At 46.3% G+C, this 55,734-nt stretch carries 62 protein-coding genes, 1 other RNA gene and 1 pseudogene (2 of these 64 running past the window's edge); 41 read left to right on the forward strand and 23 right to left on the reverse strand.

Going from position 1 to position 55,734, the window contains the following annotated elements; all coding sequences use genetic code 11:
- Window positions 1-274: the beginning of an MFS transporter gene (locus ICN42_RS08155; protein ID WP_216253261.1), read on the reverse strand. Its footprint begins 932 nt before the window's first position; 274 of the gene's 1,206 nt are visible here — the first part of the coding sequence; its start codon is at window positions 272-274; the stop codon falls past the left edge of the window.
- A gap of 44 nt (window positions 275-318) precedes the next feature.
- On the opposite strand from ICN42_RS08155, the gene ICN42_RS08160 reads away from it, so the two are divergent.
- A complete protein-coding gene (locus tag ICN42_RS08160) occupies window positions 319-999 on the forward strand; it encodes a cytochrome b/b6 domain-containing protein (RefSeq protein WP_216253263.1) in 681 nt (226 codons plus the stop codon).
- Here ICN42_RS08160 and ICN42_RS08165 read toward each other — a convergent pair whose 3' ends face one another.
- Both ICN42_RS08165 and ICN42_RS08170 read right to left on the reverse strand, forming a co-directional pair.
- The gene (locus ICN42_RS08165; RefSeq protein ID WP_216253265.1) at window positions 1,000-1,452 is read right to left on the reverse strand and encodes a cytochrome c; all 453 of its coding nucleotides are present in this window, start codon (window positions 1,450-1,452) and stop codon (window positions 1,000-1,002) included. It abuts the gene before it with no gap.
- Window positions 1,453-1,544: 92 nt separating this feature from the next.
- A complete protein-coding gene (locus ICN42_RS08170) occupies window positions 1,545-2,207 on the reverse strand; it encodes a site-2 protease family protein (protein WP_216253266.1) in 663 nt (220 codons plus the stop codon).
- 28 nt (window positions 2,208-2,235) lie between these two features.
- Here ICN42_RS08170 and ICN42_RS08175 point away from each other — a divergent pair, with 28 nt between their 5' ends.
- Genes ICN42_RS08175 through crcB form a run of 4 tightly spaced genes read left to right on the forward strand, consistent with a single transcriptional unit; the run spans window position 2,236 to window position 3,762 of the window.
- Entirely contained in the window at window positions 2,236-2,403 is a 168-nt protein-coding gene (locus ICN42_RS08175) for a hypothetical protein (RefSeq protein ID WP_216253268.1), read from the forward strand.
- A 44-nt stretch (window positions 2,404-2,447) separates the two neighbouring features.
- Complete coding sequence (locus ICN42_RS08180; RefSeq protein ID WP_169711246.1) at window positions 2,448-2,585, forward strand: hypothetical protein; 138 nt, start codon at window positions 2,448-2,450, stop codon at window positions 2,583-2,585.
- Window positions 2,586-2,594: 9 nt separating this feature from the next.
- Window positions 2,595-3,374, forward strand: a complete 780-nt coding sequence (gene ygiD / locus ICN42_RS08185) for a 4,5-DOPA dioxygenase extradiol (protein WP_216253270.1) — start codon at window positions 2,595-2,597, stop codon at window positions 3,372-3,374.
- Window positions 3,375-3,384: 10 nt separating this feature from the next.
- On the forward strand, window positions 3,385-3,762 hold the full coding sequence (crcB, locus tag ICN42_RS08190) for a fluoride efflux transporter CrcB (RefSeq protein WP_216253272.1): 378 nt from the start codon (window positions 3,385-3,387) through the stop codon (window positions 3,760-3,762).
- 13 nt (window positions 3,763-3,775) lie between these two features.
- Here the strand turns inward: crcB and ICN42_RS08195 are convergent, their stop codons facing one another.
- From ICN42_RS08195 to ICN42_RS08220, 6 genes are read right to left on the reverse strand one after another with little or no spacing between them, the layout of a single operon-like run.
- Window positions 3,776-4,753, reverse strand: coding sequence for a tripartite tricarboxylate transporter substrate binding protein (locus ICN42_RS08195; RefSeq protein WP_216253274.1), 978 nt, complete (start codon window positions 4,751-4,753; stop codon window positions 3,776-3,778).
- Window positions 4,750-5,271: a chromate transporter gene (locus tag ICN42_RS08200; RefSeq protein ID WP_255539325.1), complete on the reverse strand. Its 522-nt coding sequence runs from the start codon at window positions 5,269-5,271 to the stop codon at window positions 4,750-4,752. Before ICN42_RS08200 ends, ICN42_RS08195 begins: the two co-directional genes overlap by 4 nt.
- On the reverse strand, window positions 5,268-5,807 hold the full coding sequence (locus ICN42_RS08205; RefSeq protein WP_216253278.1) for a chromate transporter: 540 nt from the start codon (window positions 5,805-5,807) through the stop codon (window positions 5,268-5,270). The genes ICN42_RS08200 and ICN42_RS08205 overlap by 4 nt, the downstream gene beginning before the upstream one ends.
- Before the next feature lie 5 nt (window positions 5,808-5,812).
- Window positions 5,813-6,787 carry a D-2-hydroxyacid dehydrogenase family protein gene (locus ICN42_RS08210; RefSeq protein WP_216253280.1) on the reverse strand — a complete coding sequence of 325 codons (975 nt, stop codon included), beginning with the start codon at window positions 6,785-6,787 and terminating at the stop codon, window positions 5,813-5,815.
- A gap of 27 nt (window positions 6,788-6,814) precedes the next feature.
- Window positions 6,815-8,188: an MmgE/PrpD family protein gene (locus ICN42_RS08215; RefSeq protein ID WP_216253282.1), complete on the reverse strand. Its 1,374-nt coding sequence runs from the start codon at window positions 8,186-8,188 to the stop codon at window positions 6,815-6,817.
- A 52-nt stretch (window positions 8,189-8,240) separates the two neighbouring features.
- A complete protein-coding gene (locus tag ICN42_RS08220) occupies window positions 8,241-9,242 on the reverse strand; it encodes a tripartite tricarboxylate transporter substrate binding protein (protein WP_216253285.1) in 1,002 nt (333 codons plus the stop codon).
- Window positions 9,243-9,328: 86 nt separating this feature from the next.
- On the opposite strand from ICN42_RS08220, the gene ICN42_RS08225 reads away from it, so the two are divergent.
- Window positions 9,329-9,631 carry an antibiotic biosynthesis monooxygenase gene (locus tag ICN42_RS08225; protein WP_216253287.1) on the forward strand — a complete coding sequence of 101 codons (303 nt, stop codon included), beginning with the start codon at window positions 9,329-9,331 and terminating at the stop codon, window positions 9,629-9,631.
- A gap of 12 nt (window positions 9,632-9,643) precedes the next feature.
- On the opposite strand, the gene ICN42_RS08230 is transcribed toward ICN42_RS08225, so the two are convergent.
- Complete coding sequence (locus ICN42_RS08230; RefSeq protein ID WP_216253288.1) at window positions 9,644-10,411, reverse strand: sulfurtransferase; 768 nt, start codon at window positions 10,409-10,411, stop codon at window positions 9,644-9,646.
- Window positions 10,412-10,501: 90 nt separating this feature from the next.
- Between ICN42_RS08230 and ICN42_RS08235 the strand changes: the two genes are divergently transcribed.
- From ICN42_RS08235 to ICN42_RS08260, 6 genes are all read left to right on the forward strand, one after another.
- On the forward strand, window positions 10,502-11,500 hold the full coding sequence (locus tag ICN42_RS08235) for a tripartite tricarboxylate transporter substrate binding protein (protein WP_216253706.1): 999 nt from the start codon (window positions 10,502-10,504) through the stop codon (window positions 11,498-11,500).
- Between the two features lie 9 nt (window positions 11,501-11,509).
- Entirely contained in the window at window positions 11,510-12,061 is a 552-nt protein-coding gene (locus tag ICN42_RS08240) for a carboxymuconolactone decarboxylase family protein (protein WP_216253290.1), read from the forward strand.
- 3 nt (window positions 12,062-12,064) lie between these two features.
- Window positions 12,065-13,258 (forward strand): class I SAM-dependent methyltransferase, encoded by a 1,194-nt coding sequence (locus ICN42_RS08245; RefSeq protein WP_216253293.1) that lies wholly within the window; start codon window positions 12,065-12,067, stop codon window positions 13,256-13,258.
- 150 nt (window positions 13,259-13,408) lie between these two features.
- Entirely contained in the window at window positions 13,409-13,972 is a 564-nt protein-coding gene (locus ICN42_RS08250) for an energy transducer TonB (RefSeq protein ID WP_216253295.1), read from the forward strand.
- A gap of 1 nt (window position 13,973) precedes the next feature.
- On the forward strand, window positions 13,974-14,150 hold the full coding sequence (hemP, locus tag ICN42_RS08255) for a hemin uptake protein HemP (protein WP_255539326.1): 177 nt from the start codon (window positions 13,974-13,976) through the stop codon (window positions 14,148-14,150).
- Window positions 14,151-14,231: 81 nt separating this feature from the next.
- On the forward strand, window positions 14,232-16,289 hold the full coding sequence (locus ICN42_RS08260) for a TonB-dependent receptor domain-containing protein (RefSeq protein WP_216253305.1): 2,058 nt from the start codon (window positions 14,232-14,234) through the stop codon (window positions 16,287-16,289).
- 29 nt (window positions 16,290-16,318) lie between these two features.
- On the opposite strand, the gene ICN42_RS08265 is transcribed toward ICN42_RS08260, so the two are convergent.
- Complete coding sequence (locus ICN42_RS08265; protein ID WP_216253308.1) at window positions 16,319-16,741, reverse strand: VOC family protein; 423 nt, start codon at window positions 16,739-16,741, stop codon at window positions 16,319-16,321.
- A gap of 110 nt (window positions 16,742-16,851) precedes the next feature.
- Between ICN42_RS08265 and ICN42_RS08270 the strand changes: the two genes are divergently transcribed.
- The 8 genes from ICN42_RS08270 to ICN42_RS08305 all read left to right on the forward strand — a co-directional run bounded on the left by ICN42_RS08270 (window position 16,852) and on the right by ICN42_RS08305 (window position 22,980).
- Complete coding sequence (locus tag ICN42_RS08270) at window positions 16,852-17,841, forward strand: tripartite tricarboxylate transporter substrate binding protein (RefSeq protein WP_216253311.1); 990 nt, start codon at window positions 16,852-16,854, stop codon at window positions 17,839-17,841.
- Window positions 17,842-17,874: 33 nt separating this feature from the next.
- Window positions 17,875-19,626 (forward strand): IlvD/Edd family dehydratase, encoded by a 1,752-nt coding sequence (locus ICN42_RS08275; RefSeq protein ID WP_216253313.1) that lies wholly within the window; start codon window positions 17,875-17,877, stop codon window positions 19,624-19,626.
- Between the two features lie 121 nt (window positions 19,627-19,747).
- A complete protein-coding gene (locus ICN42_RS08280; protein WP_216253315.1) occupies window positions 19,748-20,101 on the forward strand; it encodes a hypothetical protein in 354 nt (117 codons plus the stop codon).
- 86 nt (window positions 20,102-20,187) lie between these two features.
- Complete coding sequence (gene pal / locus ICN42_RS08285) at window positions 20,188-20,682, forward strand: peptidoglycan-associated lipoprotein Pal (RefSeq protein ID WP_216253317.1); 495 nt, start codon at window positions 20,188-20,190, stop codon at window positions 20,680-20,682.
- A 77-nt stretch (window positions 20,683-20,759) separates the two neighbouring features.
- On the forward strand, window positions 20,760-21,266 hold the full coding sequence (locus ICN42_RS08290; protein WP_216253319.1) for a hypothetical protein: 507 nt from the start codon (window positions 20,760-20,762) through the stop codon (window positions 21,264-21,266).
- Window positions 21,267-21,270: 4 nt separating this feature from the next.
- On the forward strand, window positions 21,271-21,579 hold the full coding sequence (locus ICN42_RS08295; RefSeq protein ID WP_216253321.1) for a hypothetical protein: 309 nt from the start codon (window positions 21,271-21,273) through the stop codon (window positions 21,577-21,579).
- Window positions 21,580-21,635: 56 nt separating this feature from the next.
- Window positions 21,636-22,451 (forward strand): serine hydrolase, encoded by an 816-nt coding sequence (locus tag ICN42_RS08300; RefSeq protein ID WP_216253323.1) that lies wholly within the window; start codon window positions 21,636-21,638, stop codon window positions 22,449-22,451.
- Window positions 22,452-22,548: 97 nt separating this feature from the next.
- Entirely contained in the window at window positions 22,549-22,980 is a 432-nt protein-coding gene (locus tag ICN42_RS08305; RefSeq protein WP_216253325.1) for a hypothetical protein, read from the forward strand.
- Window positions 22,981-23,098: 118 nt separating this feature from the next.
- Here the strand turns inward: ICN42_RS08305 and ICN42_RS08310 are convergent, their stop codons facing one another.
- The 8 genes from ICN42_RS08310 to ompA all read right to left on the reverse strand — a co-directional run bounded on the left by ICN42_RS08310 (window position 23,099) and on the right by ompA (window position 29,019).
- Window positions 23,099-24,598 (reverse strand): Fic family protein, encoded by a 1,500-nt coding sequence (locus ICN42_RS08310; RefSeq protein ID WP_216253327.1) that lies wholly within the window; start codon window positions 24,596-24,598, stop codon window positions 23,099-23,101.
- Between the two features lie 111 nt (window positions 24,599-24,709).
- Entirely contained in the window at window positions 24,710-25,315 is a 606-nt protein-coding gene (locus ICN42_RS08315; protein WP_216253329.1) for a 3'-5' exonuclease, read from the reverse strand.
- A gap of 59 nt (window positions 25,316-25,374) precedes the next feature.
- Complete coding sequence (locus ICN42_RS08320; RefSeq protein WP_216253331.1) at window positions 25,375-25,590, reverse strand: hypothetical protein; 216 nt, start codon at window positions 25,588-25,590, stop codon at window positions 25,375-25,377.
- A gap of 247 nt (window positions 25,591-25,837) precedes the next feature.
- Window positions 25,838-26,470 (reverse strand): integrase arm-type DNA-binding domain-containing protein, encoded by a 633-nt coding sequence (locus ICN42_RS08325; RefSeq protein ID WP_216253333.1) that lies wholly within the window; start codon window positions 26,468-26,470, stop codon window positions 25,838-25,840.
- A gap of 77 nt (window positions 26,471-26,547) precedes the next feature.
- Window positions 26,548-26,906, reverse strand: a transfer-messenger RNA (tmRNA) gene (ssrA, locus tag ICN42_RS08330).
- A 79-nt stretch (window positions 26,907-26,985) separates the two neighbouring features.
- Window positions 26,986-27,663, reverse strand: coding sequence for an HAD family hydrolase (locus ICN42_RS08335; RefSeq protein WP_216253335.1), 678 nt, complete (start codon window positions 27,661-27,663; stop codon window positions 26,986-26,988).
- A complete protein-coding gene (gene ubiG, locus ICN42_RS08340; protein ID WP_216253337.1) occupies window positions 27,660-28,349 on the reverse strand; it encodes a bifunctional 2-polyprenyl-6-hydroxyphenol methylase/3-demethylubiquinol 3-O-methyltransferase UbiG in 690 nt (229 codons plus the stop codon). Before ubiG ends, ICN42_RS08335 begins: the two co-directional genes overlap by 4 nt.
- Before the next feature lie 100 nt (window positions 28,350-28,449).
- Complete coding sequence (ompA, locus tag ICN42_RS08345) at window positions 28,450-29,019, reverse strand: outer membrane protein OmpA (RefSeq protein ID WP_216253338.1); 570 nt, start codon at window positions 29,017-29,019, stop codon at window positions 28,450-28,452.
- A gap of 160 nt (window positions 29,020-29,179) precedes the next feature.
- On the opposite strand from ompA, the gene gyrA reads away from it, so the two are divergent.
- The 13 genes and pseudogenes from gyrA to rfaD all read left to right on the forward strand — a co-directional run bounded on the left by gyrA (window position 29,180) and on the right by rfaD (window position 45,045).
- On the forward strand, window positions 29,180-31,903 hold the full coding sequence (gene gyrA, locus ICN42_RS08350; protein ID WP_216253347.1) for a DNA gyrase subunit A: 2,724 nt from the start codon (window positions 29,180-29,182) through the stop codon (window positions 31,901-31,903).
- Between the two features lie 31 nt (window positions 31,904-31,934).
- Complete coding sequence (gene serC / locus ICN42_RS08355) at window positions 31,935-33,032, forward strand: 3-phosphoserine/phosphohydroxythreonine transaminase (protein WP_216253349.1); 1,098 nt, start codon at window positions 31,935-31,937, stop codon at window positions 33,030-33,032.
- Window positions 33,032-34,111: a prephenate dehydratase gene (pheA, locus tag ICN42_RS08360; RefSeq protein ID WP_216253351.1), complete on the forward strand. Its 1,080-nt coding sequence runs from the start codon at window positions 33,032-33,034 to the stop codon at window positions 34,109-34,111. The genes serC and pheA overlap by 1 nt, the downstream gene beginning before the upstream one ends.
- Window positions 34,108-35,238, forward strand: coding sequence for a histidinol-phosphate transaminase (gene hisC / locus ICN42_RS08365; protein ID WP_216253354.1), 1,131 nt, complete (start codon window positions 34,108-34,110; stop codon window positions 35,236-35,238). Before pheA ends, hisC begins: the two co-directional genes overlap by 4 nt.
- Before the next feature lie 37 nt (window positions 35,239-35,275).
- On the forward strand, window positions 35,276-36,157 hold the full coding sequence (locus tag ICN42_RS08370; RefSeq protein WP_216253356.1) for a prephenate dehydrogenase/arogenate dehydrogenase family protein: 882 nt from the start codon (window positions 35,276-35,278) through the stop codon (window positions 36,155-36,157).
- A complete protein-coding gene (gene aroA, locus ICN42_RS08375) occupies window positions 36,157-37,485 on the forward strand; it encodes a 3-phosphoshikimate 1-carboxyvinyltransferase (protein WP_216253358.1) in 1,329 nt (442 codons plus the stop codon). The genes ICN42_RS08370 and aroA overlap by 1 nt, the downstream gene beginning before the upstream one ends.
- A 12-nt stretch (window positions 37,486-37,497) precedes the next feature.
- On the forward strand, window positions 37,498-38,160 hold the full coding sequence (cmk, locus tag ICN42_RS08380) for a (d)CMP kinase (protein WP_216253360.1): 663 nt from the start codon (window positions 37,498-37,500) through the stop codon (window positions 38,158-38,160).
- Window positions 38,161-38,304: 144 nt separating this feature from the next.
- On the forward strand, window positions 38,305-39,978 hold the full coding sequence (gene rpsA, locus ICN42_RS08385) for a 30S ribosomal protein S1 (protein ID WP_015421646.1): 1,674 nt from the start codon (window positions 38,305-38,307) through the stop codon (window positions 39,976-39,978).
- Between the two features lie 52 nt (window positions 39,979-40,030).
- A pseudogene (locus ICN42_RS08390) lies at window positions 40,031-40,327 on the forward strand (integration host factor subunit beta); the annotation flags it as partial.
- A gap of 108 nt (window positions 40,328-40,435) precedes the next feature.
- Window positions 40,436-41,647 carry a lipopolysaccharide assembly protein LapB gene (gene lapB / locus ICN42_RS08395; RefSeq protein ID WP_216253362.1) on the forward strand — a complete coding sequence of 404 codons (1,212 nt, stop codon included), beginning with the start codon at window positions 40,436-40,438 and terminating at the stop codon, window positions 41,645-41,647.
- Window positions 41,648-41,693: 46 nt separating this feature from the next.
- Window positions 41,694-43,058, forward strand: coding sequence for a UDP-glucose/GDP-mannose dehydrogenase family protein (locus ICN42_RS08400; protein WP_216253364.1), 1,365 nt, complete (start codon window positions 41,694-41,696; stop codon window positions 43,056-43,058).
- A gap of 41 nt (window positions 43,059-43,099) precedes the next feature.
- The gene (rfaE1, locus tag ICN42_RS08405; protein WP_216253366.1) at window positions 43,100-44,029 is read left to right on the forward strand and encodes a D-glycero-beta-D-manno-heptose-7-phosphate kinase; all 930 of its coding nucleotides are present in this window, start codon (window positions 43,100-43,102) and stop codon (window positions 44,027-44,029) included.
- Window positions 44,026-45,045, forward strand: coding sequence for an ADP-glyceromanno-heptose 6-epimerase (gene rfaD / locus ICN42_RS08410; RefSeq protein WP_216253368.1), 1,020 nt, complete (start codon window positions 44,026-44,028; stop codon window positions 45,043-45,045). Before rfaE1 ends, rfaD begins: the two co-directional genes overlap by 4 nt.
- On the opposite strand, the gene ICN42_RS08415 is transcribed toward rfaD, so the two are convergent.
- On the reverse strand, window positions 45,010-45,480 hold the full coding sequence (locus tag ICN42_RS08415; protein WP_216253370.1) for a hypothetical protein: 471 nt from the start codon (window positions 45,478-45,480) through the stop codon (window positions 45,010-45,012). The two genes, rfaD and ICN42_RS08415, sit on opposite strands and share 36 nt — an antisense overlap.
- A 261-nt stretch (window positions 45,481-45,741) precedes the next feature.
- Here ICN42_RS08415 and ICN42_RS08420 point away from each other — a divergent pair, with 261 nt between their 5' ends.
- The 3 genes from ICN42_RS08420 to cysM all read left to right on the forward strand — a co-directional run bounded on the left by ICN42_RS08420 (window position 45,742) and on the right by cysM (window position 47,580).
- Window positions 45,742-46,089: a hypothetical protein gene (locus ICN42_RS08420; RefSeq protein ID WP_216253371.1), complete on the forward strand. Its 348-nt coding sequence runs from the start codon at window positions 45,742-45,744 to the stop codon at window positions 46,087-46,089.
- A gap of 142 nt (window positions 46,090-46,231) precedes the next feature.
- Window positions 46,232-46,627 carry a helix-hairpin-helix domain-containing protein gene (locus ICN42_RS08425; protein WP_216253373.1) on the forward strand — a complete coding sequence of 132 codons (396 nt, stop codon included), beginning with the start codon at window positions 46,232-46,234 and terminating at the stop codon, window positions 46,625-46,627.
- A gap of 41 nt (window positions 46,628-46,668) precedes the next feature.
- A complete protein-coding gene (gene cysM, locus ICN42_RS08430) occupies window positions 46,669-47,580 on the forward strand; it encodes a cysteine synthase CysM (protein ID WP_216253376.1) in 912 nt (303 codons plus the stop codon).
- Between the two features lie 18 nt (window positions 47,581-47,598).
- Here cysM and ICN42_RS08435 read toward each other — a convergent pair whose 3' ends face one another.
- A complete protein-coding gene (locus ICN42_RS08435) occupies window positions 47,599-48,873 on the reverse strand; it encodes a lytic transglycosylase domain-containing protein (RefSeq protein ID WP_216253377.1) in 1,275 nt (424 codons plus the stop codon).
- 83 nt (window positions 48,874-48,956) lie between these two features.
- On the opposite strand from ICN42_RS08435, the gene ICN42_RS08440 reads away from it, so the two are divergent.
- From ICN42_RS08440 to ICN42_RS08460, 5 genes are read left to right on the forward strand one after another with little or no spacing between them, the layout of a single operon-like run.
- A complete protein-coding gene (locus tag ICN42_RS08440) occupies window positions 48,957-49,877 on the forward strand; it encodes a histone deacetylase family protein (protein WP_216253379.1) in 921 nt (306 codons plus the stop codon).
- A 58-nt stretch (window positions 49,878-49,935) separates the two neighbouring features.
- Window positions 49,936-51,588 (forward strand): acyl-CoA synthetase, encoded by a 1,653-nt coding sequence (locus ICN42_RS08445; protein ID WP_216253381.1) that lies wholly within the window; start codon window positions 49,936-49,938, stop codon window positions 51,586-51,588.
- Between the two features lie 58 nt (window positions 51,589-51,646).
- The gene (locus tag ICN42_RS08450; RefSeq protein ID WP_216253382.1) at window positions 51,647-52,396 is read left to right on the forward strand and encodes an electron transfer flavoprotein subunit beta/FixA family protein; all 750 of its coding nucleotides are present in this window, start codon (window positions 51,647-51,649) and stop codon (window positions 52,394-52,396) included.
- Window positions 52,397-53,332 carry an electron transfer flavoprotein subunit alpha/FixB family protein gene (locus tag ICN42_RS08455; RefSeq protein WP_216253384.1) on the forward strand — a complete coding sequence of 312 codons (936 nt, stop codon included), beginning with the start codon at window positions 52,397-52,399 and terminating at the stop codon, window positions 53,330-53,332. It begins immediately after the preceding gene.
- A gap of 54 nt (window positions 53,333-53,386) precedes the next feature.
- A complete protein-coding gene (locus ICN42_RS08460; RefSeq protein ID WP_216253386.1) occupies window positions 53,387-55,174 on the forward strand; it encodes an acyl-CoA dehydrogenase in 1,788 nt (595 codons plus the stop codon).
- A 41-nt stretch (window positions 55,175-55,215) separates the two neighbouring features.
- On the opposite strand, the gene ICN42_RS08465 is transcribed toward ICN42_RS08460, so the two are convergent.
- Window positions 55,216-55,662: a hypothetical protein gene (locus ICN42_RS08465; RefSeq protein WP_216253388.1), complete on the reverse strand. Its 447-nt coding sequence runs from the start codon at window positions 55,660-55,662 to the stop codon at window positions 55,216-55,218.
- A 43-nt stretch (window positions 55,663-55,705) separates the two neighbouring features.
- On the reverse strand, window positions 55,706-55,734 hold the 3' portion of the coding sequence (locus tag ICN42_RS08470; RefSeq protein WP_216253390.1) for an META domain-containing protein. It continues 502 nt past the right edge of the window; 29 of the gene's 531 nt are visible here — the last part of the coding sequence; the start codon falls outside the window, past its right edge — the gene reads right to left on this strand; it ends in the stop codon at window positions 55,706-55,708.

A 55,734-nucleotide genomic window follows, 5' to 3' on the forward strand; every position in this document is an offset into this window, starting at 1 on the left:
GCGCTATCGCAACTAGGAATAGGGCGACGGCAATATGAAAGCCGCAAGCAATCGCAGCTATCAGTTTTCGAGAATGATGATCTACTGCATGACCAGCATAAAGGGCCAATACAAAGTACGGAACTAGCTCTGCTAGGCCAATCAGACCAAGGGAAACGACACTATTGGTAATCTCGTAGATATGCCACCCGACGGCAACCATCATGATTTGATAGCTGAGAGTTGCACCTATGCGATAGAGCAACAGAGTTTTGAAGGCTTGGCTAGTTTTCATGAATTTTTCTTATTCTAACGGCGGCAGTGATTTATTCTTTAGGTATGAAAAAAATTATTCGCGTCTGGGATCTCCCTATCCGTCTGTTTCATTGGTTCCTAGTCATTTGTATTGTTGGAAGTTTCATAACAGTCAATATTGGTGGCAATGCTATGGAATGGCATGCAATCTTGGGCTACTGCATTCTTGCTTTAATTATCTTCAGAATTCTCTGGGGCTTGATTGGCTCTCATCATGCCCGCTTCATTAATTTTGTACCAAGTCCTAAAGTCCTCTTGAGTTACCTATCCGGTAAGACTAAGGCAGGACTCGGTCACAATCCCTTGGGTGCTCTGTCTGTTCTAGCCTTACTCTTTTCAGTAGGACTTCAGGCGGTGACGGGTCTTTTTGCAAATGACGATATTGCTTTTGAAGGGCCATTCGCAAAATATGTCTCCAACGGAACCGTTGAGTTCTTAACTTCGATTCATCACCAGAATGAAAAGATTCTAATTATTTTGATTGCTACTCACCTCTGTGCAATTTTCTATTACCAAAAGTTCAAGGGTGAGAGTTTAATTAAGCCGATGCTGCTAGGTGATAAAGAAATTGACCCAAGCGAGGAGGCAAAGTATCTGCCGTCTGACTTGGGTCAAGCCTCCAAGGATGGAGGTTTGCAACGTGGCTTAGCTTTATTTTTGCTGAGCCTTATTGCAGTGGTTCTGGGTTACTTGATAACGAGCTAATTACTTTTTCTTGAAGTCATCATGGCAACCCTTACAGGTAGCACCGGCTGCACCAAAAGCCTTTTTAATCGCTTCTTGGTCACCTGATTGCGCAGCGGTGTTCAAGTTTGCAACAGCAAGCTGCATTTTTTCTGAAGCTGATTTAAATTTAGCGTTATCGGACCAGACCTCTGGCAGTGCATTGCCTCCTTCGGTGCCTGGACCAAAAGCTTGCCATGGCAGTGTTGAAATAATGGAAACCACGGCTGCGTTTTTGGCAACTTCATCTTTATTGAATGGCGCTTCACCTTTGACTACTGCGCCAATTTTTCCAAAAGAATTAGCCATCACAGTGAATGCGCTTTGACGATATTTGATGGCATCTTCTGGTTTTTTAAATTGCGCATAGGCGATTCCAGCGCTAGCTAGGAGTGTTGGTGCAAGTGCGGCAAAAACAAGATGTTTGAGTTTCATAAGAGGCTCCAATGATTTCAATAGATAGGACGGATAAGGCTATATTGGCTCAGCATACTCTGGAATACTGATTTTTGTCGATCACAATACATTCAGAAAATCATTCTTAAAGGGCTGGTCAGTAAGAGAATGAGCCACTCAAAAAACGCCATCAAGGGGGTCATCCACAGGCTCCCAATAATCCCAGTGAATACCAGGCCAAGAACGATAAAAAAGCCCCAGGGCTCTAACTTGCCCAAGGCAATCGATTGGCACGCCGGCAAGAGTCCCGCAAGAATGCGGCCGCCATCTAGGGGTGGCAGCGGAAATAGATTGAACACTAGCAATCCTAGATTCCAGGTAATGCCAGCCTGAGACATGGAGATGAAGAACTTTTCATTTATGCCAAACCCAACGAGCCCAATTAGCAAGATTAGCCAAATTAAGGCTTGAATAAAATTGGATCCTGGCCCAGCTAAGGCCACCCAAATCGAGTCAATCCGAGGGTTACGTAGGCGCCCAAAGTTCACGGGTACTGGTTTGGCATAGCCCACCAAAAAAGGGGATCCAGACAAAATCAATAGCAGGGGGATGAGGATCGTCCCCACGGGATCTATATGTTTAATGGGGTTCAGGCTCACCCGACCCAGCATATAGGCCGTATTGTCACCGAATTGACGTGCTGCATAGCCATGGGCAGCTTCATGGATAGTAATGGCAAAAATCAAGGGAATCGCATTAATGGCGACAGCTTGGATAGAATAGTCAGTAATCATGGCAATATGATATCTATAGGAGCAAAAAGTGACTGACGATAAAAAAACTGAATCAAAAACCCCGGCCAAGCCAGTAGTGGCTAAGCCAGCAGCCCGTCCACCAGCCCCCAAAGGTCCGTCTGGTCCTGGCGGAAGGCCTCAGGCTGGCTTTGGAGGTGGAAAAGCCATGATGCGTAAGGCTGGCCGCGGCCGATAGTGGATAATTACCCAACTAATTGATGTGTTTAATGAGGATTTAGCATGAACGAATGGCATAAAGAGTCGAAAGACGAAATCAACAAGAAGATCATTACTTTGATCGTGATGTTGGCAGCCGCTACTAGCTTGGCTATTTTGTTTGCATTGGTTGCAGCTCATACTGGTTACGTATTCGGTTAATTGGTAGTAATGACTAGCCATCGCCAACCTGCTGTATTTGCTGGCCATGGCAGTCCAATGTATGCCATTGAGCCCAATCGCTATACAGCTGCTTGGGCCAATCTTGGCAAGTCACTCAAACGCCCAGATGCCATCCTAGTCATCTCGGCCCATTGGGTAACCCGCGGAGTATGGGTTACCGCAATGCCCAAACCTAAAACGATTCACGACTTTGGCGGTTTTCCGCAGGCCTTATTTGATATTCAATATCCTTCGCCTGGTAGCCCTGCGCTAGCGGATCGCGTAAAAGAATTGTTAGATGTACCTGTCGTGCTGGAAGAGAATGAGTGGGGCATTGATCATGGTGCTTGGTCTGTTCTGAAATACCTCTACCCTGATGCGGATGTTCCTGTAGTGCAACTCAGTCTGGATGGATCCCTCTCCGCAAAAGAGCATTACGAGTTAGCGAAAAAATTACGTCCTTTACGCGACGAGAATATTTTGATTCTGGGTAGTGGCAATGTTGTGCATAACTTACGTACTATTCGATGGGGGGAGAGTGGGACATCTTATCCATGGGCAAAAGAGTTCAATGATTTTTTTGTTTCAGAAATGAAAGCGAATCATCATGAGACTTTGATTCATTGGGAGCAATTTGGTGACTCCGCGCATCTCTCTATTCCAACCCCAGAACACTATTGGCCCGCTTTGTATGTGCTTGCCCAACAAGAGCATGGAGAACAATCCAAGACTCTCATCGATGGAATGGAAATGGGTTCTATTAGTATGCTGGCATTCTCCATTCAATAAATCACTCAATATGTGGCCATCTATCTTTGCAATCTTTTGTGGCGCTGGTCTTGGTGCTTTACTAAGGGCCGGGTTTAATGCCACAACAGTCAATATTGCATCGACGCTTCCCCTGGGAACTTTTTTATCCAATATGGTGGGCGGATATTTAATTGGTATCGCTGTAGCCTTTTTCGGCAACAACCCAGCCCTTTCCCCGGAATGGAAGTTGTTCGTGATTACGGGCTTCTTGGGTGGTCTGACTACCTTCTCCAGCTTTTCTGCTGAAGTTGTAGGATTGATGCAGCGAGGCGAAGTGACTTGGGCGCTGGGTACTGCGCTCTTGCATTTGGTCGGCTCACTCTGCCTGACTTTCCTAGGTATTCTGACTTACCAAGCCTTGAAGTAAACGCAGTCTAGATTTACTCAGGCTTGATGTTTCCGGCTTTGACCACAGCACTCCATTTAGCAGCCTCGGCTTTAATCAAGGCGCCAAATTCAGCAGGCGTTCCCCCGCCAATTTCATTTCCCTGAGAAAGCATTAATTCACGTAATTGCGGATCTTTTAAGGCTTCATTAGCCGCGGCATTCAGCTTATCAATAATTGGCTTAGGTGTTTTAGCGGGCGCGATAAAACCTTGCCAGTTCAGTACTTCAACCTTCGGGTAGCCAACTTCAGCAAAGCTAGGGACGTTTGGTAGGAGTGGAGATCTCTTTTTGCTAGTGATGGCGATGGGACGTAATTTATCTGCTTTGATGCTGGGTACTGCTGAATACATTTGATCGAACATCATGTCAACATTGCCGCCCATTAAATCTGTCAAGCCGGCAGACCCACTTTTGTATGGAACATGAATCATTTTGATGCCCGCATTCTGCATAAACAACTCTGCAGACAATTGATGACTGCCACCAATACCTCCTGAGGAGAAGGTGAGGGTACCCGGCTTAGCTTTTGCCGCCGTGACAATATCTAATATAGTTTTATATGGCGAGTTTGGGTGAACCACTAAAACTAATGGTCCTTTCTCTATCAAGATAATTGGGCTGATATCTATTTCGGGATCGTAGCGAAGGTTGCCAAATAAGGTCTTATTAACCGCCATGGGTGCAAAATTGCCCATACCAATCGTGTAGCCATCCGGTGTCGCTCTGGCAACAAACTCCGTGCCGATGTTTCCGCCGGCACCTGGCTTGTTATCAACAATGATGGGTTGCTTGAGAATCACACTCATTTTTTGAGCTAGTTGTCTGCTTCGAGAATCAGCGCTACCACCAGCGCCATAAGGCACTACTAAATTAATTGGCTTGCTGGGGTAATTGGCTTGAGCTTGAGCGGATCCAATAGAAAAAATAGCTGAATAGAAAACAACAGTTTGCAAAAATTGAATGATCTTCATACGAGTCCCAATGCTCCTAGAATGGCGCCAAGCCCAATTAAATATAAAGGATGCCAGCGAGTTAAAACGGTGATTCCAATAGTCAATAGCGTCAGCATATAGGCTGCGTAGCTATGATTGATCTGCAAAGCAATTTGCCATGCCGAAGAAAGTACTAGGCCAATTGCAAGAGCTGCCGCTGCATATTGTATGGATTTCTTTTTATGTTCATTGCTCATACCCAAAATAAGGCGCTGTAAAAAGTAAACCAGAATTGAGGATGGCCAGGCAATGGCAGTCGTCGCGATGACTGCCCCAAGTACGCCATACACATGCCATCCAATCAGGGTGACTGTCATGAAGTTAGGTCCCGGTGCAGCTTGCGCAATAGCGAAATAATCGGCAAAAGTTTGCAGGTCAATCCAGTGTTCTTGATAAACGGATAGCTGAAGTAAGCTTGGGAGTAAGGCATTTACTCCGCCAAAGGCAATGAGCGAGAATGCAGAGAATTTTAAAAATAAACTCAGCAAAATATTCATAGCTTGCGAGCTTTCTTTTGGGCCAAGATCCAGGCAAGCGGAGATGCGATAAGGACTACCCATCCAAGACCGAGATGAAAGTAGCTTGCAGCGAGGACGGTTACCACCACTACTAAGAGCATTACCGGAAAACGGAACTCATCACGTAACATCTTGATTCCTGTGGAGGCGATTAAGCCAACACCAACAGCAGAGATCCCGCGGAGAATGCCTTGCACGGACTCTAGTGAGCTGTAGTGCGTATACAGAAGGGCTAACAATATGACAATGCAGATGGGTCCCAGCGTTAAGCCAAGGACGGCTGCTAGTGCACCCCTGGCACCAGCAAATCGGGAACCAATGCAAACTGCAAGATTAACAATATTGGGACCAGGAACAATTTGGCATATTCCAAGAATGGCGCTAAATTCCTCGGAGCTCAATACCTTCTCTTTTTCAACTAGGGTGCGTCGCGCCCAGGGAAGCACACCACCAAAACCGGACATGCCGATTTTGCTAAAGCTAATAAACAATTCTCTTGGTGTGAGTGTCTTCAAGATGCTTAAGGCTTAAATGGGTGGGGTACTGGTTTTTGATCAAGCCATGCTTCGAGGGTTTGAGTGATACCTTGTGAGAAGGTTTCAAAAATTGGCTCTGCAATAAAGCCAAGGTGTGGGGTTGCCAATAGATTGGGAGTGTTACGTAATGGATCGTTGGCTGGTAGTGGCTCAAGATCAAATACGTCCACCGCAGCTTGACCAGGACAGCCGTTTTTGAGGGCAACGCATAAGTCAGGCATGTCAATCAGTGCGGATCGTGAGGTATTGACCAGAATCGAGTCTGAGCGCATTAAGGCTAATTGATCTGCGCTAATAATGCCTTTGGTTCCAGGGCCAGCAACCAGGTGCATTGTGACTACTTTTGACGTGCTAAGTAATTCATCGAGGCTAACGGATTTTGCATGTTCGGCTGCCGCGCGTTCTGGCGTCATACGGGGGCTCCAAGTCACAATTTCCATACCAAACGCGTGACCGACTCTTGCCACGCGACTACCAATCGCCCCCAATCCCATGATGCCAAGTCGCTGACCTGAAAGCATGGGCAGGAGTGAAAGCTGGTCACGCCATCCGCCTGTAGCAATTAATTTGTTTTCTTCAATCAGACGCTTGGATGCGCCCAAAATTAAAGCCCAAGTTAATTCTGCGGTTGTCTCTTTAGAGGGGCCGCCGGGAGTACATGCCATTGGAATATTTCGGGACGTCAGGGCAGACGCTTCTAGAGTGCCGTTACGCTCACCCGTGAACATGAGAAATTTGAGCTTTGGTAGTCTCGCAATCATCGCCTCATTAAACGGCGAACGATCGCGAACGATGGCAATCGCATCGGCATCCTTTACTGCCTCGTACAGAGCCTCATCACGTAATGGTTCGTGATGAATAGTCAGGTTTGCGCGTTGTTCAAGCTTATCCCATCGAGAAAATCGACGCAGGGCATTTTCATAATCGCCTAGGATGACGATATTTGGTAGCGGAGTCATGATTAATTATTTCTTCTATTGGTAAGTTTAGTCTGGAGTGCAAAGACTCAAAATTTGCTTGAGATCAGTGGCATTGCCAAGATTCCATAAAGCGGCAATGAGTTGACGGGTTTTTTCTGCGCCAATCACTGGCTCAGCCAAGCTTGTGAATTTCTGTTCTAAATTGGCATCGCTCATTGGGTTCTCAACAGATCCAATGGCATTCTTAACGAAGATATGAACTTCTTTTCCGTCCTTCAGAATTGCTTTCACATCAACTGAGGCTTCGCTAATTGAAGTGTCAGTAGTGGCATTCACTTTGGCGCGTAAGGCAACAACATCTGGGCGGTTGACAATATCGTCTGCATATTCACCTTCTCCTGCCTGACCGAAGATAAGTCCAACTGCGCAACCATGGTAGACGCTGAATTTTCCTTCTAGTCCATCCTTAGGTGTTTTCTTGCCAGTCAATTCCAGAACAAGTGGGTGTACACGTAATTCAATGCGCTCAACTTCTTCAGCTTTAACTCCCTGCGCCTTGAGTTGTGCACAAGCATCAATCGCGGGGTGAATCACGATGCCGCATGCAAATGGTTTGTAGGTATTTAATGAAATTTCGAATGACTTTCCTAGAGCGCGATCAATTTCTGACCAATCACATTTAGTGGAAACAGTTTGCATATATCCGCGGCCGGCTTCTAAGGCTTTGGGGCTGGCGGTAAATCCATGTTTAGCTAGCAGCGCTGAAAGTTGACCTGCTCGAGCTGCTCCTCCTGGATGAAATGGCTTTGTCATCGTACCGAATTGCTCACGCATTCCAACTGGTTGGGAAGCGGCAATACCCAAAGCCATCGTGGTTTTCTGAAGATCAAGGCCCATGAGGCGTGAACAAGCTGCAGCGGATCCAAGCATTCCGGTAGATCCCGTAATATGCCAACCGCGATGGTAGTGATCTGGGTACATGGCATTACCAACGCGGCAAGCAACATCAATTCCGAGTACGAGAGAGTCAATGATTTGTCTGCCATTGACATTAGTGTGCTCTCCCAATGCAAGAATGGCTGATGCAACTGGCCCAGCAGGATGAATTACAGTCTTGAGGTGGGTGTCATCAAAGTCAAACGTGTGTGAACTAATCCCATTGATTAATGCGGCGCCACCCATATCAACTCGATCCTTGCGACCAAGAATGCTTGCTTGGGGCGCTGGTTGGAATTCTCGGATAGCGGCTAAAGAGGATTCAACGCTTTCATGATTTGCCGCACCAATTGCGCAACCAAGCCAATTGAGAAATGTACGATGCGCTTCGTGATCCACTTCGGGAGTCCAGCCTTGGCTTGGGTGTGTGGTAACAAATTCGGCCAGTATTTTAGTAACCGGTGGCGCATTAAGGTCTGCTGCAGCTTGAATTGTTTGGGACATATATTTTCCTGTTTCTCGTAAGTTTGAATGTATTAGATGGGTTTAATTTAAGTTATTCCAGTTCGATATTGCGCTCTTTGGCAACCTTAGCCCAGCGAGCAATATCTTCTTTAATGTAGACAGTAAATTGTTGTGGTGACATTGGCATCAAGGTCATAGCCTCGCTTGTCATTTTTTCTGAGAAATCAGGTAGCGCCAATACTTTATTGAGTTCCGCATTCAGTTTTTGGACAATCGGAGTCGGCAGGTTCGCAGGACCAACTACGCCATACCACTGTTGACCGTCAAAGCCGTTATAGCCCAGTTCTTTAAAGGTAGGAATGTTAGGGGCAGCAGAATTGCGCTTAGAGCCCGTAATGGCCAATCCACGAACGCGATTGGTGTGGAGGTAGGGAACTGCTGCAAAGAGGGTGGGGAGCATAGCCTGCGTTTGGCCTGCTAACAAGTCAGTGTATGCTGGGCCTACTCCACGATATGGCACGTGGACCATGGATATACCGGCTGCTAATTTCAGCTGCTCCATCCCCAAGTGGGTTAAGGTGCCAGGCCCCGCAGAACCATAACTTAACTTGTCTGGATTCTTCTTCGCATATTCAATAAATTCTTTGAAGTTTTTGATTGGAAGATCTGGATTGATGATGAGCGCATTTGGGGTGGCGCCAATCATTCCAATCGGGGTAAAGTCTTTGATCGCATCATAGGGTAGTTTTCGGACTGCTGGGTTGGTGCCATGAGTACCAACATAAGCAACCATGAGGGTGTAGCCGTCGGGAATTGCTTTCGCAACAGATTGCGAGGCAATGGCGCCACCACCACCGCCCATGTTCTCAATAATTACGGGTTGTCCAAGTGAGTGAGATAGTTTTTCCGCAACTGCGCGAGCAATATTATCAAGGCCACCGCCGGCTGCTACTGGTGCAATTAGCTTAATAGGCCTGTTGGGATAGTTAGTAGCATTCTGTGCTTGAGCATTAAAGCAAGTCACAAAACTAATGGCAACAAAAATACCGGGGAAAAATAAAGTCAGCAGCCGCTGACTAGGGTTATTAAGCATGTCTCAGATCCAGGTTATTATTTTTATGTTGTGCTACCCATAAATTCTACTATTTATGGCAAATTTTTTTTGATAAAGGACTATCGATGATTCTCGAGCACTGCGATATAGAGGTAGACCCAACTAAGGGTGCTGAGTTTGAGGAGGCTATTTTGCGTGGCGTCAATACGGTTATCGCAAAGGCCAAGGGTTTCCGAGGTTTTAAGGTTAACCGCAGCATTGAAAGCCCGGCAAGATATTTATTGCTACTTTACTGGGATACCCTTGAGAACCATACGGTGGACTTCCGGGGATCTGATGCTTTCGCTGAGTGGCGAGCAATTGTTGGCCCATTTTTTGTAAAGCCACCTTTTGTTGAGCACATGACTTTGGTAGGCAAGTCGGTCTAATACTCTTAGTTTTTATGCAGTTTGTTTTTTTCGGATGGAGCGCTCTAGTGGTATGGAGTCTAGATTAGGCTCTAGCGCTTCCCGTTCATCAAAGACGAAGCAGCTGCCGGTGTAGTGCGCAGAGCCAACCTCTTCAAAGTATTTGAGGATGCCACCTTCAAGTTGATAGCTATGTTGCATGCCAATCTCACGCATATAGAGACCAGATTTTTCACAGCGAATTCCGCCAGTGCAAAAGCTCACTAAAGTTTTATCAGCTAACTCATCCTTGTGCGCAGTGATTGCCGCGGGAAATTCGGTAAATTTCTCAATATTAAAATGCAAGGCATTTTCGAAAGTACCATACTCGACTTCGAATGCATTCCGTGTATCTACCATGACTACAGGGCGCCCTAAGTCATCCGTTCCACGATCCAGCCACTCCTGTAATTTTTTTGGCGTAATGAAATTAGCGCGACCCTCTTCTGGACGAATCGCCGGGTGATTCATGCGAATAATTTCATTCTTAATTTTGACCAGCATCTTTTTAAAGGGCTGTGTTTCAGACCAGCTATCTTTGCCCTGAATGGGTGCAAAGCGGGAGTCCTGGCGCAACCAATCTAAAAAGCCACGCAATTCAGAATCGCTCCCTGCCAGGAACATGTTGATGCCTTCGCCAGTGAGGAGAATGGTTCCCTTTAGATGACGTGAATTGCACTCATCCAATATCTTGGCGCGCAGCTCAGTCAAATTGTCTAGGCTGACAAATAAATAGGCGGCTATGTTCAAAATCGGTTTCATGTTTAATCTCATCAGGCTCTGCCATCTATTATCGAACAAGCTGTGGAGATGGGTGGTAATCTTGTGGTCTTAATCGAGGGAGATGATGTGATGCCGATTTTCTTGAAAATAACTAAAAAAACGCTGTTATTAAGCCTGTTCTTGATGTTCTCTAGCTTTATTGCTAGCGCTCAAACTGCGGGAGTGGGCACCTGGCCTACTCAAAAGCCCATTCGCCTGATTGCCGTCTTTCCGCCCGGTGGATCCGTGGATCAAGTGGCGCGCACTATTGCCCCCGCTTTGCAAGCCGAATTAAAGCAAAACGTCATTGTTGAAAATGTGGGGGGCGCATCGGGGGTTATTGGAACCGCGGCAATGACTAGATCAGACCCTGACGGCTATACCTTTGCTGTGGTTTTTGATACTCATGGCGTAAACCCAAGTCTGAAAGATAAGCTCCCCTACGACACTATTAAGGATATCGCGCCAGTAACCTTAATTGGTACATCTCCGATGGTGTTGGTTGCGAGTAAAAGTTCTGGGATTACGAGTTTTAAGCAGCTTGTAGATCAATCTAAGACTGGTAAGCAATTTAGCTACGGTTCCATTGGTATCGGTAGTTTGGGGCATTTAGCCATGGCGCGTTTAGCCAAACAAGCAGGCTTTGATTGGAATCACATTCCTTATCGTGGTGGAGGCCCCCTGATGCAGGATGTACTGGGTGGTCAAGTGCAATTGGCGATTGGCTCAGAATTTTTGGTCAAGCCACACATTGATAGTGGTGGCGTGATTCCTCTGGTAATCACTACGGCTAAAAGATCGCCTCAGTTACCAAACGTGCCAACCATTTCTGAAAGTGGTTTCCCTGGCTTTAACGCGCCGGCGTGGTGGGCGATATTGGCACCAGGCAAAACACCGCCAGCCATTGTGAATGCCATGAATCAAGCGGTCACAAAGGCCCTTAAGACGCCCGCCGTTGCATCTAAATTAAAGGCGCAAGGTATTGAAATCGTTGCCGGAAATCCGGAGACTTTGCGTGACTTTATTGGCAAGCAAATTGCGGTATGGGGCAAGTTTGTAATTGAAAACAATATTAAAGAAACACAATAAGGAATTGATATGAGTGAGCGTTTAGTTCCTTATCAGCCAATGGACTTGGCTGAGCCCGCTGAATTAGTAGCTGCTATTCGCAAGAGACGCGGCGGCCAGTTCATCAATTTAGACCGCATGCTTTTGCATAGCACCCCGATTGCCGAGGGTTGGAATCATTTCATTGGCGAGATACGTAACAACCTTTCGCTAGATCCGAAGCTACGTGAACTTGCGATGTGTGGTGTAGCCGTACTCAACGGTGCGGAATATGAGTTCTTTCATCACGCACCTCCATTTATTAAAGCGGGTGGTACGGAGGAGCAAGTGCAGGCATTGCGTTTAATTGGCCAACCGAGCTTCCCAAGCAAACTATTTTCCGCTGTTGAAAACGATGCGGTGGAACTCACGTTTCAGATGACCCGCAATATACAGGTTGATAGTGCCTTGATGAAGCGCTTGCAAGTAACTTTGGGTAACACCGATACTGTAGAGCTTGTGACTGTAGTGGCAGCTTACAACATGGTCTCTCGTTTTTTAATTGCTTTAGATGTCAATCCAGAGGAGCATCCTCCTGAATAAGTCATGATGCAGGATGCTTCTATTCATTGGGAAGAGGGTGGTCAGGCTTGTTCAGCGGTTTGGCATTCAGAAAATAGCATAGCAACGCATAAAAAGGTAGTCACTGCGGATGACACCTTAACTGCAGATGATGCCTATCATTTAGCATGTGCGGGTACGGCAATCCTCTGGAAGGGGGATTTCCAAAATGCCCGCCAACTATTACAGGCTTTAGTTCGTAGGATTGATCGACCTTCAAAAAAATCTAAGCGTGCCAGTAAAAGGGTTGATAAATCAGGTGAGCTTGCCACCCAGAAAGCGGCTGTAGATATTTTTAATCAGCACCGTTTGATTCAGTCTCAACGCGCTCGAATACTGGGTATGCTGCTAATCCAATGTAACTCTGATCACACTATCCCCTTGCGTCGTGCGCCAGATATTTCGAAAGCTTGTCTAGAGGCATATGGCCCCGTTTCCCAATCCTATGTAGTTTCTTTGCGTGAACTCTTGGGCATAGTGAGTGCTCATGAATGGCGTAAGAATGGATTGCCTATTCTGGCCGATGAAAATGGTGAGCCCATTTTCGTTCACCCCCATTACGGGGTTTTCTCACCTGTTCGTGGGGAATATATTGAGTTGGTTTGTAGTGCGCCATTACCCCAGGCTTTAGATTCTGAGTCTACTGCCTTTGATATTGGTGTTGGCACTGGGGTGCTCTCTATTATTTTGGCAAAACGTGATGTTCAACATATTGTCGCTACCGATCAAGATGATCGAGCGCTTACTTGCGCTAAAGAAAACATCACACTCTTGAATCTAGGTTCGCAAATCGAGATTGTCAAAGCTAATTTATTTCCGCCAGGCAGGGCTTCATTGATCGTATGCAATCCACCTTGGGTTCCCGCAAGACCTAGTTCTACCTTGGAGCATGCGGTTTACGATCCAGAGAGTCAAATGCTGAAAGGATTTTTAGCTGGATTAAAAGATCATTTATCCCCCAAGGGTGAAGCCTGGTTGATTCTTTCTGATCTTGCTGAATATCTTGGCCTCAGAACTCGACAAGAATTACTCTCCTGGATTGAAGATGCGGGCTTAGTGGTTCTTGGCCGCATCGATACAAAGCCCAAGCATCCAAAAATTGAAGATGAAGCAGACTTACTGCACTTCGCAAGAGCGTCTGAGATTACGTCGCTATGGCGCCTACAAATTAATCAGTAAAAACAGATTCGTTGTAAGAATTTTTCAATACCCTTAGTCCTTGCCGCCCCTTTATTCAAAGGGTTGTTTATGCACACAACATCTCATAAAATAAATGAGAATCATTGTTATTTACCATAATTAAGTTGTAGTGTGTAAGGGCTGGGATAGTTGAAGAGCACAAGATTGATCGTTAATAAATATGGCCTAATCACCATTTTGGTTGCTGGGTTGCATCTGACAGTTCTTCTTTGGGTTGGCCTTGTCCAAAGGCTCTCTAAAGGGGCGCCATTGGCAGATGTAATGACCCTAAGCTTAAGAGACCCATCCCCCGTTCAAATCGCATCTAGAACTCTAAGAAAAACTCAGAACGCCGATTCCAGTAAAAGGGATTTAGTAGCGCCGATTGCATTGGGCTCAGGCATCAATGAGGCTACCGCATCACTCTCGGCGACTCCAACACTTCATGATCGGAGTGCGTACTTTAATCCAAGACCACCTTACCCGATGTTGAGTAGGCGTATGGGCGAGCAGGGCGCTGTCGATCTTAAGCTGTGCATTAATAAGCGAGGCCTTGTTGAGGCCATTCATTTAGCAAAAAGTTCGGGCTATCAAAAATTAGATCAGTCTGCTATGGAGACTGTAAAAACATGGAGATTTGCTGCGCTAGATACGGGGACGGAAACTTCCTTTAATTGCTACCACCTCCCAATTCACTTTATATTGCAGGCTTGAAATGAAGCTAGACATTAGAAGGGTAAATCTACAGGCTTGTCCTCTCGATATGGCTTGGGTTAAGGTTATCTCAAGTGCCGCATTATTGGGGCAAGAAAAATCGATTGTCATCCTGCATGATGGTCAGAGATATACCTTGAGCATCACCAAGCTAAGGAAGTTAATTCTGACAAAATAAAATTGTATTCATTTTTTAGCCAGCAAAAGCATCTTGATGTGCGAATAGCCAGCGATTTTTTTTCATCTCTGGAGATTGCATATGAAGCAGCAAAAATTGGCTTGGGCCTCAAGCATGGCATTGGCATGTGGATGGTCTTTTGCCATGGGTATAGAAGCCCGAGAAATAGATTTACCAAGGATTGATATTGTGGGTCAGGAGGAGAATGCGCGCTCTAAAATTCCTGGAACAGTTGATGTCATCAACCAAAAGCAGTTAGAGATACTGCAACCCTTATCGCTCCAGGATGCTTTAAAGACTGTTCCTGGAGTGAATATACGTGGCGATGAAGGGGGTCTTGGGTCTATTCCCAATATCGGTATTCGTGGATTAAACCCAAGTCGCAGTCAAAAAGCCCTGCTTTTGGAGGATGGTGCACCGATTCATCCAAGTTTGTTTATCTCTAATGCTTCCTATTACAGCCCACCTGTAGATCGGATGAGTGGAATTGAGGTCTTAAAAGGGGCTTCTGGTTTGCAGTATGGACCATCCAATATTGGTGGAGTAGTCAACTACCTCACAAAAACACCAGAGCATGGCTTTAAGGTTTCTGGCAAAGCAGGGAACTATGGGTATCAGTTGGCGCAAATTGAGGCCGGAGGAAAATCAGAGTCGAATGGTGCTGTCGCTGGGCTCAATATCATTAAATCAGAGTCCAACGGGTATCAAGACAATGGATACAAGATGTACGATATTTTATTTAAAGGCGGCATTAGTATCGAACCCAATCAGTGGCTTAGCGTTAAATATACTCACTATGACAATAATATTAATACCTCATATGTAGGATTAAGGCCAAACCAGTACAACAATAAAATATCCTCCAATCCAGCTCCCAATGACAACTTCGTCACCCAAAGAAATGCCGTTGATCTTAATCACGCTTGGGAATTAAGCCCCGAAACCAAGCTGAATACTTTGGTTTATTGGAGTAGGTTGGGACGAGATTATTGGCGCCAAAGTATTGCCACGCGTACCGCTGATAAAACATCCTTTAATTCATGTGACGGCAGTAAAGCTTGTATGTTTGGCCGTAACCGCGAATTTCAAATGCTTGGGATTGATACTCGTATCTCGCATGCCTATAGCGCCATGGGAATGAATAATATATTCGAGTCAGGGATACGTCTGCATACGGAATCGCAATCAAATCAAATGGTGGCATCTACAAGTTATGCGAAATCGGGCAGAGTGACCGGACACGAGGAAAATAAGGCCAATTCACTAGCGATCTATGCCCAAAATCGTTTTTCAATCACCAATAATATTGCCCTTATCCCAGGCCTCCGTATTGAAAGCTATAACCAGTCTCGCAATAACGTTCTTAATCAAACATCAGGAAGTGCCAAAAATTTAGAAACGGTCCCGCAGCTTGGAGCGACCTGGCAACTGACTCCGGAGCTGCAGATGTATTCAAGTGTGTACAAAGGCTTTGCGCCTGCACAGCTAGCTACAGCAATCAATGAAAAGGGGGTTGATCAACAATTGGATCCAGAGCGCTCTACTAATTTTGAGTTTGGATTGAGAGGTCAAAATTCTAGATTAACCTATGATGCAGCAGTTTTTAGTATGGACTTCAGCAATCAAATTGTGAATCAAAGTCTTGCTGCTGGAATTTCTAAGGCTAATGGCGGTAAGAGTCTGCATCAAGGAATGGAATTAGCTTTGGGTTATAGGCTGCGAGCAGGGTGGAGTGTCAATGGAAATATGACCTACATTCCGGTGGCAAAATTTGTGGGTAATTCTTCTATGGGGCGAGATGGTAACCGTATTCCATATACGCCAGACCTTATCTCTAATCTTGGGGTGAATTATGAAAAAAATGGATTCAATTCTCTAATAAGCTTAAATTACTTATCAGCTCAATTTTCTGATTCTGCTAACTCCATTCCCGCAAATGCAATTGGTACTACAGGGGAAGTACCTTCAGCTACAACTGTGAATTGGTCTGCAAATTATATAATTAATAAGAGTTTGAAGGTTTTTGGAGTAGTCAATAATGTTTTTAATAGGCGCTACATCTCCAGTAGAAGTCCTGATGGTATCTTTGCTGGCGCACCATTAAATTTTCAAGCTGGCATGAGTTACCAATTCTATTAATTTGAGAATATAAGACCCAGGACAATTGGTTATTTAGCAAATAACTGACTTGGGTCTTCAAATGCTTTGAACTCCAAAGCATTACCAGCGGGATCGAGGAAGAACATTGTCGCCTGCTCCCCCACTTTTCCTTTAAAGCGAATCTGCGGTTCTATGATGAATTTGATGGCACTCTTGCGCAATCGATCTGCTAATGCATGCCAATCTGCCATCGTCAGCACAACACCAAAATGTTTTACAGGAACTTGATGCCCGTCAACCTCATTTGAGGCTGCATGGCCGCATTCTTGAGGTGCGAGATGGGCAACCAATTGGTGTCCAAAGAAGTCAAAGTCAATCCATTCATCAGAGCTGCGACCCTCAGCGCAACCTAAGGTGCTGCCGTAAAAAGTGCGGGCTGCCTCTAAGTTATCTACAGGAAATGCAAGATGAAAAGGTTGGATAGTTGACATGGTGGCCCCTAGCAATGATGTGGATCTGAGCTTAGCACGCTTAAATGTGTGCAATAGCAAAGTTTAGTATATTGAGACCATAAAAATAAAGCTGTTTAACGGAGACAAAAATGATTATGTTTCAATTCAGTAAATTGTGCCGCTCTGTTGTCCGAGGCGCCCTTATTCTTGGTTTTTCTACAGTTGTGCATGCCGCCTACCCAGATAGGCCAATTAAGCTCATCGTTCCCTATCCTCCTGGCGGAGCAACTGATGTGATTGGGCGCATTCTCGCCAAGAATCTTGGTGAATCTCTGGGGCAGCAAGTGTTGGTTGAAAATCGTGGTGGGGCTGGCGGCAATATCGGCGCAGAAACTGTAGCTAAGGCAAATCCAGATGGCTATACCTTATTGATGGGTGCGGTGACTTCGCATTCAACGATGGCAACCCTTGAAAAAGGCAAGTTACGGTATGACCTTTTAAAAGATTTCACCCCAGTCATGATTGTTGGCTCGGTACCTTTGGTGGTAGTTGTCAATCCTAATGTGCCGGTAAGAACTCTCAAGGGTTTAATTGACTACGCAAAAGCAAATCCAGATAAGTTAAATTACGCCTCTTCGGGCGCGGGTGCGCCACAAAGAATGGGCGCAGAAATTTTCCAAAAAGAAGCAGGTATCAAAATCACGCATGTGCCATATAAGGGTAGTGGCCCGGCTATGACCGATTTGGTCGCAGGTCAGGTCAATATGATGGTCGAAACCGTTCCCGCTGCATTGCCATTTATTGCTGCCGGACAATTGCGTCCATTGGCGGTGACGACGGCAAAGCGTATTTCAATGTTGCCTGATGTTCCCACTGCTGCTGAGTCTGGTATGCCAGCTCTGGAGGTGAGCTCCACCTTTGGTGTACTTGCTCCGGTAGGGACGCCGACACAGATCATTGACCAGTTAAATAGCGCTATCGCTAAACTGCTAATAAACCCAGAGGTTAAAGAAGCATTTTTAAAGCAGGGCGTCTATGCGGCTATGCCAACAAAACCTAAGCAGTCTGCAGAATTGTTGGCTGCGGAAGTGAAGCGCTGGGAAAAGGTTATCAAAGAGGCCGATATTAAGGCTGAGTGACTATTATTTATCTTTTAAGTTAAAGAATCATTTATGACAAGCAATACGAATAAAGAGAAAAAGCAGCCTACTGAAAGTGGCTTGCGCAAGGGCTTAACCAGTTATGGTGACAAAGGATTCTCTTTGTTTTTGCGCAAAGCATTTATTAAAGGCGCAGGCTACACCAATAGCGCATTAGACCGTCCTGTGATCGGCATTATTAATACTGGTAGCGCCTTCAATCCTTGCCATGGCAACATGCCGCAACTGATTGAGGCGGTAAAGCGTGGTGTGATGCTAGCTGGTGGATTGCCGATGGACTTTCCAACAATCTCTATTCACGAGAGTTTTGCTGCTCCGACCAGTATGTATTTGCGCAATTTAATGTCGATGGATACTGAGGAGATGTTGCGTGCTCAACCGATGGATGCAGTGGTCATGATTGGTGGTTGCGATAAAACAGTCCCTGCACAAATGATGGGTGCTGCTTCTGCGGGTCTACCAGCAATTCAGTTAATCACAGGTTCAATGCTGACTGGTTCACACCGTAGTGAGCGGGTGGGTGCTTGTACGGATTGTCGTCGTTACTGGGGCAAGTTCCGTGCCGGCGAAATTGATAAAATTGAAAAAGATGAAGTGAATGATCAACTGGTAGCTAGTGTGGGTACCTGTTCGGTGATGGGAACTGCTAGTACGATGGCTTGCATCTCTGAAGCATTGGGAATGACGGTGCCTGGCGGCGCTACTCCGCCAGCGGTAACGGCCGATCGGATTCGGATTGCGGAAGAGACGGGTACACGTGCTGTGCAGATGGCCATAGATGGTTTAACAATTGACAAGGTATTAACAGCAGACGCTTTTGAAAACGCGATGCGTGTTTTATTGGCGATTGGTGGATCAACTAACGGTATTGTGCATTTGGCTGCTATCGCAGGCCGCATGGGCTTAGAGATTGATTTGGAAGCTCTCGATCAGATGGGTGATGAGACTCCAGTTCTTGTAGATCTCAAGCCCTCTGGTGATCATTATATGGAGAACTTTCATGATGCTGGTGGTATGACAACGCTGCTGCGTGAACTCAAGCCCCTGCTAAAACTTGATGCGATGACAGTAACGGGTCGCACTCTGGGTGAAGAGATCGATGCAGCGCCACCAAGCTTTAAGCAAGATGTGGTGCGTAAATTGGATAATCCTATTTACCCCCGCGGTAGTATTGCAGTTCTGCATGGCAACTTGGCTCCTGGTGGCGCCATCATCAAGCAATCCGCCGCTAATGAAACACTGATGGAGCATGAAGGTCGAGCGATTGTTTTTGAAAACAGTGAAGATCTAGCTAATCGCATTGATAGCCCGGACTTGGATGTGACTGCGGACGATATTTTGGTTCTTAAAAATATTGGACCTAAGGGTGCGCCTGGCATGCCTGAGGCGGGATATATTCCGATTCCAATGAAGCTTGCTCGCGCTGGCGTGAAAGATATTGTGCGGATTTCTGATGGGCGGATGAGTGGTACGGCGTTTGGAACGATTGTGTTACATGTGACGCCAGAAGCCGCAGTAGGCGGCCCCTTGGCGCATGTGAAGAATGGTGATCGCATTCGTTTGAGTGTAAAAAATCGTGAGATTAGTTTATTGATCTCAGGGGAAGAGTTGGCTAAGCGCGCCAAAGAGAATCCAGTAATAGAGCCGACTGCAGAGCGTGGCTACCTAAAATTATTCTTAGATACGGTCACACAAGCAGATAAGGGTGTCGACTTTGATTTCTTGAGAGCAGTGAAGATGGTTGGTAAAACACCAAAGCGTTAATTTATTTAGGGTAGTGTTGACGATCTGAGTCTAAACATAAAGAGATTTAGCTTAAATTGGCTGTTTTTCCAAGGTTTAGGCTTGCTGTGCATTTGAAATATTTTAGGTATAGAATCACGCCATGCGATCCCGATACAGATCTCTCGTGATTCTTTTATGCCTCCTCTTGATTACATTCAGGGCGGCGGCAGGTAGTGTTTTTATTGAGGCTGCTATTGAGCGCGCTCAAATGCAGCAAACTTTATTCTCTGAATATGCGTCTGATCCGGGTCGTCTCAATAAAGAAACTTCCGATGGTCAGCAACAATCCCACTCATTATTTCTCATGAGTCATGTCACAGCAAATATCAGTGACACCAATATTATTGTTTCGTTTCAACCATCAGAGCTTGTTCTCTTCAATTGCCTTGGCGATATTCTTACTACGCAAAATTTTCCAGACTCTGCTTTTAAACCCCCAAAAGTTAGCGCCTAATTTCTTAGGTTTGGTGTCAGTCTTGATTGACTGACCCCTTTGTTATTTTGGCCAGATATTCATGGTCTCTATGGGGAATTTCCATTATGTATTCGCTTAAAAAGCTACTGCCTTTGGCATGCGCAGTATTACTCATTTCTGCATGTAGCAGTGGGGTTAAATTAGATGATGCAAATAACATAGCATCTATTAATGCGGGTGGATCAATGTCTTACGATCCCACTAGCGACCCTAAGTCTAGCGTCTTTGGCAAACGTTCTATCTTCTTTGAATTCGATAGTTATACGGTTGATCCAACGTACGCTTCTACCATTGCCGCTCATGCGACTTATTTGAAAACCTTTCATGCGAAAAAGGCCGACATCATTATTCAGGGCAACACAGACGATCGCGGTACGGCTGAATACAACTTGGCGTTAGGGCAGAAAAGATCCGAGTCGGTCAAAAGGGCTTTGCTGGCACAAGGGGTCAATGAATCCCAAATAGAGGCCGTCAGTTTTGGCAAGGAAAAACCGTTGAATCCAGCGCAAACGGAGGCTGCCTTCAAGGAGAACCGTCGCGCTGACATTGTTTATCGCTAGTCCCCTTAACCTCTCCACTTTCATTTTGTGTGGAGAGGCTTTTATTCACAAAGAACTTATTAATTTCTGAGGTTCATATGAAAAATATCTATCGTGGTGTTGCAATGGTTGCAATTTTGCTATCAGGATGCGCATCAAATACATCGCTAACCAAGAAGCCTAATAGCGATATCTCAATTGCTAAGGTAAATGAGGTGCAGAAAAAGATTGCCTCTTGTGTGGCTGAGGTAAATCAGTCGGATGATGCGAAGTATGTTGATGAGCATATCCTGGTACTCACAGAGAAGAGCGCTAATGCAAAAGAGCTATTTAACTCAAGCGACAAAATCGCATCAGATCAAGCAGTCGTTTTAATGAGATTTAAAGAGTCCACCTTAAAGTGCCGCACTATCGCCAACGAATTACCTTCCCCAGCATTAGTCGCTGTCTATACCAATTTTTATACGAATATCGATGCGGTTTACAAAGATCTGATTGATAAGCGAATCACCATTGGTGTAGCCAATCAGGAGAGGTCAATGCGCATCCAGTACGCAAAAGAGAGATGGGTGCAGATTCTGAAGACTGAAAAAGGAGGCTCTTAGGATGATGGAATCACAATACTACTTTGCCTGTAGAGCCTGTGGGTATGAGTGCATTAGCGGAATCGGCATTGAAAGAGGCCCTCATTTTTACAGGGCTGCGATGGTATGTAATCACTGTGATGAGGTTGATACGTTTGCCATGCCTAATCCAGGCTCTATGGTTGATTTGCCTGCTGGCACAGCAGTTTGCAAAACCTGTGGTTCTGCCGAGCACTTGACTGTCTGGGATGGGCTAACGTGCCCTCATTGCAAACAGAAGATGAAAGCAATTGGTACAAATACAAAAACAAAGCGTCCTTTTAAGTTTTGGTAATTTTGTTCGAACTATTGGAATCTGACTCCCAGGCCGGGAGTCTTTTTAGTAAATTTATGTATAAATTAATCATATTTTGTATCCCTGTTATGGCTTTATTTTCTTGCAATGTATTTTCTGCAAAAGCTAATGGAGGTTCATTTAATTCTCAAATTGCATATGTTGTCGATGTTGATTCGGGTAAGGTATTAGTAGATAGAAATGCAGATGCAGTTTCGTCCATAGCATCGATTTCTAAATTAATGGCCTCAATTATTGTCTTGGAATCTGGGCAGAGTCTGGCTGAACAAGTGGTGATTGAAAAGGATGATGTTGCTAGGCAATCAACGGCGCATTGGAAATTAAATGTTGGAACGGAGATTACTAGAAAGAGAACTTTGCGAATCGGTTTAATGTCTTCAGAAAATAGAGCTATCAATGCACTAGCCAGAACCTACCCGGGTGGCAGAGAAGCTTTTGTAGAAGCCATGAATTTCAAGGCGAGTTCTCTTGGAATGATTCACACTCATTTTGTTGAGCCAACTGGACTTTCGCCTGAAAATGTTTCAACTGCGCGCGACTTGGTTATCTTGCTTCAAGAGTCAATGAAATTTCCTTTGATTCAAGAGTTCTCCACTACAGAAAAATTTGATGTTGTGGATGGAGTGCATGCCCCGCAACCATTTGTAAACACAAACCCGATTGTTCGTAATGAGCTAATGGATGTTTTGGTTCAAAAAACTGGCTTCATCACTGCTGCTGGACGCTGCTTGGTGATGGAGGCAAAGATTGGAGGGAGAAATATCGCCATGGTATTTCTAGGATCAAAAGGAAAGAACGCTCGTTTTAGAGATGCTCTTTTAACCAAGCGAGCATTTGAAAACGTAAACTGATTAATCCAAAGAAAAACGCCACCTAAACAGGTGGCGTTTGACTATTGATTAAATCAATTGACTACTAATTGGTGGGTCGGCGCTTACAGTCACCAGCTTGCAAGATGTCATCCGCAAATATGAAGTAGAAAGCAAGTTGGTGGGTAATGTCATGACTTTGGCTGATGCCAAGAAAAAACCATTGGCATTGGTGTCAGATGCAAAACTACAGATGCTCAATTCTTTAAATACCCGCTCAGATGAAATAGATCGCCTTGTCAATGTGATCTGCTTTAACAAATACATGTCAGATCCTTTTTATATGCAGGTGTTTGTGCAAAACAATCAACCCGAGCAATGGCAAACCATGATTGAGTCAATTTATGAGGCAATTGAAAGGCCAGAGCCAAGCTTTGCAAATGCTAAACATATTGCAAGTCATAGGCTTCAGCCCATTCGGGTGCGAACCTCCACCTTAGGTGCGCCACTAGCTAGTTCTGAAAACCCAATGGATCGAATTACTCAACATTTAGGCAATGTGGGGATATAGAGAGCTGTAAATTACATGCCACTTAAAATTAGTGGCATGTAGACAAAATGTCTTTAGACGGCCAAATCGCCTCATTTTGTCTACAAAACAGCCGATATAACCATTTTTCGTCAACAACTTAGCTTATATCGTGAGGATCAAGCAATTGATACTGTGAGGGGTTGTCTGTAAATGCGTTGCAAGCCTTCATTTTTTCCCAAAGATTTGGGAAGTTCGAATAATCAAATCCTGCGGTCCAACGCCATGCACGAGTCATGGATCGAATGAAAGGACTAGGATCATTGTTTTGAGACAGCACTTTTAATGGCAGCAAATAATCCTCACGATAAGCTGTAGGAATAATAATGCGAGAGGCGGAGTGTTGAGTTAAGTAGGCATTCATGGTTAGACGCGCGGTTTGGCCATTGCCATCCATAAATGGGTGCACTTCGGTAACTACAAACATCGCCATCAATGCACGCGCAAATGGGTCTTCCAGTAAAGCGATGCGTTTGAATCCTTCCCGCAAAGTGCCTTTAACAAGCTCGGGTTGAACAAAAATAGTATTTCCTGCTTGGTTAGCTTGCTCTTTCCATTCGCCCGGATTTTTATCTGGGCGACTAGAGAGTATTTGGAGGTTGCATTGCTGAAGCCATACTAAGAAATCATCTTCATCTTTTGGTGGCTTAGAGCGAAAGGGTTGCTCCATGATTGCTTTAAAGGTGCCCAGTACATCATGCGAATCTTCATTTCGTTTTGGAATCATCTTCCCATCGAAAATAATCTCGGAGGCTTCTTCTACGGTGAATGTAGTTCCTTCAATGTAGTTCGAAAAGTACGATTCAAAGAATGCAAAATGAAAGGCGCCTTTACCCGTATTGGCCTGATCTTCGATGATGGGAAAAGGTTTTCTTAATGCAGAAAACAAAGTTTCGAAGATCTCAATGCGATCAGGATCATAAGGTTTACCAGCTGCGCGCGCTAATGCATCAGCTGCCCGTAAAGAGCGGGCTTTACCAGTTTGCATTAAGGCCGAAACAATCGTGTTGAGCGTTTTAAATTGAACCTCTAGACCTAATTGAGGGGCAATCGCTTTAGCGTCATCACGCAGTGCATTAAGTTTATGTTCACCACGAATGGTGCATAACTTACTTAAATAAGATTCAACCCAAGGGCGACCCATAGTGCGAAGATCTGAGCCTTTGCGGCTATAGAGGTTCTCCAGTAACCGCCTAGCCTCCGAGGATATAAAGAGTTTTCCATACGGGATGTCGTTTAGCGAATCTTTGTGCGATTGAACTGCAGTGGGCCCTGGCAAAATATTTAGAGTCAACCCTGGAAACGCTATTTGACGTGCTCTATTGCCAGACACCAAAAATATATTCCCACCATCATCTGGCTTACAAAGGTGAGCAGAGCGGTAAGCTATTACGGAGCCTGGATAAAGATATTCGGTAATTTGCCGCCAATTTGGCCGAATGATTTGCTCGAGTGGGCTATTGAGGTCGCCGGTGTAAATACCGCGATAAATTTGACGCAAACGACCAGACCTAGCCAAGCGGGAAATTCTCTGGGCGTTCGTTTTGTCTTCTCTCGAACTAAAAAGCAAGAGGGGCAGCTGGTCAACAGAAGTGCTCATAGGGCCTTAATTTATCCATTAATGTCAACAACTATGCATATATTATAGTTTAATGTCAACAAAAGTGAGTATAGAATCAAAATAACCCTATTTTTAGGTATATAGATACGGCTATTTCAAAGCCCTTGCATCGCTTACCAGTTGATATATCTGACTGTGCCTGTGAAGGATTTCAAAGAAAAGCCTCAAGGTATTGAGAGCATCAACATCTGCTCTATGTGGACTGCCTTCAAATTGAAGCTTAAAAGAACCCAGGCCTGAGGATAGACCGCCACTGGGTTTTTTGCCCATGGCAAGCATGTGCAGGCTATACCAAGTTTTGACATCGATCCAGCGACGGCCAAAATGGGGAAAGCTGATACCTCGATCTTTAAATTCAGATTTCAGCTCAAGTGAATCACCACCGCCCCAGGTAATGGGATTAACAAAGCAATTCCGCGCACTGATGATTTCCCCAATTTCTTTAGCTGCTTGTTCGTGTGGAACTGCATAGTCAGAAATATCCTGATTGCAAATGCCCGTTAATTGGGTGATGAACTCAAAAATAGGCTCTTTAGGATCTAAGAGCCATTTATACGTAGATAGGGATTGATTGACATAGTCATGATAGTTTCCTACTGCTAAACCTATTTGAACGATCTTTGGATTTACTGTGGAATTATCTTGCGAATTATTGAGCTCTAAATCAAGCGCGAAATAACACTGCTCTTTATCCATGGGACCCCTTCACTATTCATTTAGATGAATGAGCAATGTAGAGGCCGAACCTCAAAGAGTCAAACAAAATAAATCACCATATCCCTATTAATGAATTTACGAGAGAGTAATTCAGTCAAGGGCACCCCAAGGGGGTGGCTTGCGAACCCTTGACGGCCACGACCAAAGAAACGCTCTTTTATGCCCAAGGTGGCGTAATAACACATTGGGCATAAAGACTCATGGCGAGTTAATGAGGCGGGCCAACAAAAACCCCAGAAATATCCAAAGCTCATACCAAGCACCTCAATAATTAATTCATGTAGTGAGGGCTAAATACTCTAACTACTGCTTCATACCATCGCGTCTTCACTAGAGTCGCACCTAGTAGCGTAGCAATGGATAGGTTCATGCTCTATCAATTGGAATGAAGCTAGCCAATTCACGAATGGATAAATACATTGATAGGGGTGGCATATGCCAATTTCAAATACAGACTTGCAAGAGTTAGCTAAGGTTTCCTTGGATGAGTACTTGCGTAATCTACCGGTCGATCAAATTGCGGTGCAAAATTCTTGTGGCGGTCTCCAGAACATCTCGTTTGTTGATGGTCTCAATCGCCTTGGCAATAACCGACGGCGTAATGCTTTCAATAGGCAGTGCCCCTAGAGATTTATAAACATCACGCTCAAAAGCTCTTTTGGATTTCGTGAAGTGGGTTGCACTCCATTCTTTCTCTTTCATAGAGAACCATTCTTCAGCTACAGCCTTGAAGGTGCTGTCACTTTGAGATGCGGCATTGGCTCTATTAAGGCGCCTGGAGATGACTGGATCCTGACCTTTAGTAAGACAGGCTTTGACCTCGTTTAGCTCTAGTCTTGCTTGAGCTAGGCTGTTTTGTGGATACCCGCCTATGGAATAACTTTTTTCTTTACCTTCGATGCGATATTTGATGCGCCAAATAGCAGTTTGGGTCTGGGTGATAAGTAAATAAAGGCCTCGGCCATCTGCAAGCTTGCTACCTGGGGCTGAGCGGTTGATGAAGCTCTTGATCCCTTTATCCGTAAGCTTTCCAGAAATACCCCCAACCATGTTTTTGACCTTGTTCGATTTTGCTCTGATACCCCCAATAATACCCCCAGCGTATTTGGATACAGCAGAATCTAGAAAGACCACAATGGGCGTAGAGCCCTTTATCTACAAAGAAAAACGCCACCCTGGTGGGTGGCGTTGGACTGTTACATACTTCAAAATGGTGGAGTCGGCGGGAATCGAACCCGCGTCCGCAAATCCTCTACAACAAGTTCTACATACTTAGTCATATCATTTAATTTAGCTAGCTAGTCACAGACTGACATGTTCCACGCTGGCGATTCACTAAGTTTTCGAATCATTCCCCGTGACATGAAATGATCTTATCTCTTGTAAATGACCCTGACCTAGCTTTCGCTAGCTGACCCAAGAGAGAATCAGTTCAGGGGCAACCGCAATTAAGCGGCTAGTGCGAAACGTTCGTCGTTTGCAGTTATTACATTCCCATTGATTTACGAGATAACGGGTCCTCGGTATGCCCTTGATGCTTTGTAATCCACGTCGAAACCATGTCGACCCCGGAGTTCATGCATTGGAAGCTCTATTTTAAGGCTCTTAGTCTTAAATTGCTTGATATCTTGCGGATTGCTAACTTAGCCCTACTGCGGGAAGATGATTGCGAGTAATTCTTTTGGATGGCGTACGAGAAAATCTGCACCCCAGGCCTCAGGGGGCTCTTCACAGCCACAATAGCCGTATGCTGCGGCGATGGTCTTCATGCCTGCTGCTTTGCCTGCCATGATGTCTCTAATGTCATCACCAATATATACCGAGCTACTCGGGTCAATATTGGCGGCTCTAGCGGCATGCAAGATGGGCTCAGGATGTGGTTTTGAGTAGGAAGTGGTGTCCCCAGAGACTGTTGATACCGCTCTTTGGCGTAATCCCATCAAGTCAGTGAGGGGGTTGGTAAAGCGTTCGCTCTTGTTGGTGACTATGCCCCAAGGAAGGCTGGCGCTATCCAATTGATCCAATAAATGATCTATACCCTCGAAAAGCACACTATTTACCAGCAAAGCCTTCTCATAGTTCGCAAAAAACTCATCTCGTAATGTAATGAAGTCTGGGTGATCGGTGTCGATTCCAAATGCGCCACCAATCAGTCCACGAGCCCCAGCGGAGGCATGGGGACGTAAGAACTCATATGGCTTTGGAGCAAGATTGCGGGCAATGAGGAGTTGATTTGCCGCCGCTACAAGGTCTGGAGCGGTATCAGCAATGGTGCCATCTAGGTCAAAAAAGATGCCTTTGTATGGACTCACTAACCCGTTGCTCATTTACTGACCGCAATCATGTAATTTACGTCGACATCTTCTCCAAGGCTGTAGACCTGAGTAATAGGGTTGTAGCTCATACCTTTCATGCCAAGCATTTCCAGCCGAGCTTGGCGGGTAAATGCGACTAATTCAGAAGGTTTGATGAATTTAGCGTATTCGTGCGTACCTTTAGGCAGCAATCGCAAAATATATTCAGCGCCAATAATGGCAAATAAGTAGGACTTAGGACTGCGATTGAGGGTGCTAAAAAAGAGCGTACCGCCTGGTTTGCAGAGCTTTGCGCAAGCTCGAACCACGGAGGCGGGGTCTGGGACATGCTCCAGCATCTCCATGCAGGTCACAACGTCATACTGCTCTGGCTCTTCTTCAGCTAGTGCTTCAGCTGAAATAGAGCGGTATTTGAGGGTCGCGCCTACCTCGAGGGCATGCAATTCAGCGACTTTAAGGGCTTTTTCAGACAAATCGATGCCACAGGTATCGGCACCAGACTGGGCAATTGACTCGGCCAGAATCCCGCCACCACAACCGACATCCAAAACTTTCTTGCCCTGGAGATCAACATACGACTTGATCCAATCGAGGCGCAGCGGGTTGATTGCATGCAAAGGTTTGAATTCACTATGGGGATCCCACCAGCGATGGGCTAGGGCGCTAAATTTAGCGATTTCAGATTGATCGACGTTCATATGGATTAAGGCGCAGGAAGCGCGCTGAGATAAATGAATTACGAATATAGCGGAAATAAAAAAGCCCGGCAGAACCGGGCTTTTTTACAAGTAAAAAGAATTACTTAACTGCAGCTGTACCAACAACTTCGATGTCAGTGCGGCGGTTCTTAGCGCGGCCTTCAGCAGTTGCATTGCTCGCAACTGGATTGCTCTTGCCTTTTGATTCTGTGTAAATACGGCTACCGTCAACACCTTTGCTTACTAAGTAAGCTTTAACGGACTGAGCACGACGCTGGCCGAGAGCCATGTTGTAAGCATCAGTACCAACGCTATCAGTGTTACCAACAGCAATAATTACTTCTAATTTGATCTTGTTCAAGTCAGCAGCGATCTTGTCCAAAGTTGCTTTACCTTCTGGCTTCAATGTAGCTTTGTCGAAGTCATAAAGTGTGTCAGCTTGCAAAGTGATCTTGCTTTGGCTTACACCGGCGTCAGCTTTTTTGCCTAACCAGCCATCGCAACCAGGAGCTGCAGTAGCAGGAGTCCAGTTGTTATCACGCCAGCACAATGTGCCGTCGCCGTTTTTCCAGTTCAATGCAGAGCTGTTTTCCCAGTTATCAGAAGCCATCGCTGCAGAAGCAGAAACAGTGATAACAGAAGCTAGCAACACTTTTAGGGTTTTGTTCATTTTTAGTCCTCAAAAATCTCTTTTTTAATTAAAGTCAAACTTAAATGTAATTCGCCCTACTTTGAAGCAAAAAACCGCAAAGCGACACATCTCAATTTCGTACAAACTGACAGAATCTTAGCATAGGGGCTATCAGTCATCAAAATGATATTATTTCTAAATGGAACAAGCCGCTAAAGAAACACTACCAATATCCCTAGAAGACGAAATGCGGCGGTCCTATTTGGACTACGCAATGAGCGTCATTGTCGGCAGAGCCCTGCCAGACGTGCGTGACGGCCTCAAACCGGTTCATCGCCGGGTCTTATTTGCGATGTATGAATTAAACAACGATTGGAACCGTGCTTACAAAAAATCTGCCCGTATAGTTGGCGATGTGATTGGTAAATACCATCCACATGGCGATTCTGCGGTGTATGACACCATTGTTCGCATGGCCCAGGATTTCTCTCTGCGCTATATGCTGGTTGACGGGCAGGGTAACTTTGGCTCCGTAGACGGTGATAACGCTGCTGCAATGCGGTATACCGAGATCCGCCTCCGCAAGATCGCCCATGAATTATTGGCCGATTTGGATAAGGAAACCGTGGATTTCGGGCCAAACTACGACGGTAGTGAGAAAGAACCCCTCATTCTTCCTGCAAAAGTACCTAATTTGCTGATTAACGGCAGTTCAGGTATTGCAGTGGGTATGGCGACCAATATCCCTCCCCATAACTTGGATGAGGTGATTGCAGCCTGCTTGCATGTGCTGCACAACCCAGATTGCACGATTGACGAGCTGATTGAGATCATTCCTGCGCCAGATTTCCCGACCGCCGGCATTATTTATGGCGTTCAAGGGGTTCGCGAGGGCTATCGTACTGGCCGTGGCCGCGTGGTGATGCGTGCCAAAACCCACTTTGAAGACCTCGACAAGGGTTCCCGTCAAGCCATCATCGTTGATGAGTTGCCTTACCAGGTCAATAAAAAGAACTTGCTCGAGCGTATTGCCGAGTTGGTGAATGAGAAAAAAGTAGAAGGCATTTCTGATCTACGTGATGAGTCTGATAAGTCAGGTATGCGCGTAGTGATCGAACTTAAACGCGGTGAAGTGCCTGAAGTAGTTCTCAACAATTTGTATAAGAGCACTCAACTGCAAGACAACTTTGGTATGAACATGGTGGCTCTGGTGGATAACCAGCCGCGCCTGTTGAACTTAAAGCAAATGCTCGAGTACTTCTTGCAGCATCGTCGTGAAGTGGTTACTCGTCGTACGATTTTTGAATTACGTAAAGCACGCGAGCGTGGCCATGTCTTAGAAGGCTTAGCGGTTGCATTGGCAAATATAGATGAATTTATCGCCATCATTAAAGCTGCTGCAAACCCAGTCGTTGCTAAACAAGAATTGATGAGCAAGCCATGGGACTCATCGATGGTGCGCGAGATGTTAGCGCGTGCCGAGACGGATACCCCGGGTGGACGCAACGCTTATCGCCCTGAAGGTTTGTTGCCTGAGTACGGCATGCAGACTTCCGGTTTATATCGTTTGTCCGATAGCCAGGCGCAAGAAATTTTGCAGATGCGTTTGCAACGCTTGACTGGCCTTGAGCAAGACAAGATTGTGAATGAGTACAAAGATGTGATGGCAGAGATTTCTGACTTGCTCGACTTACTTTCTAAGCCTGAGCGCGTCACTCAAGTCATTGAGTCTGAATTAAAAGAAGTGCAAGCCGAATTTGGTATTGCTGGTGGAGACTCTGGCCGTCGTTCATTCATCGAAATGAATGCTACTGAGTTGTTCACGGAAGATTTGATCACGCCGCAAGATATGGTGGTCACACTTTCCAATACCGGCTACATGAAGAGTCAGCCTCTGAGTGAATACCGTGCGCAAAAGCGTGGTGGTCGTGGCAAGCAAGCTGCAGCTACTAAGAATGAAGACTGGATTGAAACACTCTTCGTTGCGAATACGCATGACATCATTCTCTGCTTCTCTGATCGTGGACGCATGTACTGGCTCAAAGTGTGGGAAGTTCCACAAGGTAGCCGTAACTCGCGTGGTAAGCCGATCGTCAACATGTTCCCATTGATTGAAGGTGAAAAGATCACAGTGATTCTCCCAATCAAGGGATATCAGGATGATCATTACGTCTTTATGGCAACGAGCTTGGGTACAGTGAAGAAGACGCGTTTGTCTGATTTCTCTAATCCACGTAAGGCTGGAATTATTGCTGTCGACTTAAATGAAAACGACTTCTTAGTTGGCGCTGCTATTACCGATGGTCAGCATGATGTGATGTTGTTCTCTGATGCTGGTAAAGCAGTGCGCTTTGATGAGAATGATGTTCGCCCAATGGGTCGTACTGCGCGCGGAGTGCGCGGTATGAACTTAGGTGAAGGTCATCAAGTAATCGCTATGTTAGTTGCTCCCGCTGAAGCCGCAGAAGGTGCTGAAGCAGTTGTGGTTGATGCGAATGGCCTCGCCATTCCAAGTAGCGTTCTGACCGCAACAGAAAATGGTTTTGGTAAGCGTACCCCGATTGGTGAATATACCCGTCATGGTCGCGGCACTAAAGGCATGATCGCGATTCAGACAACTGAGCGTAACGGCAAAGTAGTTGCCGCTGCTTTGGTATCGCCTGAAGATCAAATTATGTTGATCACCACTGGCGGCATCTTAGTGCGCACACGTGTTTCAGAGATTCGTGAGATGGGGCGCGCAACCCAAGGCGTCACTTTGATTAACGTCGATGAAGGTACGCGTTTGTCGGGCTTACAGCGGATTGCTGAGAGCGATTCTGATGATGAGAATGATTTGGACGATGGTGAAGAGGGCGAAGAAGGTGATGTAGCCGCTAATCCAGTAGTGGACTCCAATTCCGATGAAGCTGGTGATGCCTAATTGGCATTCATACAAGGTTAATTAACTCATCATGACGTTTGACCGCCGCATTTTCAATTTCGCTGCGGGGCCCGCTACTCTGCCTGAAGAGGTATTACAGCAGGCCGCTGCGGAGATGTTGAATTGGCAGGGCTTGGGTGCAAGCGTCATGGAGGTAAGCCATCGCGGCAAGGAGTTTATGGCCCTGTATGGGGAAGTGCTGCAAGATTTACGCACCCTCATGCGCATTCCTGATTCCTATGAAATATTGATGCTTCAAGGTGGTGGCTTAGGTCAGAATGCCGCCATACCAATGAACTTGATGCCTTTAGCGAAGAATGGCCCTATGGCCGATTTTTTAGTGACTGGTATTTGGTCTGAAAAGTCATTTAAAGAGGCGGAGAAGTATGGTTTTGCTCATCTAGCGGCATCTTCCGCCTCTGACAAATTCAATACGATTCCCCCAAGGTCTTCTTGGCAGCTATCTGATGACGCTGCTTACGTTCATTACTGTGCCAATGAAACCATTGGTGGCGTGGAGTTTCCAGGGGTGCCAGATGTGAATGGCAAGTTATTGGTTGCGGATATTTCTAGCAATATCCTTTCCAAAGAAATGGATGTCACAAAGTGCGGAGTATGGTTTGGTGGTGCACAAAAAAATATTGGCCCATCCGGCGTGACGATTGTGATCGTGCGCAAAGATTTAATGGGACACAGCATGAAGATCACCCCATCGATTTGGGATTGGTCCAAACAAGCGGCAACTGATTCAATGCTCAACACGCCGCCAACTTTTTCAATTTACATGGCTGGGCTAGGCTTTAAGTGGTTGCTAAAACAGGGCGGTGTTAAGGCGATTGAAAAGCGCAATCAAGAAAAAGCGGACTTACTCTACAACTTCTTGGATCAAAGCAGTCTTTATGAGAATCGAATTCCTAAAGAATATCGCTCGCGAATGAATGTCACTTTCTTCCTGAAGGACGAGAGCTTAAATGCTCAGTTTTTAGAGCAATCCAATACGGCAGGATTAGTTGCGTTGCGCGGTCATAAGGCTGCGGGTGGTATGCGCGCCAGCATTTACAACGCAATGCCACTTGAGGGTGTCAAAGCGCTAGTGGAATTTATGCGTGACTTTGAAAGGCGTGCTTAATGAGTAACGAAGAACAGCGCCTAGCGCCGATCCGCGACAAGATTGATGCGCTGGATGCAGAAATTTTAGATTTATTGACTCAGCGTGCGCAAGCAGCTCAAGAAGTCGGCCACATTAAAGGTGACTTTTTATCGCCAGTCTTTAGACCTGAGCGTGAGCGTCAAGTAGTTTCAAGGCTTCAAGGTATTAACAAGGGCCCTTTACTGCCTGATGGGATTGCCGCAATTTGGCGTGAAGTCATGTCGGCTTGCAGAGCTCTTGAAGCTCGTCAGACGATTGCCTATCTTGGGCCGGTCGGAACATTTTCAGAGCAAGCAGCACAAACCTACTTTGGTCACTCGATTGCAGGTTTGCCTTGTAACAGCCTTGATGAAGTATTCAAGGCGGTAGAGAAGGGCGCGGCGCAATTTGGTGTTGTTCCGGTAGAAAATTCCAGTGAGGGTGCAATTTCAAGAACCTTGGATTTGCTGTTAGATTCTCCAATGCGGATTAGCGGCGAAGTGGTTCTTCCTATTCGTCACCATCTCTTAACTAAGAGTGGTAATTTGGATGGCGTAACTACGGTTTGCGCTCACGCACAAGCTTTAGCGCAGTGTCAGCAATGGCTGAGTTTGCATGCCCCCCAGTTAAAGCGCCAGGCTGTTAGCAGTAATGCTGAGGCTGCCCGTATGGCATCTATTGACCCAACATTAGCAGCGATTGCTGGCGACCCTGCTCAAGAGGCTTATGGCCTCCAAGCGGTTGCCGCACAGATTCAAGATGACCCACATAACCGTACCCGTTTTGTGGTGGTGGGTACTTATGAATGTCAACCTACCGGCAAGGATCAAACCTCTTTAGTGCTTTCGGTGGATAACCAGCCTGGCGCTGTGCATCGTCTGTTGGAGCCTTTGGCTAAGCATGGTGTTTCCATGAATCGCTTCGAGTCTCGCCCTGCGCGCAAAGGTACTTGGGAATATCACTTCTATATTGACGTTGCCGGACATACTAATGATGCAAAGGTAGCTAAAGCGTTGGAAGACTTAAAAGCCGCGGCTGCCTTTTATAAAAACCTTGGCTCATATCCTCACTCAGCATGACCACTAAATCTAATATCGGTTTAAAGCATATTCATGCAATTGCGCCTTATGTCGGTGGGCGACCCATCAGCGAAGTCGCGCGCGAGTACGGGTTGGATGAAAGCAAGATTGTGAAGCTGGCATCCAATGAGAATCCGTTGGGTATGCCAAAGTCAGCACAAGATGCGATGCTCAGGGCAGCGGCAGACTTAGGTCGTTACCCAGATTCCAACGGCTTTGAATTAAAGAATGTGTTATCTGCTCGCTTAGGTGTCCCAACGGATTGGATTACCTTGGGCAATGGTAGTAACGATATTTTGGAATTAGCCGCCCGTGCAGTAGCTCAAGCTGGCGATGAAGTGATTTTTTCTAAACATGCTTTTGCTGTTTATCCATTAGCCACTCAAGCTGTTGGTGCAAAGGCAATTGAAGTAGCCGCTACTGAAGCGTATGGCCATGATTTGCCTGCCATGTTGCAAGCAGTTAAAGCTGCTGGAGATAAAGCTAAGCTAGTCTTTGTAGCTAATCCCAATAATCCTACTGGTAGCTATTTAAGCGCCAGAGAGATTGAAGATTTCTTGATGGCCGTTCCCGCTCATGTGGTGGTGGTATTGGATGAGGCCTATAACGAATACCTTACTCCTGAACAGCGTTACGACGCGATTGCTTGGGTTAAGCGTTTTCCGAACATGATTTTGTCACGTAGCTTTTCTAAAGCGTATGGCTTAGCTGGTTTGCGCATTGGTTATGGCGTGGCTCAGCCCGCTTTGACCGATTTACTCAATCGCATTCGTCAGCCGTTTAACGTCAATAGCCTTGCACAGGCCGCAGCGATTGCGGCATTTCAAGATTCCGCTTTCTTGCAACAAGGCTTTGAATTAAATCGTGCGGGCTTTACTCAACTCACTCAAGCTTTTGATGGGCTTGGCCTCACTTATTTGCCTTCTGCTGGTAACTTTGTATTGGTGAAGGTGGGTGAGGATGATGGAGCTGGTGCGCGGATTAATTTGGAACTGCTCAAGCGCGGCATTATTGTTCGCCCAGTGGGTAATTATGGTTTGCCACAATGGTTACGCATTTCAATTGGCCTCTCTCAAGAGAATGCGGCCTTTATTGCCGCTCTCAGAGATATTCTGGATCAGCGATAACTCAACTCAATAGTCAGTATCTAAATTTAAAACGCCAATGGCCATCATTAATCCATCTAGTAATTACGGCACTGTCACTATTGTCGGTGTTGGCTTGATTGGTGCCTCTTTAGGTTTGGCATTAAAAAAAGCAGGTGTCGTCAATCGGGTTTTAGGCGTTGGTCGTAGCGTAGAGAATCTCGATCAAGCTCTTAAGATGGGTGCAATTGATGCTGTAGTGGACTTAGTCGAGGCCGCTAAACAGTCCGATGTGATTGTGTTGTGTGTGCCAGTGGCACAGATGCGTGCTGCCTTTGAAGTAATTGAGCCTTACCTAGAGCCTCGGACCATGTTGACGGATGCTGGTAGCACTAAAGGCGATGTGATTTTGGCTGCCAAGGAGGTGCTAGGTAAGAAGGTCTGCCAGCTTGTACCAGCTCACCCGATTGCAGGTGGTGCGCAACATGGTGCAAGCGCTGCTAAAGCCGATCTTTTTGAGGGCAAGCAAACGATTCTTTGTCCGCTACAAGAAAACTCCCCACAAGATACGGATTTAATCGAAGGCTTTTGGCAGTCAGTTGGCTCTGTCGTTAAAAAGATCTCTTGTGTGCAGCATGATGCAATTTACGCAGCTGTTTCTCATTTGCCACACATTCTGTCTTATGCGCTGATGGCAAGCGTAGTGAACTCCGAAGATGCCGAGCAAAAGCTTAGCCATGTAGGTGCTGGGTTTAAGGATTTCACGCGCATCGCCGCTTCCAGCCCTGAGATGTGGCGCGATATCTGCCTAGGCAATCGCACCGCGGTTCTGAAAGAGCTTGATCAATATTTGCTCGTCGTTAATCACATGCGTAAGTTGATTGCTGATAATGATGGTGCTGGCTTGGAAAAATTATTTAATAAAGCAAGTAAAGCACGTCAAGATTTGGATGTGCTCTGATGAGTTCAAGCCCGGACATCACAATTGGACCATTTCAGAAAGCGCAAGGCTCGATCGTCTTGCCAGGCTCCAAGAGTATTTCTAATCGCGCTTTATTGTTGGCCGCACTTTCGACAGGCATAACCACACTCAACAATTTGTTAGATTCTGATGACACACAAGTAATGCGTAATGCTTTGCGTCAGCTGGGCTTAACCGTAACTGACCAGGCAGACAAAGTCTGTGTGGTTGAAGGTTGCGGTGGCAAGTTCCCGATTCAAAATGCAGATCTCTTTATGGGTAATGCAGGTACAGCGATCCGCCCTCTAACGGCAGCTCTAGCAATGCAAGGGGGTAACTACCGATTGTCTGGAGTGCCACGCATGCATGAGCGACCCATTCGTGATTTGGTTGATGGATTGCGTCAAGTGGGCGCAAAGATTGATTACGAATTGCAAAAAGGTTATCCGCCGATCAAGATTATTGCCTCTGATATTGAAATCAAAGATGTTGTGAAGGTGCGTGGCGATGTCTCCAGTCAATTCCTCACTGCGCTACTGATGGCTTTGCCTTTGGTAGCAAAAGAACCCGTCAAGATTGAAGTCATTGGCGAACTGATCTCTCGCCCTTATATCGATATCACGCTAAAGTTGATGGCGCGCTTTGGTGTCAAAGTGGCTTGTCCTGATGCGCAGACGTTTGTAATTCCCGCTAAGAATTCTGACGTGGTATATCAAAGTCCTGGAGTGTTATCTGTTGAGGGTGATGCATCGTCCGCCTCCTACTTTTTAGCTCTTGGCGCAATTGGCGGTGGGTTAGTACGTGTCTTAGGTGTTGGTAGCGAGAGCATTCAGGGTGACGTTGCTTTTGCCGACGCTCTGGCATTGATGGGTGCAACCATTTCCTCTGGCGAAGATTGGATTGAGGTCTCTGGCGTTAAGAATGCGAGCGGCAAACTGAATGGCATCACCATTGATTGCACGGAGATTCCGGATGCGGCGATGACTTTGGCAGTTGTGGCCTTGTTTGCTCAAGGCCCAACCCGCTTAAACAATATTGCCAGTTGGCGCGTCAAAGAAACCGACCGCATTGCTGCAATGGCTAAAGAGCTAAAAAAAGTAGGCGCTCTTGTTGAGGAGGGGGCTGATTACATCGTAGTTCAAGCACCCAAGACTCCTTCTGATTGGAAGTCTCCTGCCGATGGTATTGATACCTATGATGACCATCGCATGGCGATGTGTTTCTCATTGGCTGCTTTTGGCCCTAATGCCATTCAGATCAATGATCCCAATTGCGTTGCTAAAACTTTCCCAACTTACTTTGCTGAGTTTGCAAAGATCGTTGCCTAGAACTCTCTTTTGATGAATTTGCCTCCTGTCATCGCCATTGATGGACCTACTGCCTCTGGCAAAGGGACGGTCGCTTCCTTGGTGGCAGATAAGTTGGGCTTTCATTATTTGGATAGCGGCGCACTCTATCGGCTAGTTGCACTGGGAAGTCAAAAAGCATCAATTGACCCCCAAAACGGCTCAGAACTGGGTATTTTGGCCAAAAAACTGGTGATTTCCTTCAAAAATGGCCAAATTTTGCTCAATTCTGAGGATGTGACGGATGCTATTCGTACTGAAAGTATCGGTTTACGTGCATCTGCAATTGCAGTCCATCCAGAGGTTAGACAGGCTTTAGTTGGTGTTCAGCATGGTTTTAGAGTTGCTCCAGGTCTAGTTGCCGATGGTCGCGACATGGCCAGCGTGATATTTCCAGACGCAGTTTTGAAGGTTTTTCTCACTGCGACGGCTGAAGCTAGAGCCGAACGTCGGTATAAGCAATTGATAGCTAAGGGAATTTCTGCTAAACTTGACAACTTGCTGCATGATTTGCAAGAGCGAGATGCCAGAGACAGTAGTCGAGGCGCAGCGCCTTTGTTAGTTGCAGACGGTGCCAAAGTGCTTGAAACGTCAGAATTATCGATAGATCAAGCAGTTAAGACAGTTTTAGATTGGTATCAGTCAAAAACAGCTTAGTTTTTTGGTAAGCAGTAAACAGTAGTAGAAGTTGTTTCGGTGTCTTAAGAAACTCTACAACGCGATTATCAAATTTAGCGTGTTTCTTGGGGCTTTTTTAACCTAACCCGTCAGGCCTTCTGGCGGCACAAAGTGAATATATAAATGTCTGAATCATTTGCAGAACTATTTGAAGAATCATTAACCCGATCGAATATGAAGACCGGCCAAGTTATTTCGGCTGAAGTACTTCGCATCGACCATAACTTCGTCGTTGTTAACGCTGGATTGAAATCCGAAGCGTTTATTCCTGTTGAAGAATTCCATAACGACGCTGGCGAGATTGAAGTAGCTCCTGGCGATTTCGTTTCTGTTGCTATTGACGCTCTTGAGAACGGCTATGGCGACACAATCCTTTCCCGTGACAAAGCAAAACGCTTGGCATCATGGATGAATTTGGAAAAAGCTCTTGAGCAAGCTGAGATCGTTACTGGTACTGTTACCGGTAAGGTTAAAGGCGGCTTAACAGTAATGGTTAACGGTATCCGCGCATTCTTGCCAGGATCACTCGTTGATACACGTCCAATCAAAGACACCAGCCCTTACGAAGGTAAGACGATGGAGTTCAAGGTTATCAAGCTTGACCGTAAGCGTAACAACGTCGTGTTGTCACGTCGTGCGGTTGTTGAAGCTAGCCAAGGTGAAGAGCGCGCTAAGTTGATGTCTAACCTCAAAGAAGGTAGCGTTGTTCAAGGTATCGTTAAGAACATCACTGACTACGGCGCATTCGTGGACCTCGGTGGTATCGATGGCCTCTTGCACATTACCGATTTGGCATGGCGTCGTGTGCGTCACCCAAGCGAGATGTTGACTGTTGGTCAAGAAGTTACCGCGAAGATTTTGAAGTTCGATCAAGAGAAAAACCGTGTTTCACTCGGCGTGAAACAACTTGGTGATGATCCATGGGTTGGTATCGCTCGTCGTTACCCACCAAACACCCGTTTATTCGGCAAGGTAACCAACCTGACTGATTACGGCGCATTCGTAGAAATCGAATCTGGTATCGAAGGTTTGGTACACGTATCTGAAATGGACTGGACTAACAAAAACGTTGCTCCAAGCAAAGCTACTGCATTAGGAACCGAAGTTGAAGTGATGGTTCTGGATATTGATGAAGACAAGCGTCGTATTAGCTTGGGCATCAAGCAGTGCAAAGCTAATCCATGGGAAGAGTTCTCACGTGGCCAGCAAAAAGGCGACAAGCTCACTGGCGCAATCAAGTCTATTACTGACTTTGGTGTGTTCATTGGTTTGCCTGGCGGTATCGACGGTTTAGTTCACCTCTCAGACCTTTCATGGAATGAGCCAGGCGAAGAAGCTGTTAAGAAATACAAAAAAGGCGACGAAGTTGAAGCTACTGTATTGGCTATTGATGTTGAGAAAGAGCGTATCTCTCTTGGTATCAAGCAATTGTCTGGTGACCCATTCAATAACTACACATCCGTAAGCGACAAGGGTAGCCTTGTAACTGGTACTGTGAAGGCTGTTGATGCTAAGGGTGCAACTATTCACTTGGCTGATGAAGTTGAAGCTTACTTACGTGCTTCTGAGATCTCAACAGATCGCGTTGAAGATGCACGCAATGTATTGAAAGAGGGCGATAGCGTAACTGCAATGATCATCAACATTGATCGTAAGTCACGCGTAATCAATCTTTCAATCAAAGCTAAAGACAGCTCTGACCAACAAGACGCTATGAGCAAGCTCCAGGGTGATGCGCAGTCCGGCACAACCAACTTGGGTGCTTTGTTAAAAGCGAAGTTGGACAATCAAGGCTAAATCAATATCGCCGCTTTCCATTAGGAGAGCGGCGGTTTTTTATTGATAGATCATGTCAGATCAAGAGCAACAAGCAATTACTCGCTCCGAACTTGTGGAGAGCTTGGCGGAACAGTTTCCCCAGCTACTGCCAAGGGACGTGGAGTTGGCCGTAAAAACATTGCTAGACACCATGACTCACGCTTTGGCTGAAGGCAAGCGGATTGAGTTGCGCGGTGTTGGTAGTTTTGTTTTGCATCATCGTCCTGCGCGTACTGGTCGTAACCCAAAATCTGGTGAGAAGGTATTGATCCCAGAAAAGCGTGTTCCCCATTTCAAGCCTGGCAAAGAATTACGTGAGCGTGTTGACTACAAGCCTCTGAAGCAAGTGAGCCCTAAAGAGGGTTCTGGTGCCTAGTCACATAGCGCATATCCAGCGGTCCATTCGGACCATTTTTTTATTTAAGTTCTGTACAACATGATTCAGATCGCAACCTCCTGGCTACTGTTAATTCCAGTGATGTTTGGCATTGGCTGGCTAGCCTCGCGCTGGGATTTGCGTCTTGAGAATCGTATGGATGAGCGTGAGCGGATGCGTCAGCAGCGCTCAACATTTAAAGGCTTAAGTCTTTTATTAAATGAGCAGCCAGATCAGGCGATTGAAACGCTAGTCAAGATTGCGCAACTTGACCCTGAAACTATCGAACTTCATTTTGCTTTGGGTAATTTATTCCGTCGACGTGGCGAGACTGAGCGTGCCATTCGAGTTCACCAGCACTTGGCTAACCGCGATGACTTAAAGCCGCGCGACAGAGATCATGCCGCCTATGAATTAGGCCGGGATTTTTTACGCGCTGGTTTATTGGATCGAGCCGAAGCATCATTAAATCGTGTGGGTGATGGTAAGTTCGCCGCCCCTGCGAAAGAGAGTTTGCTGGAGATGTACCAGATTGAGAGAGACTGGAAAAAAGCCATCATTGCCGCTAGCGAGCTGGAGGGCTTGCAAGGAAAATCACACCATACTGAGATTGCTCAGTTTTATTGCGAGCTTGGTCAAGAAGCCTTGCGTCGAAAGGATCTGCCTGAGGTCGAGCAATCGGTTCAATCGGCATTGCAAGCGGTTCCTCATCATGCCCGCGCATTAATTTTGCAGGGAGACTATCTCATCGCAATGGATCGCCCAGCTCAGGCAATTGATGTATGGGCTGTGATCGCTAAAACACATCCCGCTTACATGCACTTGCTTGCGGATCGTTGGATGGCGGCTCACTCCGCGCTGAATAAAGCGGATGATGGATTAAGCGCACTCTGCGAGCTATTAAAAACCCAGGCTTCTGGCGAGCTACTGGATATTGTTCAAAAGCATATGACTCAAATTCGTGGCGCGCAAGCTGCTGAAGTCATGTTGGTTGAGGTGATGCAGCACTCACCTAGTTTGAGCGCGCTCTCCAAGTTAGCGGAGACCCGTTTAGCTTTAGCGGAAAGCAATGGCACCGCAGAAAGAATTTCTGACTTGCAGGCCACTTTGAGTTTATTAAAGCAGCGTACGACGAGTTTGGCTCGTTATACCTGCGGTAATTGTGGTTTCCGTGCGAGACGTTTTTATTGGCAGTGTCCTGGTTGCAATCATTGGGAGGCCTACTCCCCAAGACGAAGTGAGGGAGCCGTTCCTAGTGGCCCTTCAATGTAATCTGACTCGCAATTACTGACCTAATACTGAATTACTTGGAGATATTTTGAAAGTCACCATCATCGGCAGCGGTTACGTTGGCCTAGTCACAGGCGCTTGCCTTGCGGAGCAGGGTAATAACGTTTTTTGTGTAGACGTTGACCCCAAGAAAATTGAGATTCTCAACTCTGGCAGCGTACCAATTTATGAGCCAGGATTAAAAGAGATGATTGAGCGCAATCGCGCCGCAGGTAGATTGCAGTTCTCAACTGATATTGCCGCTTCTGTTGCCCATGGCGATATTCAATTTATCGCTGTTGGCACTCCTCCAGATGAGGATGGCTCAGCTGATCTGCAATATGTTGTAGCAGCCGCCCGTAATATTGGTCGTCATATGACTGCCCCTAAAGTGATCGTAGATAAATCGACTGTGCCAGTCGGCACCGCTGATAAGGTCTCAGGAGCTATTGCCGAGGAACTTGCTAAACGTGGTTTATCTCCAGAGCTCTGTTCAGTAGTCTCCAATCCAGAATTCCTGAAAGAGGGCGCTGCAGTCGAAGACTTTATGCGCCCAGATCGCATTGTGATTGGTACGCAAAGTACCCCAGCAGGCCTGCGCGCTAAAGAGCAGATGCGTAAACTCTACGCCCCCTTTAATCGCCATCATGAGCGTACCTATTACATGGACGTTAAAAGCGCTGAGCTCACTAAATACGCTGCTAATGCCATGTTAGCTACTCGCATCTCATTCATGAATGAGTTAGCCAATCTAGCTGACTTGGTTGGGGCAGATATCGAAGCGGTGCGCCAAGGTATTGGTTCAGACTCACGCATTGGTTATGGCTTTTTGTACTCCGGTACTGGCTATGGAGGTTCATGCTTTCCAAAGGATGTCTCTGCTTTGTCAAAGACCGCGATTGAGCATGGCCGAGATCTCAAGATCCTCGATGCTGTAGAGGCAGTGAACGAAGCCCAAAAATATATCCTGGTTGAGAAGATCGAAAAACGTTTTGGCAAGGATTTGTCGGGCAAGAAGTTTGCCTTGTGGGGCTTAGCATTTAAGCCAAACACCGACGATATGCGCGAAGCCCCTAGTCGGGTGATTATTCAAGAGCTGGTAAAGAGGGGTGCTCAGGTGGTGGCTTATGACCCAGTAGCCATGCCAGAAGCCAAACACTGCCTGGAGCTAGACTTCAAAGGTAATCCGGAGGGACTTAATCAAGTTAGCCTGGTTGATGATCCTATGTCAGCTACCCAAGGCGCCGACGCCCTAGTGATCGTCACTGAGTGGAAAGCTTTCCGTAGCCCAGATTTTGACCTTCTCAAAGCCAAACTGAAGAGCCCCATCATCTTTGATGGTCGTAACTTGTATGAGCCGCAGTCTATGCAAGAATTAGGGATTGAGTACCAAGGTATTGGTCGTCATAATTAATCGTAAGTATAAAAAGAGTCCATTAGAGAGATTAGTGCCCCGTGGAAAAAGCTAACCGAGAACAATTTTCTAAAGCCCGCTTATTAGTAGTGGGCGATGTCATGCTTGATCGCTATTGGTTTGGTGACACCAATCGGATTTCTCCTGAGGCGCCAGTCCCCGTGGTTCAGGTAGGCAAGATTGATGAGCGCTTAGGTGGTGCCGCTAACGTAGCTCGTAACGTAGCCGCTCTGGGTGCAAAGACAACGATCCTAGGCGTTATTGGTGACGATGAGCCCGGTCGTCGCGTCACAGATCTACTGAAGTCTAGTGGCGTTGATAGCCAACTTGAGGTCGATAGCAAAGTACCGACTACTGTGAAGTTACGTGTCATTGCAAGGCAGCAGCAATTGATTCGCTTGGATTTTGAAGAGGCACCTAGTGAATCAGCTCTAGCCCATAAGCTGGAGCGTTATGAAAAGCTCGTAGGCGATTCTGATGTGGTGATTTTGTCTGACTATGGCAAAGGCGCATTGGGTCAGGTTGCATTAATGATCGAGCAGGCGCGCGCTCAGAAGAAAATGATTTTAGTTGATCCTAAAGGTGATGATTACGCTAAATATCGCGGCGCAACTGTGCTTACTCCAAACCGGAGTGAGTTGCGCCAAGTAGTTGGTCAATGGACTAGCGAAGAAGATCTCACAAAGAGAGCGCAAGATCTCAGAAAATCTTTAAATCTAGAGGCGCTTCTTCTGACTCGCTCTGAGGAGGGGATGAGTTTATTTACGGATGCTGGAGTGAGTCACGTGAAAGCCCAGGCGCGTGAAGTGTTTGATGTGTCTGGTGCGGGTGATACCGTGATTGGCACGCTCGCGGTAGCATTGGCAGCAGGTTGGCCGCTCGAAAGAGCGATGGCTTTGGCAAATCGGGCTGGTGGTATTGTGGTTGGTAAATTAGGCACAGCTACCGTTACTTCTGAGGAATTGCAATGACCATTATCGTAACCGGCGCCGCTGGATTTATTGGTGCCAATATTGTTCAAGCGCTTAACGCGCGTGGCGAGAAAAATATCATCGCGGTCGATGATTTGCGTCCAGCTGATAAGTACCGCAATCTAGCGGACTTAGACATCATCGACTATCTTGATAAAGATGAATTTCTAGAGGCATTTAGAAGCGGTCGTTTTGGTAAGGTGAAAGCAGTCTTTCATGAAGGTGCTTGCTCCGATACGATGGAAACCGATGGCATCTTCATGATGGCAAATAATTTCCGCTACACCATGGATTTGCTGGATATTTGTACCGAGCAAAAAGTCCAATTACTCTACGCCTCATCTGCGGCAACCTACGGCGGTTCTGATGTCTTTGTAGAGAGTCGCGAGCATGAAAAGCCATTGAATATCTATGGCTACTCCAAGTTCTTATTTGATCAAGTGATGCGCAAGCGCTTCGCTGAAAAAGCCAATGCCGCTCAAGTGGTTGGCTTTCGATATTTCAATGTCTATGGTCCGCGTGAGTCGCACAAAGGCCGTATGGCTTCCGTAGCCTTTCATCAATATCACCAATACAAAGCCAATGGCAAAGTAAAGTTGTTTGGTGAGTATGGCGGCTATGGTGCGGGAGAGCAAAGTCGTGACTTTGTCTCAGTGGAGGATGTCGTAAAAGTAAACCTCTACTTCTTAGATCATCCAGAAATTAGCGGTATCTTCAATCTCGGTAGTGGTCGTGCCCAGCCATTTAATGATGTTGCTCATGCAGTAGCAAATGCCATGCGTAAAATCGATAAAGCGAATCCAGCCAGTTTAGAAGAGTTGGTCAAAGAGAAGGCGATTGAGTACATCCCATTTCCGGATGCGCTCAAAGGTAAATACCAGTGCTTTACGCAGGCGGATTTAAGCAAGCTACGCGCTGCTGGCTACACAGAGCCCTTCCTTAATGTAGAGCAGGGTGTCAGTCGCTATATCGCCTGGTTATCAGCCAATGCGGATTTCCTGGCTAGCCCTCTTTAAGAGTGCTGCATATTTGATTTGATGGCCTTGTAAATTCGGGTAAATATTTTTAGTAAATATAAAACTAAAAAAAGTGCCCGCCATGTTTCCAGCGACTATCAAGCTTAGCTCGTGAAGACCATAAGGCATATTGGCGTATGCAAAATAAGCGATCCTAAAGATGGCATTGAATAGCGCGCTGAGAAATGAAAGCCAGAAAATGTTGCCAATGGAAATATTGGCAAGATTAGAGGTGATCCCAAATATTCGTTCCCATAATTTGTATGCAGCTAGGGGTGCGAGTCCGTACAAAATAGCTAGCGATATAGACTCAATCAGGGGGATGTCGCGAAAAAAGTAGATCCGTATGGCGTAGGCTAAGCCAATACTAAATGCACCAAGCCATCCAAAGGTAATGACAGCGATTAATCTATACCCCGCTGGTAGGTAAATCAAATAAATAAAATCACTTATTTTGAATGTACCCAGGTACTCACGATTTAGATAGTCAGTTACAAACCAAAGGCCTGCCGTACCAATGATAATTATCAAGTTTTGAATAAGGGTTGGCATTCTTGGGGTGATATTTATCAAATTTATAACAATCTTAGGATAACAAAGGCTGAGTATTTGAGTAATGAGGGTAATCCCGTTCTGGTGGTATTCTTATGGCAGAACATTTTTTCTACGATTGTAAAAAACTCATAGAAGGTTTTAATGAAAAATTATTTTGCTGAGGCTTTTTTTCGATTTCAACGATTACTGCAGGTGGCTGAGCAGTTACCTTCATTTCCAAATATTGATGAAATCGAAAGTAAATTGCTGGTATTGGTGGCATTGGCTGAACGAGACGGCCATCCCCTGTTAGTGGGAGATTTGCTTTGCCGCGGAGAGGTTGCATCTCAGGCTACTATTCATGGTCGTATATCCAGACTGCACGGAAAACAGCTGATTCAATTCCGGACTGATACTGATGGTCGCAAAAAATATGTTTTATCTACCACAAAGGCAAATTCTTACTTTTCTAAAATTGGCGAATGTGTGATTAAGGCCGGGAAAAGTTAACGCCTCTCCGTGAGGTATTTCTGATTCTTCTGTAGTTGTCTCGTTAATTCCAAAGTGGGGTCAACTCTTTTCATTCCCTATTCGTTTTGACTGGCCCAGGTGTATTTCTTGCTTGGGTTTTTTATTAACGGATGGAGATTAAATGAATCAATTATTAAAGTCTTTAGTATTTTCAGCATTGCTAGCAATCTCAGGTTTGGCTGCTGCCTCGCCAATCAATGTCAACACTGCTACCCAATCTGAGTTAGAGAGCATTAAGGGTATTGGACCATCTAAAGCAAAAACAATTATTGCTGAGCGTTTGGATGGAGGCCATTTTCAGGATGCTAATGATCTGCAAAAACGTGTTCGTGGGATTGGTATGAAATCTGTAGAAAAGATGGTGGATAACGGCTTAACCATTGAGGCGCCGAGCTCTTTTCGCGAGCCGCATGGTAGGACCAATAAAGAGGGCTCCAAGTCTAGTAGACGCGGTTCGCGTGGTCAAAGTGGCTCTCGTCCTAATCCGGATCGTGCGGAACCAAGTCGCCGAAATTAAACCCTTTTACGTCTAGTCTAGCTTATGGCTAAAATGGATTTATGAGCACACCTTCTTACTTAACTATTTCACAGACCGTGGGTAATACACCCCTGGTTCGTTTACAACGTATTCCTGGCGCTGAAAACTATTCTAAAAATAATCTGATCTTAGGGAAGTTGGAGGGTAATAATCCAGCGGGGTCGGTGAAGGACCGACCTGCGCTGTCGATGATCCTCCGCGCTCAAGAGCGTGGCGAAATTAAACCTGGCGACACATTGATTGAGGCTACTAGCGGAAATACTGGTATTGCATTGGCGATGACTGCTGCTATGTTGGGCTACAAGATGGTTTTGGTAATGCCTGAAAATCAAAGCATTGAGCGCCGTCAAAGTATGGCCGCTTACGGTGCGGAGTTAATCCTTACGGCAGCTTCTGGCGGCATGGAATTTGCGCGTGACTATGCGTTGCAATTGCAGAAGGAGGGTCGCGGTAGATTATTGGATCAATTCGCAAACCCTGATAACCCACGTGCCCATATCGAGACTACTGGCCCAGAAATTTGGCGCGATACCGATGGCCAGGTTACTCATTTCATTTCAGCGATGGGAACCACTGGCACCATTACTGGAGTATCTACTTATCTGAAGTCCATGAATCCCAATATTCAAATTATTGGCGCTCAGCCAGAAGAAGGTTCGCAGATTCCGGGTATTCGTAAATGGGCTCCAGAGTATCTGCCTAAGATTTATCAAGGCGACAAAGTTGATCGTATTGAGTATGTAAGTCAAGCGGATGCTGAAGAGATGGCTCGTCGCCTTGCTGCTGAAGAGGGTATCTTCTGTGGCATTTCAGCCGGCGGTGCTTTAGTGGTTGCCTTGCGAATTGCTCGCCAAGTAGAAAATGCCACGATTGTCTTTATTGTCTGTGACCGTGGTGATCGCTATCTCTCAACTGGGGTTTTCCCAGCGTAATTATTTTTTTGGTGAGTGCTATTTAAGACTATGTTGATTTTTCTTACTAGCAGCCTTTTTTGATTTAGATTTCGTAGCCTCAACTGACTTTGTTTCTCTGGTATTTGCTTTGCTTGGGATGGCCGGAACTACGCTTTGATTTTTATATCCTAGCGCTTCTGCAAATTCCGCAACGCTTTGTGCGTAAAAGTAACTGCGGTTGTACTGCACAATTGTTAGAAAGTTATTTAGTCCCACCACATAGCGCACCTGATCATTGCCATCTTTATCGGGATAGGGCAGGTCAACAATGAGTGCTTTGCTTTGGGGCTCAACACCACCAGCTTGAAGATCGCCTTGGTTTTTGATTAAGATGCCTTTATCGATGAGCTCTTGAACTGTGTACTTTAGCTGGGGTTCACCATCAGCTAGAACTCTCGCTGCGCTCACCGCGCCCTCCTGGACTGGGAAATAAATCGGCATTCCGGGCTGCCAGCCATGCTTTCTCATAAAGTTGGCTACGCTGGCAATTGCGTCTTTAGGGCTTTGCTTGAGATCAATCCGACCATCCCCATCGCCATCCACTGCAAAGCTACGAATGCTACTTGGCATGAACTGCGGTAAGCCAATGGCGCCTGCATAGGAGCTGTTTTGATTAAGGCAGGCATTAAAGCGAGGCGGGCTCAGTCCTTGACTGCTATTTTTCGCAGGTAGATTGCCGCCACCCTCGGTCCAGCACATGAGGATTAGCTCCTGGAGTTGATCTTTAAAAAGCTGTTCTCGACTGGCTTTATTGGGCGTGTCTGGATAGCTGAAGGCCAGGGTAGATAGCACGTCCTTGACCCGAAAGTTGCCAGTTTGGCGTCCATAGATGGTTTCAATGCCAATAATGGCCACAATGACCTCTGCAGGTACCCCAGATTCCTGCTCAATCTTGCTTAAGAATGCCTGGTTTTGATCCCAGAATGCCTTGCCAGCCTTCAATCTAATGGGTTCAATAAAGCGCTTGCGATAGGCCACCCAATTCTTTTTAAAGCTGCCTGATGGGGGTAACACCAATTTGCGAATAGACGGAATCGTTTTAGCATCTGAGAGGCCTAATTCAAGGCTTTCATGGGGAATTCCCTGGGTTTGGGCAATTTGGGTAATTAATTGGTTGAGGTTTTGGCTAAAGCGGGCTTGTGTCGCAGCATCCTCAGGCTGGTTTACGATAGTCTCTGTAGGGCTAACTTGCTGAGTAGGGGTGCTTGAACAGGCGCCAAGTAGTAGCGCTAGGAATAATGTTGAAGTGAGATAGGAGACGCGAAAATTCATGGATATCAGGATGGGTTTTTGAAAAGTTGACCGGTTTTATTGAATTATAAAAATTACAGTTTTGCTATTGAGGGTTTCTAGTAATGACAACAGGATACATAACTCATCCGGATTTTCTAAAACATGAGATGGGTAGTCATCATCCCGAGTGCCCAGAGCGCATCCAGGCGATCAATGATCAGTTAATTCGCAGTGGCATAGATCGTTTTTTGCATCACTTAGATGCACCATTAGCAACTGAAGATCAGCTGGAGTTAGTCCATAGCCCAGATCATATTGCCTTTGTTAAAGAGCGCTCGCCAGCCAGCGGTTACTTCATGCTGGATGGCGATACCATCATGAACCCCCACACTTGGAGCGCTGCTTTGCGTGCGGCTGGTGCGGCTATTGCGGGTGTGGATGCGGTAATGAAGGGTGAAGTTGAGAATGTATTTTGCGCGGTTCGTCCGCCAGGACATCATGCGGAGCCAACCCGCTCAATGGGATTTTGCGTCTTTGATAACGTCGCGGTAGCGGCGCGTTATGCCATGGAAGAGTACGGCATTACACGTGTAGCCATTATTGATTTTGATGTGCATCACGGCAATGGGACTGAAGCAGCATTTTTTAACGATCCTAATGTCCTGATGTGCAGCTTCTTTCAGCATCCGTTTTATCCATACAGTGGCCTAGATGGAGCAAATAACATGGTGAATGTTCCATTGCCAGCCTCTACTCGAGGGGATGTGGTGCGCTCGATAGTGGAAGAGCAGTGGTTGCCACGACTACGGGATTTTGAGCCAGAACTCATCATCATCTCTGCGGGTTTTGATGCCCACCGTGAGGACGATTTGGGGCAGATGGGCTTAGTAGAAGATGACTACGCTTGGATCACTAAGCAGCTTAAAGGGGTTGCAAGTCAATATGCCCATGGTCGTATCGTCAGTTGCCTAGAGGGCGGCTATAACCTTTCTGCTCTGGGCCGTAGCGTGGTGGCGCATGTCAAAGCACTTGCTGACATTTAATTGCAATCATTAACTCAGATTTAATTAGATTTAAAAAAGATCAATATTCAAGGAACGCATGGCTAATATTTTTGAGCAGGGTTTAGAACGCAACCCAGCGAACTTCACTCCGATTACCCCACTATTATTTCTTGAGCGATCAGCTGAAGTGTATCCAGATCGCTTGGCAATTATTCATGGCAAGCTACGTCAGACTTGGAGTCAGACCTATGATCGTTGCCGTCGCCTAGCAAGCGCTCTACAAAAGCATGGTATTGGCTTGGGAGACACTGTTGCAGTGATGTTGCCCAATACGCCACCAATGGTTGAAGCACATTTCGGAATTCCGATGGCTGGAGCAGTGTTAAATGCTCTGAATACACGCCTTGATCCAGAGTCAGTTGCCTTTATGTTGAATCACGGTGAAGCAAAAGTGGTGATCGTAGATCCTGAGTTCTCAGGGGTGATGAAAAAAGCCCTTGAGCTTGCTAAACAAGAAAGTGGTCGCGAGTTCCTAGTCATTGATGTCGAGGAAAAAGAATTTGATGTTCCTGGTGAAAAACTGGGCAAATTAACCTATGAAAAGCTCTTATCTGAGGGCGATCCTCAGTTCGCTTGGCAAGTCCCCGCGGATGAATGGCAAGCTATTTGCCTGAACTACACCTCGGGAACTACGGGCAATCCAAAAGGGGTCGTGTATCACCATCGTGGTGCGGCGATTAATGCGGTATCGAATATTCTGGACTGGGATATTAATAAGCATCCTACCTACCTTTGGACCCTTCCGATGTTCCATTGCAATGGCTGGTGTTTCCCGTGGACAGTAGCAGCGCGGGCCGGCATTAATGTTTGCCTGCGTCGTGTGGATGCGCAACATATTTTTGCTGCCATTAAAGAACACAATGTCACTCATTACTGCGCGGCTCCGATTGTGCATAACCTGTTAGTGAATGCTCCTGATGAATTAAAAGAGGGCGTGCCTACAGGTGTCAAAGGCTTGATCGCAGGTGCTGCGCCTCCAGCCTCGATTATTGAAGGCATGGAAAATCTAGGTTTCGATCTAACGCACGTTTACGGCCTAACTGAAGTCTATGGCCCTGCAGCGGTCTGCGTTAAGCAAGATGAATGGAATGACCTTGATATCGGCGAGAGAGCCCGCCTGAATGCACGCCAAGGCGTTCGTTATCACATGCAGCAGGCGATTGCCGTACTTGATCCTGAAACTCTCGAGCCTGTGCCTGCTGATGGCGAGACGATGGGCGAGATTATGTTTAAGGGCAATATCGCTATGAAGGGCTACCTGAAAAATGAGAAGGCCACCAAAGAGGCCTTTGAGGGTGGCTGGTTTCATTCGGGAGATTTGGCTGTGATGAATCCCGATGGCTATGTAAAGATGAAGGATCGCAGTAAGGACATCATCATTTCTGGCGGAGAAAATATTTCCTCTGTAGAGGTGGAAGACGTTCTGTATCGCCACCCAGCAGTAATAGCTGCAGCGGTGGTTGCGAAGCCCGATCCTAAGTGGGGTGAGACGCCTTGCGCCTTCTTGGAAATCAAGCCAGGTATGGAGGTGACGCCAGCCGACATCATTGCTCATTGTAAGCAGCATCTGGCTGGTTTTAAGGTGCCAAGGGCAATTGTGTTTTGCGAGCTACCAAAGACCTCTACTGGCAAGATCCAGAAGTTTGAGCTTCGCAAGCAGGCGGGCTCAGCTTCAGCAATCGATGTCTAGCCTTAGGCATCGCTAGGCGGATAAAATAGAAGAGTTACTCAAAAATAGAGAATCAAGCATGAAAATCTTAGTAGCAGTGAAGCGCGTTGTTGATTACAACGTGAAAATACGAGTGAAATCAGATAAGTCTGGTGTCGATCTGGCTAACGTCAAAATGAGTATGAATCCTTTTGATGAAATCGCAGTAGAGGAAGCGGTTCGCTTAAAAGAGGCGGGCGTCGCCACCGAGGTGGTCGTCGTTTCTGCTGGCCCTACTCAGTGTCAAGAAACGCTGCGTACCGCTTTAGCGATTGGTGCCGATCGTGCGATCTTGGTAGAAACCGATGCTGAGCTACAGCCTTTAGCTGTTGCGAAAATTCTCAAAGCGCTTTCTGAAAAAGAGCAAGCCCAGATTGTTATCTTGGGTAAGCAGGCGATTGATGATGATAGTAATCAAACTGGTCAAATGTTGGCGAGTCTGCTAGATATTCCACAAGCGACTTTTGCTTCCAAAGTGGTGGTTGCTGATGGTAAAGCGAGTGTGACGCGCGAGGTAGATGGCGGCTTAGAAACCATCGCGATCACTTTGCCCGCAGTCATTACAACCGACTTGCGTTTAAATGAGCCACGTTATGTAACTTTGCCAAACATCATGAAAGCCAAGAAGAAGACCTTGGATATTGTCAAACCTGAGGAGCTCGGTGTTGATATTGCCCCTCGTCTCAAAACCCTCAAAGTAGAGGAGCCGCCAAAACGCTCTGCTGGCGTGATGGTGGCAGATGTAGCGGCCTTGGTAGATAAACTTAAAAATGAAGCGAAGGTAATTTAAATGGCCGCACTCGTTATTGCTGAACATGACAATATTTCCTTAAAAGCAGCTACGCTCAACGCGGTAGCTGCTGCTCTGCAGTGCTCCCCTGAGGTGGATGTGTTGGTTGCTGGTAGCGGCGCTGATGCCGTTGCTTCTGCCGCCGCTCAAATTGCTGGGGTGCGCAAAGTGATTCAGGTGGATGCGGCGTCTCTGGCTGATCAACTTGCTGAACCATTGGCCGCTCAAGTTGTAGCGATCGCTGGTGGCTACAGTCACATCTTGGCGCCAGCCACCGCGAATGGCAAAAATGTATTGCCACGTATCGCAGCGAAGTTAGATGTTGCTCAGTTATCTGACATTACTAAAGTGATTAGTGCCGATACTTTCGAGCGTCCGATTTATGCGGGTAATGCGATTGCTACTGTGCAATCTGCAGACCCAGTTAAAGTAATTACCGTTCGAACAACTGGCTTTGATCCAGTTGCCGCAAATGGTGGCTCAGCTGCAGTGGAAAAACAAGCGGCTATTGAGGTTTCTGGTAAATCTTCTTTCGTGGGTCGCGAGCTTACTAAGTCAGATCGTCCGGAGTTGACTGCTGCCAAGATTATTGTTTCTGGCGGTCGTGGCTTAGGCTCTGGTGAGAAATATCAAGAGATCGTTGTACCCCTCGCTGATAAGCTGGGTGCCGCTCTAGGTGCCTCACGTGCGGCAGTGGATGCTGGTTATGTCCCTAATGACTATCAAGTTGGTCAGACCGGTAAGATCGTTGCCCCACAGCTTTATATTGCTGTTGGTATCTCGGGCGCGATCCAACATCTAGCTGGTATGAAAGACTCTAAAGTAATCGTAGCGATTAACAAAGATCCTGAAGCTCCGATCTTTAGTGTGGCGGATTACGGCTTGGTAGCGGACTTAAATACCGCTGTTCCTGAGCTGACTAACTTACTCGGTTAAAACCTGTCGAAGGCACTTCTTCAATTACCCCATCTCTGATCTATAGGAATACTTATGCCGTACGTAGCCCCAGTAAAAGACATGCTATTTGTGATGAACGAACTAGCGGGGCTATCGGAGGTTGTTTCCTATCCCTCTTATGCTGAGGCTGGTGCCGATGTCGATTTAGCCCCAGCGATTCTGGAAGAGTCTGCTAAATTTAATCAAGATGTTGTAGCGCCACTAAATTGGTCAAGCGATCAAAATCCTAGCTCACTAAAAGACGGTGTTGTCACAACCGCTCCAGGCTTTAAAGCGGCCTTTGAGCAATTTGCTGCAGCGGGTTGGCAGGGTGTTGTACACCCTGCAGAATTTGGCGGCCAAGGCTTGCCGAAGCTCATTGCCACTGCTTGCTTTGAGATGGTTCACTCCGCAAGCCTGTCATTTGCTTTGTGCCCGATGCTGACCGATGGTGCGATTGAGGCTCTCCTGACCGCAGCAAGCCCTGAGCTGCAAGAGCGCTACGTACCCAAAATGATTTCTGGGGAGTGGACTGGATCCATGTGTCTCACGGAGCCTCAAGCAGGCTCTGACTTATCGATGGTGCGCTCCCGCGCATTGCCTGAAGCGGATGGCACCTATAAAATTTTCGGTACCAAAATCTACATTACCTACGGCGAGCACGATATGGCAAAGAATATTGCCCATCTCGTATTGGCGAGAACGCCAGATGCGCCAGAAGGCGTGAAGGGCATCTCTTTATTTGTGGTGCCTAAGTTTTTGGTAAATGCGGATGGTTCGCTTGGTGCGCGTAATGATGTTCACTGCGTCTCAATTGAGCATAAGCTTGGTATTAAGGCTAGCCCAACCGCGGTCCTGCAATTTGGCGATCATGGTGGCGCAACTGGCTACTTGGTAGGCGAAGAAAATCGCGGCCTAGAATATATGTTTGTCATGATGAATGCAGCTCGCTTTGCGGTTGGCATGCAGGGGATTGCGGTTGCAGAGCGTGCATATCAAAAAGCAGTGCAGTATGCAAAAGATCGAGTTCAGAGTCGTGACCTGGCGGGTTCACCAGGCCCAGTAGCAATCATTCATCAGCCTGATGTCAAGCGGATGTTGATGACGATGCGGGGTTATATTGAGGCCTCTAGAGCCTTGGCGTATTACGCTGCTGCTGCTTACGATGCTCAGCATGCATCTCCTGACGAAACGGCCCGTAAGCAGAACCAAGCGGTTTATGAGTTTCTGGTGCCGATTGTGAAAGGCTTCTCGACTGAGATGTCGATAGAGGTTGCAAGCTTGGGTGTTCAAGTGCATGGGGGTATGGGTTTCATTGAAGAGACGGGCGCGGCACAGCACTATCGTGATGCTCGCATTCTGACGATCTATGAAGGCACTACCGCTATTCAGGCAAATGATTTAATTGGTAGAAAAACAGTTCGTGACGGCGGCGCTACTGCAAAGCTATTCTCAGAGAAAATCCAGCAAACTGAAAAAGATCTGGCCAGTAGCGGCACTGCAGATGCAAAAGCAGTATTGAAGCAATTGACGCCAGCACGGATTGCCTTTGAATCGACTGTTGCATATATTGTGGCGAATGCAAAGACAGATATCAAAGCAGTCTATGCAGGCAGCTTTGCTTACTTACGTTTATGTGGTCTGGCATTGGGAGCATGGCAAATGGCACGCGCTTTATTGGCGGCACAAGAGTTACGCGCAGGCGACCCCAATTTCTATGACGCCAAAATTGCTACAGCGCGCTTCTTTGCGGAGAATCTATTGCCACAGTCTCAGGCTCTGGCAACTTCGATCTTAGAGAGCGGTCAATCTACTAATGCGCTGACAGTGGAGCAGTTTTAAGATTTAAAAAACTGTCACCGCTCATCAAAAAGCTATCCGCATTATTGGGATAGCTTTTTTGCTTCCTGAAGTTGCGAGATGAAGAATTGTTCAAAGGCAATGGCTAAGAACGTCATCATCACGCCAGCGCCTAACACCAAAGAAAAGATCACGGTCAACACAACAGGCCAGCCTGATTTGGTGGCTCTACTTGGATCTAAAGTTGGGTTAAATTGGGCATCCCACTTTTCATCAGCACGTAGGCCATAGGCAATGGTGGTTAACCAACTTGCTTCGAGGGTAATGAGGCCGAAGGTAACTAGAACCCAGCCTGGGGCAGAGTGGAAGTGCGCTTCTTTGAGAATGAACCAACCGGCGATTCCACCAACAAATGACAGTAGTTGTGCCCAGCCCCAAAAGGATTTCAATCCTTGCAAATAAAAACAGTTAAATCCAGTTCCTGGAAAAAATAATCCGAGTGAGCAGAATAGGAGTTTGTATTTTTTCATTCAGACTTTCAGTGATGAACTTATCTTGTAGTGGTGCGATATTTTATTTTGTTGAATTACTTTTTTGCATAA

The organism is Polynucleobacter sp. 71A-WALBACH (assembly GCF_018882365.1).
GTDB lineage: Bacteria > Pseudomonadota > Gammaproteobacteria > Burkholderiales > Burkholderiaceae > Polynucleobacter.

Excerpts from the sequence above, each read along its gene's own strand:
- ICN42_RS08160 (WP_216253263.1), top strand. The coding sequence starts at position 319 with ATGAAAAAAATTATTCGCGTCTGGGATCTCCCTATCCGTCTGTTTCAT.
- ICN42_RS08165 (WP_216253265.1), bottom strand. The coding sequence starts at position 1,452 with ATGAAACTCAAACATCTTGTTTTTGCCGCACTTGCACCAACACTCCTA.
- ICN42_RS08170 (WP_216253266.1), bottom strand. The coding sequence starts at position 2,207 with ATGATTACTGACTATTCTATCCAAGCTGTCGCCATTAATGCGATTCCC.
- ICN42_RS08180 (WP_169711246.1), top strand. The coding sequence starts at position 2,448 with ATGAACGAATGGCATAAAGAGTCGAAAGACGAAATCAACAAGAAGATC.
- ygiD (WP_216253270.1), top strand. The coding sequence starts at position 2,595 with ATGACTAGCCATCGCCAACCTGCTGTATTTGCTGGCCATGGCAGTCCA.
- crcB (WP_216253272.1), top strand. The coding sequence starts at position 3,385 with ATGTGGCCATCTATCTTTGCAATCTTTTGTGGCGCTGGTCTTGGTGCT.
- ICN42_RS08195 (WP_216253274.1), bottom strand. The coding sequence starts at position 4,753 with ATGAAGATCATTCAATTTTTGCAAACTGTTGTTTTCTATTCAGCTATT.
- ICN42_RS08200 (WP_255539325.1), bottom strand. The coding sequence starts at position 5,271 with ATGAATATTTTGCTGAGTTTATTTTTAAAATTCTCTGCATTCTCGCTC.
- ICN42_RS08210 (WP_216253280.1), bottom strand. The coding sequence starts at position 6,787 with ATGACTCCGCTACCAAATATCGTCATCCTAGGCGATTATGAAAATGCC.
- ICN42_RS08215 (WP_216253282.1), bottom strand. The coding sequence starts at position 8,188 with ATGTCCCAAACAATTCAAGCTGCAGCAGACCTTAATGCGCCACCGGTT.
- ICN42_RS08220 (WP_216253285.1), bottom strand. The coding sequence starts at position 9,242 with ATGCTTAATAACCCTAGTCAGCGGCTGCTGACTTTATTTTTCCCCGGT.
- ICN42_RS08225 (WP_216253287.1), top strand. The coding sequence starts at position 9,329 with ATGATTCTCGAGCACTGCGATATAGAGGTAGACCCAACTAAGGGTGCT.
- ICN42_RS08230 (WP_216253288.1), bottom strand. The coding sequence starts at position 10,411 with ATGAAACCGATTTTGAACATAGCCGCCTATTTATTTGTCAGCCTAGAC.
- ICN42_RS08235 (WP_216253706.1), top strand. The coding sequence starts at position 10,502 with ATGCCGATTTTCTTGAAAATAACTAAAAAAACGCTGTTATTAAGCCTG.
- ICN42_RS08240 (WP_216253290.1), top strand. The coding sequence starts at position 11,510 with ATGAGTGAGCGTTTAGTTCCTTATCAGCCAATGGACTTGGCTGAGCCC.
- ICN42_RS08245 (WP_216253293.1), top strand. The coding sequence starts at position 12,065 with ATGATGCAGGATGCTTCTATTCATTGGGAAGAGGGTGGTCAGGCTTGT.
- hemP (WP_255539326.1), top strand. The coding sequence starts at position 13,974 with ATGAAGCTAGACATTAGAAGGGTAAATCTACAGGCTTGTCCTCTCGAT.
- ICN42_RS08260 (WP_216253305.1), top strand. The coding sequence starts at position 14,232 with ATGAAGCAGCAAAAATTGGCTTGGGCCTCAAGCATGGCATTGGCATGT.
- ICN42_RS08265 (WP_216253308.1), bottom strand. The coding sequence starts at position 16,741 with ATGTCAACTATCCAACCTTTTCATCTTGCATTTCCTGTAGATAACTTA.
- ICN42_RS08270 (WP_216253311.1), top strand. The coding sequence starts at position 16,852 with ATGATTATGTTTCAATTCAGTAAATTGTGCCGCTCTGTTGTCCGAGGC.
- ICN42_RS08275 (WP_216253313.1), top strand. The coding sequence starts at position 17,875 with ATGACAAGCAATACGAATAAAGAGAAAAAGCAGCCTACTGAAAGTGGC.
- ICN42_RS08280 (WP_216253315.1), top strand. The coding sequence starts at position 19,748 with ATGCGATCCCGATACAGATCTCTCGTGATTCTTTTATGCCTCCTCTTG.
- pal (WP_216253317.1), top strand. The coding sequence starts at position 20,188 with ATGTATTCGCTTAAAAAGCTACTGCCTTTGGCATGCGCAGTATTACTC.
- ICN42_RS08290 (WP_216253319.1), top strand. The coding sequence starts at position 20,760 with ATGAAAAATATCTATCGTGGTGTTGCAATGGTTGCAATTTTGCTATCA.
- ICN42_RS08295 (WP_216253321.1), top strand. The coding sequence starts at position 21,271 with ATGGAATCACAATACTACTTTGCCTGTAGAGCCTGTGGGTATGAGTGC.
- ICN42_RS08300 (WP_216253323.1), top strand. The coding sequence starts at position 21,636 with ATGTATAAATTAATCATATTTTGTATCCCTGTTATGGCTTTATTTTCT.
- ICN42_RS08310 (WP_216253327.1), bottom strand. The coding sequence starts at position 24,598 with ATGAGCACTTCTGTTGACCAGCTGCCCCTCTTGCTTTTTAGTTCGAGA.
- ICN42_RS08315 (WP_216253329.1), bottom strand. The coding sequence starts at position 25,315 with ATGGATAAAGAGCAGTGTTATTTCGCGCTTGATTTAGAGCTCAATAAT.
- ICN42_RS08320 (WP_216253331.1), bottom strand. The coding sequence starts at position 25,590 with ATGAGCTTTGGATATTTCTGGGGTTTTTGTTGGCCCGCCTCATTAACT.
- ICN42_RS08335 (WP_216253335.1), bottom strand. The coding sequence starts at position 27,663 with ATGAGCAACGGGTTAGTGAGTCCATACAAAGGCATCTTTTTTGACCTA.
- ubiG (WP_216253337.1), bottom strand. The coding sequence starts at position 28,349 with ATGAACGTCGATCAATCTGAAATCGCTAAATTTAGCGCCCTAGCCCAT.
- ompA (WP_216253338.1), bottom strand. The coding sequence starts at position 29,019 with ATGAACAAAACCCTAAAAGTGTTGCTAGCTTCTGTTATCACTGTTTCT.
- gyrA (WP_216253347.1), top strand. The coding sequence starts at position 29,180 with ATGGAACAAGCCGCTAAAGAAACACTACCAATATCCCTAGAAGACGAA.
- serC (WP_216253349.1), top strand. The coding sequence starts at position 31,935 with ATGACGTTTGACCGCCGCATTTTCAATTTCGCTGCGGGGCCCGCTACT.
- pheA (WP_216253351.1), top strand. The coding sequence starts at position 33,032 with ATGAGTAACGAAGAACAGCGCCTAGCGCCGATCCGCGACAAGATTGAT.
- hisC (WP_216253354.1), top strand. The coding sequence starts at position 34,108 with ATGACCACTAAATCTAATATCGGTTTAAAGCATATTCATGCAATTGCG.
- ICN42_RS08370 (WP_216253356.1), top strand. The coding sequence starts at position 35,276 with ATGGCCATCATTAATCCATCTAGTAATTACGGCACTGTCACTATTGTC.
- aroA (WP_216253358.1), top strand. The coding sequence starts at position 36,157 with ATGAGTTCAAGCCCGGACATCACAATTGGACCATTTCAGAAAGCGCAA.
- cmk (WP_216253360.1), top strand. The coding sequence starts at position 37,498 with ATGAATTTGCCTCCTGTCATCGCCATTGATGGACCTACTGCCTCTGGC.
- rpsA (WP_015421646.1), top strand. The coding sequence starts at position 38,305 with ATGTCTGAATCATTTGCAGAACTATTTGAAGAATCATTAACCCGATCG.
- lapB (WP_216253362.1), top strand. The coding sequence starts at position 40,436 with ATGATTCAGATCGCAACCTCCTGGCTACTGTTAATTCCAGTGATGTTT.
- rfaD (WP_216253368.1), top strand. The coding sequence starts at position 44,026 with ATGACCATTATCGTAACCGGCGCCGCTGGATTTATTGGTGCCAATATT.
- ICN42_RS08420 (WP_216253371.1), top strand. The coding sequence starts at position 45,742 with ATGAAAAATTATTTTGCTGAGGCTTTTTTTCGATTTCAACGATTACTG.
- ICN42_RS08425 (WP_216253373.1), top strand. The coding sequence starts at position 46,232 with ATGAATCAATTATTAAAGTCTTTAGTATTTTCAGCATTGCTAGCAATC.
- cysM (WP_216253376.1), top strand. The coding sequence starts at position 46,669 with ATGAGCACACCTTCTTACTTAACTATTTCACAGACCGTGGGTAATACA.
- ICN42_RS08435 (WP_216253377.1), bottom strand. The coding sequence starts at position 48,873 with ATGAATTTTCGCGTCTCCTATCTCACTTCAACATTATTCCTAGCGCTA.
- ICN42_RS08440 (WP_216253379.1), top strand. The coding sequence starts at position 48,957 with ATGACAACAGGATACATAACTCATCCGGATTTTCTAAAACATGAGATG.
- ICN42_RS08445 (WP_216253381.1), top strand. The coding sequence starts at position 49,936 with ATGGCTAATATTTTTGAGCAGGGTTTAGAACGCAACCCAGCGAACTTC.
- ICN42_RS08450 (WP_216253382.1), top strand. The coding sequence starts at position 51,647 with ATGAAAATCTTAGTAGCAGTGAAGCGCGTTGTTGATTACAACGTGAAA.
- ICN42_RS08455 (WP_216253384.1), top strand. The coding sequence starts at position 52,397 with ATGGCCGCACTCGTTATTGCTGAACATGACAATATTTCCTTAAAAGCA.
- ICN42_RS08460 (WP_216253386.1), top strand. The coding sequence starts at position 53,387 with ATGCCGTACGTAGCCCCAGTAAAAGACATGCTATTTGTGATGAACGAA.
- ICN42_RS08465 (WP_216253388.1), bottom strand. The coding sequence starts at position 55,662 with ATGAAAAAATACAAACTCCTATTCTGCTCACTCGGATTATTTTTTCCA.